Raw genomic sequence first — 57,007 nt, 5'->3', positions numbered from 1 at the left:
ACCGCCGCAGGGCCGCCCCGCCCAGCAGCCGCCGCAGGGCCGCGGGCAGGGCGGCTACTCCCAGCGGCCCCCGGTGGCCCCGCCGCCGTACCAGGCCCGGCAGAACCCGCCGCAGCCCCCGCAGGGCTACCGGCAGCCCCCGCCGGCCGCGCCGCAGCCGTACCAGGCCGCCCCCCAGCCGTACCAGGCGGCACCGGCCCCGCAGGCCTACCCGCCGCCGCAGCCGCCCGCGCCGGCCCGCCGCCAGGAGCCGGCCCCGCAGCGCCGGGCGGAGCCGCCCGCGCCGCCGCAGCGCCGCGAGCCGGCCCCGCGGCGGGAGCCCCGCCCGCGCAGCCGCAACCGGATGTACATCCCGGGCCTCGGCTGCCTCAAGGGCTGCCTGATGGTGCTGCTGATCCTGGCGATCGCGGCGGTGGCGCTGTGGAACTTCACCGACCTGCCGGTGTACTGGGAGAACGTGAAGACCTGGTTCGGTCAGGCGAGCGACTGGGTGAGCGGACTGACCGGGAGCCAGTGACCTGACGGACCGGCAGGTTGCGATTTTGGCGCTTTGTCGACAATTCACGAATTTTCCGTGATTCGACCTGCTCCGGGAGGCCTCCGGCGGCCCCCGGAGGCCTCCCGGGCGCGTAGGTTGGTCGTCGAGCACCGACCTACCGAGCCCACGGAGCAGCATTGGCACGCAAGATCGGCAGCCGCTACACCGTCCACCAGGTGATCGGCCGGGGTTCCGCCGGCACCGTCTGGCTCGGCGAGGGCCCGGACGGGCCGGTGGCCGTCAAGTTGCTGCGCGAGGACCTGGCCTCCGACCAGGTCCTGGTCGGCCGCTTCGTCCAGGAGCGCGCCGCCCTCACCAGCCTCGACCACCCCCGGGTGGTCGGCGTGCACGACATGGTGGTCGACGGCAGCGACCTCGCCCTGGTCATGGACCTCGTCCAGGGCACCGACCTGCGCACCCGGCTGGAGCGCGAGGGCGCGCTCCCCCCGCTGGCCGCCGCCTCGGTGATCGCCGACGTCGCCGACGGCCTGGCCGCCGCCCACGCCGCCGGCATCGTCCACCGCGACGTGAAGCCCGAGAACGTGCTGCTCGACCTCGCCGCCCCGCCCGGCCCCGGCGGCGCCCCCCGCGCCAAGCTCACCGACTTCGGCATCGCCCGCCTCGTCGACGCCCCCCGCCGCACCCGGGCCACCCGGATCATCGGCACCCCCGACTACCTCGCCCCAGAGATCATCGAGGGCCTGGAGCCGCGCGCCGCCGTCGACATCTACGCCCTCGCCACCGTGCTGTACGAGCTGCTGGCCGGCTTCACCCCCTTCGGCGGCGGCCACACCGGCGCCGTGCTGCGCCGCCACGTCACCGAGAGCGTCCCGCCCGTCCCCGGCATGCCGGACGGCCTGTGGCGGATCATCTCCGAATGCCTGGCCAAGGCCCCCGCCTCCCGGCTGCGCGCAGCCGAGCTGGCCTCCCGGCTGCGCGAGCAGCTGCCGGTGCTGGCCGGCCTGCCGCCGCTCGCCGTCCCGGCCCAGCGCGGCCCGGTCGAGGACGTGCCCACCCCGGGCGAGGCCGTCTACGCCGAGATCGACGCCGGCACCGGCACCCACCGCCGCCGGCGCGGCCCGGCCGTGCCGCTCGTCCCCGCCCCCTCGCCGGACTCCACCCGCGACACCCACACCAGCCTGCGCCGCCCCTCCCCGCAGGAGCTCGCCTCCTACGCGGCCGAGTCCCGGGCCCAGCGCTCGGCGGCCCCGGTGACCAGCCACCGGCGCCGCCGCCTGGTGCGCCGCCGCCGGATGCTGGCGGTGCTGATCGCCACCGTGCTGCTGCTCGCCGGCGCCGCCGCCGCGTACAGCGCCTTCGCCGCCGAAACACCCGCCGCGGGAGCCGTACACGCCCTGCGCGGAGTGCCTGCGGCGACCCCCGGGCCCCCGGTGTAGCCGAACGGTCTCCGCGAACCATTACGCTTGAGGGCGTGGCAGCCGTCGATCCTTCCGAAGAGCTCAAGAACCTCGAGACGACCATGGGGTCGATCGAGGCCGTCCTCGACCTGGACAAGATCCGGGCCGACATCGCGACCCTGGAGGAGGAGGCAGCCGTCCCCACCCTCTGGGACGACGTCGCCAACGCGCAGAAAGTCACCAGCCGGCTCTCCTTCCTCCAGGGCGAGCTGCGCAAGTTCGAGACCCTGCGAGGCCGGGTCGACGACCTCGCCGTCCTGTTCGAGCTGGCCGAGGACGAGGACGACGCGGACACCCGCGCCGAGGCCGAGACCGAGCTGGAGTCGGTCAAGAAGGCCGTCGAGGAGCTCGAGGTCCGCACCCTCCTGTCCGGCGAGTACGACGCCCGCGAGGCCCTGGTCAACATCCGCGCCGAGGCCGGCGGCGTCGACGCCGCCGACTTCGCCGAGCAGCTGATGCGCATGTACCTGCGCTGGGCCGAGCGGCACGGGTACCCGACCGAGGTCTACGACACCTCGTACGCCGAAGAGGCCGGCATCAAGTCCGCGACCTTCACCGTCAAGGCCCCGTACGCCTACGGCACCCTCTCCGTCGAGCAGGGCACCCACCGCCTGGTGCGCATCTCCCCGTTCGACAACCAGGGCCGCCGGCAGACCTCCTTCGCGGGCGTCGAGGTGCTCCCGGTCGTCGAGCAGTCCGACCACGTCGACATCGACGAGGGCGACCTCCGCATCGACGTGTACCGCGCCTCCGGCCCCGGCGGCCAGGGCGTCAACACCACCGACTCCGCGGTGCGCATCACCCACCTCCCGACCGGCATCGTGGTCTCCTGCCAGAACGAGCGCTCGCAGATCCAGAACAAGGCCTCGGCGATGAACGTCCTCCAGGCCAAGCTGCTGGAGCGGCGCCGCCAGGAGGAGAAGGCCGCGATGGACGCCCTCAAGGACAGCGGCAGCTCCTGGGGCAACCAGATGCGCTCCTACGTCCTGCACCCGTACCAGATGGTGAAGGACCTCCGCACCGAGCACGAGGTCGGCAACCCGCAGGGCGTCCTCGACGGCGACATCGACGGCTTCATCGAAGCGGGTATCCGCTGGCGCAAGCAGCGGGAGACCGCGAGCTGATCGGCGCAGACGTGAAAGAAGGGCCCCGGAGCTTCGGCTCCGGGGCCCTTCGGGCGTTTCGGGTCAGGCCAGCGCCTGCCGGGCGATGAGTGCCACCGCGAACAGCGCCGCGATCAGCGCGAGCAGCGTTGCCGGCGTCAGGGCGGCGAAGGGGCCCTGCTGCTCCTGCAGCCGGGCACGGTTGGCGCGGCACACCGGGCACCGGCCCTCGCTCACGCGGCCGTTGCAGTTGGCGCACACCAGATGGTCGCAGGTCATGCGATCTCCTCCTTGCTGTCACTGCAAACGCACCGGACGGGCCGATGGTTCCGTCCGTCTCTCCACTGTGCCAGGTTCGCGGGCGCTCGGCGCCCGCAGAGCCCGGCTTCCAGGGGGCCTTTGTGAGATAGGTCGCAAAGAGCGGACTGATGATTTCCGGACAGATCGGATCAATCTCCGACGAATCAACGGTCAGTACCCGACCCGGCACTGCAGGTGCGGCCGAGGTTCGCGTATGGTCCCAGACCTGGAGCGGTCGGGGAGGATGCCGCTCCGCCCGCCGCACCCGGTCCGAGGCGCGGACGGACCCACCTAGGATGGCCTCCGTGATGCAGCCGTGATCAGATTCGACAACGTCTCCAAGACCTATCCCAAGCAGAACCGTCCTGCCCTGGACAACGTCTCGCTGGAGATCGAGAAGGGTGAGTTCGTCTTCCTGGTCGGCTCGTCCGGCTCCGGGAAGTCGACCTTCCTCCGGCTCTGCCTGCGCGAGGAGCGGCCCAGCACCGGTGCCGTGCACGTGCTCGGCAAGGACCTCGGCAAGCTGTCCAACTGGAAGGTGCCGCACATGCGCCGCCAGCTGGGCACGATCTTCCAGGACTTCCGCCTGCTGCCGAACAAGACCGTCGCGCAGAACGTCGGTTTCGCGCTGGAGGTCATCGGCAAGCCGCGCAGCGCCATCGCCAAGGTGGTGCCCGAGGTCCTCGAGCTGGTCGGCCTCGGCGGCAAGGAGGACCGGATGCCCGGCGAGCTCTCCGGTGGTGAGCAGCAGCGCGTGGCGATCGCCCGGGCCTTCGTCAACCGCCCCATGCTGCTGATCGCGGACGAGCCGACCGGAAACCTCGACCCGGCGAACTCGGTCGGCATCATGAAGCTCCTCGACCGCATCAACCGCACGGGCACCACCGTGCTGATGGCCACGCACGACCAGGCCATCGTCGACCAGATGCGCAAGCGCGTGATCGAACTCGACAAGGGGCTGCTGGTCCGCGACCAGGCCCGCGGTGTGTACGGCTACCAGAACTAGTCGCCGCCGTAACGCCTGACCGCCCGCCTGCACTGACCCTGGATTGAGAGAAGCATGCGCCTCCAGTTCGTCCTCTCGGAGATCGGCATCGGCCTCCGCCGCAACCTGACGATGACCATCGCGGTCATCGTCAGTGTCGCGCTCTCCCTCGCCCTTGCCGGTGGCAGCCTCCTGGTCCGCGACCAGGTCAACTCGATGAAGGGCTACTGGTACGACAAGGTCGAGGTCAGCATCTCGTTCTGCACCAAGTTCGACATGGCGGCCTCGGCGCAGTGCGCCAGCGGCGCGGCCACCGACGAGCAGGTGGAGTCCGTCAAGGCCAAGCTCGACACGATGAAGCCGCTGGTGCAGAAGGCCACGCTGGAGTCCTCCTCGGAGGCCTACAAGCACTGGAAGGAGTCGAACCCGGACAACCCGCTGCTCGCGGCGGTGGGCCCGGAGGCGATGCCGCAGTCGTGGCGGGTCAAGCTCAGCGACCCGACCAAGTACGACGTCATCCAGAGCGCCTTCGCCGGCAAGCCCGGCGTGAAGTCGGTCGACGACCAGCGCCGCATCCTGGAGAACCTGTTCGGCCTGCTCAACGGCCTGCAGACGGCGGCCTTCGTGATCATGGTGCTGATGCTCTTCGTGGCACTGCTGCTGATCGTCAACACCGTCCGGGTGTCGGCCTTCAGCCGCAGGCGCGAGACCGGCATCATGCGCCTGGTCGGTGCCTCGAACTTCTACGTGCAGATGCCGTTCATCGCGGAGGCCGCGGTGTCCGCCCTGCTGGGTGCCGTGATGGCCTCCGGCCTGCTGCTGCTCGGCCACTTCTTCGTCCAGCACTGGCTGGCCAAGCGGGTGCTGTTCATCCAGTTCATCGGCCTGTCCTCGGTGCTGACGGTGATCCCGCTGCTGGTCGTGGTCGGCATGGTGATGGCCGGCATCGCCGCCTTCTTCACCCTGCGCAAGTACCTCAAGGTCTGACCCGCAGGGCCACGGGCGGCCCCGGACGGCACTGCGCCGTCCGGGGCCGCCCGCGTCGTACCCGGGCGTTCCGTCGCCCCGGCGGGCCGCCGCCGCCTAGACTCCGGTCCATGCCGGGAAGTCCGCGTCGGGTACGCCAGGGAGCCACGCTCACCCTGGTGTTCGGCGTCGTGCTCATGGCCGGCGCCGCGAGCGGTGCCTGGGGCGAGCCGCTGACCGTGCCGCTGCCGCCCTCCATGGACGCCGCCGCGCAGATCGCCGCCGGCCGGGACGTCACCGGGGCCGACCTCAGCCCGCAGCAGGCCGAGCAGCTGGTGGACGCCAGCGGCGACCGCTGGGCGGCCTACCTGAGCCCGCAGGAGTACGCGGACCTGGTGCGCGGCCGCTACCTCGGCGTCGGCCTCTCGGTCGACCGCACCCGTGACGGCTCCACCGCCGTCTCCGCCGTCCAGCCCGGCGGCCCCGCCGCCCGGGCCGGGATCGCCGTCGGAGACCGCCTGGTGTCCGTGGACGGCACGAAGGCCGACGGGCTGCCGGTCACCGAGGTGGTCGCCCGGCTGCGCGGCCGCGCCGAGGACCGGGCGGCCAGGACGGTCGCGGTGACCGTCTCGCGCGGCGCCTCCGCGCCCCGCGAGGTGCTGCTGGGGCGGGCCCTGCTGGCGACCGAGGAGGTCGCCGTGGAGCGCCTCCCGGACGGCGCCGTACGGATCACCGTGCGGGCCTTCACCAGTGGCGTGGCCGAGAAGGTGCGGGCGGCCGCCCAGGGCGCCCGGGCGGTCGTCCTGGACCTGCGGGGCAGCTCCGGCGGCCTGGTCGAGGAGGCGGTCGGCACGGCCTCGGTCTTCCTGGACGGCGGGCCGGTCGCCTCGTACGAGTCCCGCGGGGTGCGGCGCGAGCTGACCGCCGCGTACGGCGGCGACACCGCAACGCCGCTGGTGGTGCTGGTGGACGGCGGCACGATGAGCGCCGCCGAGCTGCTCGCGGGCGCCCTGCAGGACCGCTGCCGGGCCGTCCTGGTGGGGGCCCGGACCTTCGGCAAGGGCACCGTGCAGCAGCCCAGCCGGCTCGCCGACGGCGGCGTCGTCGAACTCACGGTGGGCCGCTACTACACCCCCGAGGGCCGCTCGCCCGACGGCGAGGGGCTGCAGCCCGACGTCCCGGCCGGCCCGGAGTCCGCGACCGGGCTCGCCCTGCACGTCCTGGCGGGCCTCGGTCCGCGCCGCTGAGGCCCCGGCCGCCGGGCCGCGGGCCCGCCGCGCCGCCCCGGCGCAAAAGGGCTGCCGCGCACCGCGCCGAGGTGCGAGAATGACCGCGCTATGGCAAAGGAAAAGGGCAACAAGCTCATCGCGCAGAACAAGCGGGCGCGGCACGAGTACACCATCCTCGACACCTACGAGTGCGGGATGGTGCTGACCGGTACCGAGGTGAAGTCCCTCCGCGAGGGCCGGGCGAACATCGTCGACGGGTACGCGTACATCCAGGGCCACGAGGCCTGGGTCGACAACCTGTTCATCCCGGAGTACACCCAGGGCACCTGGACGAACCACTCGGCCAAGCGCAAGCGCAAGCTCCTGCTGCACAAGCTGGAGATCCGCAAGCTGGAGTCGAAGGTCAAGGAGACCGGCCACACGCTGGTGCCGCTCTCCCTGTACTTCAAGGACGGCCGGGTGAAGCTCGAGCTGGCCCTCGCGGTCGGCAAGAAGCTGTACGACAAGCGGCAGACCCTGCGCGAGCAGCAGGACCGCCGCGAGTCGGACCGCGCCATCGCCGCGGCCCGCCGCCGCCAGCGCGCGGTCTGACCGCGCCGGGAGGGGGGCCGCGCCCCGCCGCCGGGTAATGCGCTGGACCCTCCCGGGGCCGACCGCGTACCATGGCACTCGCACCACCGGAGGGCCCGCCCTCCGGAGCTGTTTGTCAAATCAACATGGGGATGATCGGTTTCGACGGTGGTAGTCGAAACAGGAGAAGCGAGCCGAGGAACGCGGCAATGATCTCGTTAACCACGTGTCGCAAAAAATAATCGCCAACACCAAGCGCGATACCCCGCAGTTCGCTCTCGCTGCCTGATCAGCGAGCGAATAGGGTGTCAGACCGGGGAGTTCCCGACCCGGACCCTGGCATAATCTAGGGAACTCAACCGTCCGCCCCGGCTGCGGGGGCGGAGGGGAAACCAAACAGTAGCTGGGCCCGTCGGCGGCTTGTCCGCGTGACTGCCGGGGCCGAGAAAAGCACAGCGGACTGCGCTCGGAGAAGTCCTGAATCCACTCCATCGGACCCGGGTTCGATTCCCGGCATCTCCACCATCCCATGTGCACCCAGGCCGTCCTCCTTCCCGGAGGGCGGCCTTCGTGTGTCTCCGGCGCCTCACACCCGGCCCGCCGGACGGGTGAGAGGACGGTTCCGCAGCCTTCACAGAGCACAACGAAGCGGAAACCCCGGCCTCCTAGCGTCGTTCACGACAGCACGGGCAGGGCAGGCACCGGCACGCAAGGGGAGACCGATGAGCGACACAGCCCAGCGCAGAACAGGCGGCCGCTGGATCCAGGAATGGCGGCCAGAGGACACCGAATTCTGGGAGCGCACCGGCAGCCGGGTGGCCACCCGGAACCTGATCTTCTCCGTGTTCTCCGAGCACATCGGCTTCTCCATCTGGAGCCTGTGGTCGGTGATGGTCCTCTTCATGGGCAAGGACTACGGCATCGACCCGGCCGGCAAGTTCTTCCTGGTCGCCATGCCGACCCTGGTCGGCTCCTTCGTCCGCATCCCCTACACCTTCGCGGTGGCCCGCTTCGGCGGCCGGAACTGGACGATCGTCTCGGCGCTGCTGCTGCTCCTCCCGACCCTGGCGGCCGCGTACGTGATGCACCCGGGCACCTCCTACACCACCTTCATGGTGGTCGCGGCGCTCACCGGCGTCGGCGGCGGAAACTTCGCCTCCTCCATGACCAACATCAACGCCTTCTTCCCGCTCCGGAAGAAGGGCTGGGCGCTCGGCCTCAACGCCGGCGGCGGCAACATCGGCGTCCCCGTCATCCAGCTGATCGGCCTCGGCGTGATCACCTGGGCCGGCGCCACCTCGCCCCGCCTGGTGCTCGGCATCTACATCCCGCTGATCGTCGTCGCGGCGCTCTGCTCGGCCCTGTTCATGGACAACCTGGCCCAGCTCAGCAACGACACCGGCACCTTCAAGGCGATCCTCAAGGAGAAGCACACCTGGCTGATGTCGGTGCTCTACATCGGCACCTTCGGCTCCTTCATCGGCTTCTCCTTCGCCTTCGGCCTCGTCCTGCAGAACCAGTTCGGCCGCACCCCGCTGCAGGCCGCCCAGCTCACCTTCATCGGCCCGCTGCTCGGCTCGCTGATCCGCCCGGTCGGCGGCTGGCTCGCGGACCGCTGGGGCGGCTCCCGGATCACCTTCTGGAACTTCGTCGCCATGGCCGCCGCGACCGGCGTCGTCATCTACGCCTCGTCGCTCAAGTCGCTGCCGGTCTTCCTCGTCGGCTTCATCGCCCTCTTCGTCTTCGCCGGTGTCGGCAACGGCTCCACCTACAAGATGATCCCGGGCATCTTCGAGGCCAAGGCACAGGACCGGATCGCCGCCGGCGACACCCCCGGCGACGCGGCCGCCTGGGCCCGCCGGATGTCCGGCGCCGCCATCGGCGTCATCGGCGCGGTCGGCGCGCTCGGCGGACTCTTCATCAACCTGGCCTTCCGCCAGTCCTTCCTCACCACGAAGAGCGGCACCCCCGCCTTCATGTCCTTCCTCGCCGCGTACGCCGTCTGCTTCGCCCTCACCTGGGCGGTCTACCTGCGGCGCCCGTCGGCGGCCCGCGCCGGTGCCCAGGCCCCGGAGCTCGTCAAGGTCTGAAATCGCCCACAGGGGCCGGTCTGCACCCGCGGACCGGCCCCCACCTGCGAAACAAGCCCGAAATCGGACCGACCCGGCGGTGTCACCCCGGCACGGGACGATGGAACTCCACCCACCCACCCCGTCGCCCGCAACGCCCCCGCCAAGGACCCGTTGCGGACGGCACGTCCCGACGGCCCGCCGACAGCCCCGGGGCGCACCACGAAGGACGTCTGCCCATGGCCGACCTGACCGCCGGCGGGACCGCCGCCCTCGTACCGTCGCAGGACGCAGCCCCGCCACTGGCCGGCTACACCATCGGCATCACCGCCGCCCGCCGCGCCGACGAGCTGGCCGCCCTCCTCCAGCGCCGCGGTGCCACCGTGCTCCGCGCCCCCGCCCTGCGGATCGTCCCGCTCGCCGACGACACCGAACTCCTCGCCGCCACCAGGACCCTGGTCGCGGACCCGCCGGACATCGCCGTCGCCACCACCGGCATCGGCTTCCGCGGCTGGATCGAGGCCGCCGAGGGCTGGGGCCTGTTCGACGACCTCGTCGGCAGCCTCGCCAAGGCCGAGATGCTCGCCCGCGGCCCCAAGGCCAAGGGCGCCATCCGCGCCGCCGGGCTCCGCGAGGCCTGGTCCGCCGAGTCCGAGTCCTCCGTCGAGGTGCTGGAGCGCCTCCTGGAGGAGGGCGTCGACGGCCGCCGGATCGCCGTCCAGCTGCACGGCGCCCCGCTGCGCGACTTCGTCGACTCGCTCACCGCCGCCGGCGCCGAGGTCGTCGAGGTCCCCGTCTACCGCTGGCTGCCGCCCGCCGACCTCGGCCCGGTCGACCGCCTCCTCGACGCCTGTTGCAACGGCTCCCTGGACGCCGTCACCTTCACCTCCGCACCCGCCGCACTCAGCCTCCTCGACCGCGCCGCCGAACGCGGCCAGACCGCCGACCTGCTGCACGCGCTGCGGCGCGACGTCCTGCCGGTCTGCGTCGGCCCGATCACCGCCGCACCGCTCGAGGAGCTCGACGTCGCCACCGTCTGGCCCGAACGGATGCGGCTCGGCGCCATGGTGCAGACCCTCACCGCCCAGCTCCCCGACCGCGCCCGCCGCCTCTCCGTCGCCGGGCACACCCTCGAACTCCGCGGCCAGGCCGCCCTCGTCGACGGCGACCTGCGGCCGGTGCCGCCGGCAGGGATGGCCCTGCTCCGGGCCCTCGCCCGCCGGCCCGGCTGGGTCGTCCCCCGCGCCGAACTCCTGCGGGCGCTGCCCGGCAGCGGCGACGACGAACACGCCGTGGAAACCGCCATGGCCCGCCTGCGGGCCGCCCTCGGCACCCCCCGCCTCATCGCCACCGTCGTCAAACGCGGCTACCGCCTCGCCGTCGACCCCGTCGCCGAACCCGGTACCAAGTACGGCGACGAATAGGCGGGGCACACCCGCGGGGGCACGGGGACCTGCGCAGTTCTCCGTGCCCCCGGGGCACTGCAACCGGTGCGGCGACCGGTGAGGTCGGGTAGGGAGTAGGATCTTCCGTCCGCCGCTCCCCCCGCGCCGCATCCCCCCGAGGCCCATGCACACCACACCAGAGACCACCGACTCCGTCCGCGACCGCGAGATCGCGGAGGAGCAGCGCCACCTCGACACCGTCTACCGGCGCTTGGAGGAGAAGCTCGCCGAGGCCGAGTACATCCTCGAGGACGCCGCCAAGCGCGTGCAGGTCGGCACCCCCGGCGCCCTCGCCGAGCGGGACGCCCAGGTCTTCCGGGCCGGTGCGCACCTGCAGCGCCTGAACAACGAGTTCGAGGACTTCCTCTTCGGCCGGATCGACCTCCAGCAGGCCGATGCCCCCGAGGAGCACGGCATCCCCTCGCAGACCCCGCTGGACCCGGCCGACCCCGCCGTCGCGGAGACCCTGCACATCGGCCGCCTCGGCGTGCTCGACGCCGAGTACGGCCCGCTGGTGATCGACTGGCGCGCCCCCGCCGCCGCCCCGTTCTACCGCTCCACCCCGCTGGAGCCGGGCCGGGTCGTCCGCCGCCGGGTGATCCGCTCCAAGGGCCGCAAGGTCATCGGCGTCGAGGACGACCTGCTGCGTCCCGACCTGGCGCCGACCCTGGACGGCCGCGAGCTGGCCGTGGTCGGCGACGGCGCCCTGATGGCCTCGCTGGGCCGGGCCCGCAGCCACACCATGCGCGACATCGTCTCCTCGATCCAGAAGGAGCAGGACGAGGTCATCCGGGCCGCTGCGGCCGGCGCCACGCTGGTCACCGGCGGGCCGGGCACCGGCAAGACCGCCGTCGCGCTGCACCGCGCCGCCTTCCTGCTGTACCAGGACCGCCGCCGCTACGCGGGCGGCATCCTGGTGGTCAGCCCCACCCCGCTGCTGGTCTCGTACACCGAGGGCGTGCTGCCCTCGCTGGGCGAGGAGGGCCAGGTCGCGATCCGGGCGGTGGGCAGCCTGGTCGACGGCATCGAGGCGGCCCGCTACGACTCTCCGGAGACCGCGCGGGTCAAGGGCTCGGGCAGGATGGTCCAGCTGCTGCGCAGGGCCGCCAGGGCGGCCCTGGAGTCCGGTGCGCCCTCCGAGCTCAAGGTCTTCGCCCGGGGCGAGGCGCTGCGGCTGGACGCGGGCCGTCTGAAGGCGCTGCGCTCGGCCGTGATCGGCAGTGGCGGCACCCCGCTGAACCTGCTGCGCCCGAGGGCCCGCCGACTGCTGCTGGACGCCCTGTGGCAGGACGTCACCCGGAACCTGCCGAAGCCGACGAGCCACTTCGAGCGCGAGCAGCGCCAGGACGAGCGGGAGGCCTTCGACGAGTACGTCTCCGACGAGGCGGTCTTCCTGGACTTCCTGGAGGCCTGGTGGGCGCCGCTCACCCCGCGCCGGGTGCTGGCGACGCTGCGCCATCCGCGGCACACCAACCGGATCGCCCGCCGCGCGGTGACCCCGGAGGAGTCGCGGCTGCTGGCGGCGTCCTGGCGGCACCTGGACCAGCGGGGCGAGGGTGCGCTGTCGGCGCACGACGTGGCGCTGGTCGACGAGCTGCAGGTGCTGCTCGGCGAGCCGGCCCGTCCGAAGGTGCGCGAGGTGGACGCGGTGGACCTGCTGTCGGGTCTGGACGAGGTCACCACGTACGCCGACCGCACGGCCCGGCAGCGCGAGCGCGTCCCGGTGGAGCGGACGGAGTACGCGCACGTGATCGTGGACGAGGCGCAGGACCTCACGCCGATGCAGTGGCGGATGATCGGCAGGCGGGCCCGGATGGCCACCTGGACGATCGTCGGCGACCCGGCGCAGTCCTCCTGGCCGTTCCCGGCGGAGGCGCAGTCCGCCATGGACGAGGTGCTCTCCGGCAAGCCGCGGCGCCGCCACACGCTGACCGTGAACTACCGCAACCCGGCGGAGATCGCCGAGGTGGCGGCGAAGGTGCTGGCGCTGGCCGCGCCGGGCACGCCGTCGCCGAGCGCGGTGCGCTCGACCGGCCTCGAGCCGCGGTTCGCGGCCGTCCGGGAGACCGGGGCGGAGGCCTTCGGCCGGGCCGCCCGGTCGGAGCTGGAGCGGCTGCTGGGCGAGGTGGACGGCACCGTGGCGGTCGTCGTGCCGATGGACCGCCGGGAGGAGGCGGCCGGCTGGGCGGAGGGCCTGGGCGACCGCGTGGTGGCGCTGGGCAGCCTGGAGGCGAAGGGCCTGGAGTACGACGCGACGGTGGTCGCCGACCCGACCGGCATCGCGGGGGAGTCGGAGGCCGGCCTGCGGGTGCTGTACGTGGCGCTGACCCGCGCCACCCAGCGGCTGACGGTGCTCTCGGGCCCGGACGACCTGCCGGACTCCGACGGCGTGCCCGCCCTGCTGCACGGCTGACCGGCCGCCGGGACCGCACCGGCCGCCGAGGGACTGCGGAGACGACGAAGGCCCCCACCGGGAGGTGGGGGCCTTCTCACGTCGATGACACCGACCCGCCATGCTCGCCTCGCGGCAAGTGGTCGCTCGAAGCGACGAAGGTTGGGCCCGGGGGCTTGGATCGAGCCGGTGTCCCGTCCAATGTAACGCATCGGCTCGGGACGCCAAGGCCGCGGCGGGAGATTTTCGGCGGAGCACACGAGTGGCCCTGCCCCGCCGTGCGGTGCCCTTTGTGGGTTCTGCACACTCAATGAACTTTATTTCTGGCTACCGCCCGGTAAGTGCGACGATCGAGATCGGACAGCCCTCAAGAGCGGACGGAAGAAGGACGTCGATGGCGACGGTGCCCAGTGTCTCCAACTCGATCACTGTGCGGCTGGAGGTCCCGGCCCGGGGCAACGCCGTCAGCGCGATCACCACGGCCGTCGAGTCCTCCGGGGGTTCGGTCACCGGTCTCGACGTCACCGCCTCCGGCCTGGAGTCGCTGCGCATCGACGTGACCGTCGCGGCCGCCTCGGTGGCCCACGGCGAGGAGATCGTCGAGAAGCTCCGCACGATCGACGGCGTGAGCATCGGCAAGGTCTCCGACCGTACGTTCCTGATGCACCTCGGCGGCAAGATCGAGATGTCCTCGAAGCTGCCGATCCGCAACCGCGACGACCTCTCGATGATCTACACCCCGGGTGTCGCCCGGGTCTGCATGGCGATCGCCGAGAACCCGGAGGACGCCCGCCGCCTCACCATCAAGCGCAACAGCGTCGCCGTGGTCACCGACGGCTCCGCGGTGCTGGGCCTCGGCAACATCGGCCCCAAGGCCGCGCTGCCGGTGATGGAGGGCAAGGCCGCGCTGTTCAAGCGCTTCGCCGGCATCGACGCCTGGCCGATCTGCCTGGACACCCAGGACGCCGACGAGATCGTCGCCATCGTGAAGGCCATCGCCCCCGGCTTCGCCGGCATCAACCTGGAGGACATCTCCGCCCCGCGCTGCTTCGAGATCGAGGCCCGGCTGCGGGAGGCGCTGGACATCCCGGTCTTCCACGACGACCAGCACGGCACCGCGATCGTCGTCCTGGCGGCGCTGACCAACGCGCTCAAGGTGGTCGGCAAGGACATCGCCGACATCCGCGTGGTGATGTCGGGCGCCGGCGCTGCGGGCACCGCGATCCTCAAGCTGCTGCTGGCCGCGGGCGTGGAGCACGCCACCGTCGCCGACGTGCACGGCGTCGTCCACGCCGGGCGGGACGACCTCAACGACAACCTGCGCTGGATCGCCGCGCACACCAACCGCTCCGGCCGCACCGGCAGCCTCAAGGAGGCCGTGTCCGGCGCCGACGTCTTCATCGGCGTCTCGGCCCCGAACGTGCTGGACGGCGACGACCTGGCCACGATGGCGGAGGACGCGATCGTCTTCGCGCTGGCCAACCCCGACCCGGAGGTCGACCCGGCGATCGCCCGGCAGACCGCCGCGGTGGTCGCCACCGGCCGCAGCGACTTCCCGAACCAGATCAACAACGTGCTGGTCTTCCCCGGCGTCTTCCGCGGCCTGCTGGACGCGCAGAGCCGGACGGTCGACACCGACATGATGATCGCCGCGGCCCGGGCGCTGGCCACCACGGTCGCGGACGACCAGCTCAACGCCAACTACATCATCCCGAGCGTCTTCCACCCGGACGTCGCCAAGACCGTGGCGGCGGCCGTCCGGGAGGCCGCGCTGGCCGCCCGGGAGGGCCAGGAGCAGGTTCCGGCGCGTCCGACACCGGGCATCGTCGGCACCCTCGACACGTCGTCCTTCCCGGTCGTCGGCATCTGACCGGAGTGTTGTTCTTGACCGCTCAGGTGTGCGAACGACGCCGCGGTCGCCAGACCCGCCCCTTCCCCTTGCGACACAAGGGGAAGGGGCGTGTTTGGGCTTGTCGGTGCCAGGGCGTACGGTAGCCCTGCACGGGGGTGGCGTGTCCGACAAGTACGGAACGTCCCTCCCGGTTTTCCGGCGTGTCGTCCAGGCCGCCGCCCGTTCCGGTCCGCCGGAGCCGACGGAGCGTCACACCTCCGCCGGACGGGTGGGGTTCGGGGCGGCGTCGCCGGTGGCCGATTGGCTTTCTCAGTGCCGGTCGGGGCAGGATTCGTACCCGGGCGGGCGGTTTGCGGCGCTTCGGGGCCGGAGCCCGGCCCCTGACCACCCCTCGCCTGAACGAGCACCAGTGTGCGGACCAGCGGCCCATCCGGGTTCCCCCGGAGGGGGCGACCGATGGGGCCCCCGCACACCGCAAGCAACAGACCACAGGAGTACACATGAACCGCAGTGAGCTGGTGGCCGCGCTGGCCGAGCGCGCCGAGGTGACCCGCAAGGACGCCGACGCCGTTCTGGCCGCCTTCGCCGAGGTCGTCGGTGAGGTCGTCGCCAAGGGTGACGAGAAGGTCACCATCCCCGGCTTCCTGACCTTCGAGCGGACGCACCGCGCTGCGCGCACCGCCCGCAACCCGCAGACCGGCGACCCGATCCAGATCCCGGCCGGCTACAGCGCCAAGGTCAGCGCCGGTTCCAAGCTGAAGGAAGCCGCCAAGGGCGCCTGAGGCTCGTAGCAGCCCGAGAACCACGATGGCCGGCCTCCCCCTCGGGGAGGCCGGCCATCGGCCGTGCTGGGGCCGTCAGACGGTCACCGGCTCCTCGCTGGGCAGCTCGACGTGGGCGCCGAGGTCGCGCAGCTTGGCCATGAAGTTCTCGTAGCCGCGGTTGATCAGGTCGATGCCGTGCACGGTCGAGGTGCCCTCGGCCGCCAGCGCCGCGATCAGGTACGAGAAGCCGCCGCGCAGGTCCGGGATGATCAGCTCGGAGCCGATCAGCTTGGACGGGCCGGAGACCACCGCGGAGTGCCGGAAGTTGCGGGCGCCGAAGCGGCAGGGGGTGCCGCCGAGGCACTCGCGGTAGAGCTGGATGTGCGCGCCCATCTGGTTCAGCGCGCCGGTGAAGCCGAGGCGGGACTCGTACACCGTCTCGTGGACGATGGACAGGCCGTTGGCCTGGGTCAGCGCGACGACCAGCGGCTGCTGCCAGTCGGTCTGGAAGCCGGGGTGCACGTCGGTCTCCAGGGCGATCGCCTTGAGCTCGCCGCCCGGGTGCCAGAAGCGGATGCCCTCGTCGTCCACCTCGAAGGCGCCGCCGACCTTCCGGAAGGTGTTCAGGAAGGTCATCATCTCGATCTGGCGGGCGCCGCGGACGTAGATGTCGCCCTTGGTGGCCAGCGCGGCGCACGCCCAGGACGCGGCCTCCAGGCGGTCCGGCAGCGCCTTGTGGTTGTAGCCGCCCAGCTCGTCCACACCGGTGATCAGGATGGTGCGGTCGGTGCCCATCGAGATGATCGCGCCCATCTTCTGCAGCACGCAGATGAGGTCGACGATCTCCGGCTCGACGGCCGCGTTGCGCAGCTCGGTGACACCCTCGGCGAGCACCGCGGTCAGCAGCACCTGCTCGGTCGCGCCGACCGAGGGGTAGGGCAGCTCGATCTTGGTGCCGTGCAGGCGCTGCGGGGCGACCAGGTAGGTGCCCTGCGGGTGCTTCTCGATGGTGGCGCCGAACTGGCGCAGCACCTCGAAGTGGAAGTCGACCGGCCGGCCGCCGATGTCGCAGCCGCCCAGGCCCGGGATGAACGCGTGGCCGAGCCGGTGCAGCAGCGGGCCGCAGAACAGGATCGGGATGCGCGAGGAGCCGGCGTGCGCGTCGATGTCGGCGACGTTGGCGCTCTCGACGTGCGAGGGGTCGAGGATCAGCTCGCCGTCCTCGTCGCCGGTGCGGACGGTCACGCCGTGCAGCTGCAGCAGACCCCGGACGACCTTGACGTCGCGGATGTCCGGCACGTTGCGCAGCCGGCTCGGGCCCTGGCCGAGCAGTGCGGCGACCATGGCCTTGGGGACCAGGTTCTTGGCACCGCGGATCTGGATCTCGCCTTCGAGCGGGTTACCGCCGTGGACCAGCAGGAGGTCGTCGGTCATCGTTCTCGCAATCCGGGGTGCGCAGGGGGTTTTTTCGGCTGCGGGGCAGGGGGAGACGCGAGTGGAAGGTCTTTCCACCGTCGGCGAAAGCCCTTCCACCATCCATAGATGGTAGAGGGTGGGCGATTGGTTCCCGTGTGCCCCTTTGGTGATCATGCTCCGGAGGCTCCGCGGAGGCCCGCCGACGCCCACCGGGTACGGCCGTCCGGGTGGTCCGTGCCCGGTGTTCCCGGGCCCCCGGGGCCGGGCCCGGCGGGGGTCGAGGAGGTTTCGTGTTGGATGCCCGTACCGGGCCGTACTGCGGGATCATGTGGACATGACCGCGGCCCTCTCCCACACCGGCCGACTGCTCGTCGCGACGCCCGTGCTCACCGATCCGAACTTCGCGCGAGCGGTGGTACTGCTGCTCGACCACGACGACCAGGGCGCGCTCGGGGTGGTGCTGAACCGGCCGACCCCGGTCGAGGTCTCGACCGTGCTGGACGGCTGGGCCGACCTGACCGGCCAGCCCGCCGTCGTCTTCCAGGGAGGGCCGGTGGCCCTCGACTCCGCGCTGGCCATCGCGGTCGTCCCCGGCGAGCCCGGCCACGGCGAGCCGATCGGCTGGCGGCGGGTGCACGGTGCGATCGGCCTGGTCGACCTGGAGGCACCGCCCGAGGTCCTGATGGGCGAGCTCGGCGCGCTGCGGGTGTTCGCCGGGTACTCCGGCTGGTCGCCGGGGCAGCTGGAGACGGAGATCGCCGAGGGTGCCTGGTACCTGGTCGACTGCGAGCCGGGGGACGTCTCCAGCCCCGAGCCGGAGCGGCTGTGGCGCTCGGTGCTGCGCCGCCAGCGCGGCCCGCTGGCGATGCTGGCGACCTACCCGGACGATCCGACCATGAACTGAGCGCCGCGCCGCCCCGGGCGCCCGGTGCGCTACTGGCCCGCTTCGGAGCGGCGCCCATAGACTTGGCACCCATGAGCACTCTTGAGCCCGAGCGCGGACTCGGCACCGGCACCCTGGTCGAGCCCGTTCCCCAGGTGTCCCACGGGGACGGCGACCACGAGCGCTTCGCGCACTACGTCCAGAAGGACAAGATCATGGAGAGCGCCCTCTCCGGGTCTCCCGTGGTGGCGCTCTGCGGCAAGGTCTGGGTCCCCGGCCGCGACCCGAAGAAGTATCCGGTCTGCCCGATGTGCAAGGAGATCTTCGAGGGTCTCGGCCAGGGCGGCGGCGACGGCGGCGACGACAAGTAACGCGGAGTCCGGCCGGCAGTGGTCTGTACCACTGCCGGTCGACGGGGCAGGATGGCCCGCATGGATCTCATCCCCGCCCCCCGGCACCTGAAGGTCTTCCACGGCGACCTCGGCCCGTGGAGCTTCCGGCTGCGGCCGGACACCCGGATCGCCGCCGCCGACGGGGCGCAGGGCGTCGCCCGCTGGCTGCGCGCCGAGCTGTCCGCCGCCACCGGCTTCACCTTCGACGCCTGCACCCCCGAGCAGGGCCGCCTCGGCACGCAGACGATCCACCTGGAGTTCGACCCCGAGCTGCGCGCCACCGCCGGCCGCGAGGCCTACGGGCTGTCCGTCAACGACTACGGCGCCTTCCTGCGCGGCGGCGGCCGCCCCGGCCTGTTCTACGCCGCGCAGACCCTGCGGCAGATGTTCGACCCGCGGATCTACCGCCGTGCCCCACTGCCCGGCACGGACTGGGTGCTGCCCTCCGTGCAGGTCGAGGACGCGCCCCGGTTCGGCTGGCGAGGCGTCCTGCTGGACGTCGCCCGGCACTTCCTGCCCAAGGCCGACGTGCTGCGCTTCCTCGACCTGATGGCCGCGCACAAGCTGAACGTCCTGCACCTGCACCTCACCGACGACCAGGGCTGGCGGGTCGAGATCCGGCGCCACCCGCGGCTCACGGAGGTCGGCGCCTGGCGGGAGCGCTCGATGGTCGGCTACCGCTCCGGCGGCCGCCGCGACGACCGGCCGCACGGCGGCTACTACACCCAGGACGACCTGCACGAGATCGTCGCGTACGCCGCCAAGCGGCACATCACCGTCGTGCCCGAGATCGACCTGCCCGGCCACGCGCAGGCCGCCCTCGCGGCCTACCCCGAGCTCGGCAACACCGACGTGGTGGACACCGCCGCACTCGGCGTCTGGACGGACTGGGGGGTCAACCCCAATGTGCTCAACGTCTCGGACGCCACCCTGCGCTTCTTCGAGGGCGTGCTGGAGGAGGTGCTGGAGATCTTCCCGTCCGAGTTCGTCCACCTCGGCGGCGACGAGTGCCCCAAGGACCAGTGGCGGGCCAGCCCGGCCGCGCAGGCCCGGATGGCGGAGCTCGGCCTGGCCGACGAGGACGCCCTGCAGAGCTGGTTCATCGGGCACTTCGACCGCTGGCTGGCCGACCGCGGCCGCCGGCTGATCGGCTGGGACGAGATCCTCGAGGGCGGCCTCGCACCGGGCGCCGCGGTCTCCTCCTGGCGCGGCTACGAGGGCGGCATCGCCGCCGCCCGGGCGGGCCACGACGTGGTGATGTGCCCCGAGCAGCACGTCTACCTGGACCACCGGCAGGCCCCGGGGGAGGACGAGCCGGTCCCGGTCGGCTACGTCCGCACGCTCGAGGACGTCTACCGCTTCGAGCCCGTCCCGCCGGAGCTCGACGGGGCCGCCGCCGCCCGGGTGATCGGCACCCAGGCCAACCTCTGGACCGAGTTCATGACGAGCGCCCGGGACATCGACTACCGGGCCTTCCCGCGCCTCGCCGCCTTCGCCGAGGTCGCCTGGTCCGACCTGCCGCGCGAGCCCGGCGCGCGGGACTGGACCGGCTTCGAACGCCGGATGGCCGCCCACTACCCGCGGCTGGACGCGCTCGGCGTCGAGTACCGGCCGCCCGGCGGCCCGCACCCGTGGCAGCGCCGGCCCGGCGTCGCGGGCAGGCCGACTGAGGGCCCCTGAGCCCCGGGAGGTGCCCCCGCGCGCCCCCTTGCGGAGCACCCGCACGCCGTCGGGGGACACGCCCCGGCGGCCCCGGGGCGGCGTCGACGGTGCGGCGGACGGGTCGCCCCTGATGCCGCGACAGGTCAACATCCGATGAACATCCGCGCAGAAGGGTTCCGCTTCGGTTCGTTTTGTGGCCTGATTCGTCCGGTATTGCTCTCGCCCCCGCAGCACCCGGCAAGTGATCATCCGGCATTGTGTGCCAGAGTTGCCCAACCCGGCCCGATCGCCCGTACCCTACGGGCCAGGCCGCACTGCCGGTGGGGAGGGCAGGGCAGTTGATGAGCAAGTGGAGCACGGTGGAATCCTGGTGAACCGGACGATCATGCTGCCGGCCTCGGTCGACGAGGCCGTCGAAGCGCTGGCCGCGACCCCGGGAGCCGTCCCGGTGGCCGGCGCGACCGACCTCATGGAGGCGGTCAACGCAGGCCGGCTGCGCCCCGCCGCCCTGATCGGCCTCGGCCGGATCACCGAACTGCGCGGCTGGCGCTACGAGGACGGCGGCACCGCCGTACTCGGCGCCGGACTCACCCACGCCCGGATGGACCGCCCCGACTTCGCCGCGCTCATCCCCGCCCTCGCCGACGCCGCCCGCACCGCGGGCCCCCCGCAGATCCGCAACGTCGGCACCCTCGGCGGCAACATCGCCACCGCCGCGGCCGCCGGCGACACCCTCCCCGTGCTCGCCGTCCTCGACGCCACCGCCACCCTCGCCCGGGCCGGCGGCAGCCGCGACGTCCCGATCACCCACCTGCTCACCGGCCTCGACCCGCTGCGCCCCGGCGAACTCCTCACCTGGGTGCGCGTCCCGCTGCTGCACGCCCCCCAGGTCTTCCTCAAGGCCGGCGGCCGCAGCGGCCCGGCCCGCGCCGCCGCCTCCGTCGCCGTCGTCCTCGACCCCGCCCGGCGCGCCGTGCGCTGCGCCGTCGGCGCGGTCGCCCCCGTGCCGCTGCGGCCGCACGAGGCCGAGGCCTGGGTCGCCGGCTGCATCGACTGGGACGCCCGCGGGGAGGACGGCGCCCAGCCGATCGACCCCGCGGCGCTCGCCGCCTTCGGCGAGTACGCCGCCGGCGCCTGCGTCCCCGACGCCGCCCTGGAGGGGGCGAACGAGGGGGCGAGGGCCACCCTGGTCCGCCAGCGGCGTACCGTGGCTGTGCTGGCCCGCCGGGCACTGGGAAGGGCGCTGAAGTGACGGACGAACTCAACGGCCTCGGCGACGTGCGGCCCTGCACCTCGTACACGCTCCGGGTCAACGGCTTCGAACGGCCGGTCAACGACGCGTGGATCGGCGAGAGCCTGCTCTACGTGCTCCGCGAGCGGCTCGGCCTGGCCGGCGCCAAGGACGGCTGCGAGCAGGGCGAGTGCGGCGCCTGTACCGTCCAGGTCGACGGCCAGCTCGTCGCCGGCTGCCTGGTGCCCGCCGCGCTCGCCGCCGACAGCGAGATCGCCACCGTCGAGGGACTCTCCGGCGCCGGCACCGCCAGCGACGTCCAGCAGGCCCTCGCCGAGTCCGGCGCCGTCCAGTGCGGCTACTGCACCCCCGGCCTCGCCATGGCCGTCCACGACCTGCTGCAGCGCAACCACCGGCCCACCGACGTCGAGGCCCGCCAGGCCCTGTGCGGCAACCTCTGCCGGTGCACCGGCTACCGCGGCGTGCTCGCCGCCGTGCAGACCGTCGCCCAGGCCCGCGAGGCCGAACTCGAGGCCGAGCTCACCGCCGCCGAACAGGCCGCGGCCGAGCAGGCCGAGGCCGCGGCCGCCGCCGCACCCGCCGAGCAGCCCCGGCCCGCCGGCCAGCAGTCCGCCGCCGACCTGCCGCTCGCCGGCGAGCTCCCGCTCTACGCCGACTCCGAGCTCTGGGTCGAGGCCGACCAGTACGCCGCCGCCCACCAGGCCCAGGCTCCCGCGGCCCACCCGGCCGCAGGCCCGGCCGACGGCTACGACACCGGCTACTACCAGCCGCCGCAGCCCCCCGGGGGCTACCTCGGCCACGTGCCCGCCCCGGCCGGCCCGCCCGGCCACGAGCCCGCCCCGTACGACACCGGGCGCTACGAGGCCACCCCGGCCCACGGCACCGCCCACGACGGACCGGCCCAGGACGCCACGCCCGCGCACGGCACCCCGTACATCCCGACGCCCGCGCACGGCACCCCCTACGAGGCCGCCCCGTTCGGCGCGACCCCGCCGCACGGCACCCCCGTGCACGACACGGCCGGCTACGACGGCGCCCCCGTCTACGAGAGCGGCTACGAGACCGGCCAGGTCTACGTCGGCGGCGCCGGCTACGAGGCCGCTCCCGGCTACGACGCCCCGGTCTACGAGCCCGCCGCCGGCTACGACCCCGCCGGCTACGCCGTCCGGCCCGCGTACGACGGCACCACCCCCGCCCACGGCATCAGGCTCCCCGAGGACGAGAACGCATGACCGCCCCCACCGAGCAGGAGGCCCCGGCGCCCGAACCGTTCGGTCTCGGCAGCTCCCCGCTGCGCACCGACGCCCTCCCCAAGGCCCTCGGCATCTACCCCTACGCCGCCGACCTGTGGGCCGAGGGACTGCTCTGGGGCGCCGTCCTGCGCTCCCCGCACGCCCACGCCAAGATCGCCTCGGTCGACACCTCCGCCGCACTCGCCCTGCCCGGCGTGCACGCCGTCGTCACCGCCACCGACCTGGCCTCCTGCCCGGCCCCCGGCGACCGCCCGGTCCTCGCCGGGGAGGTCGTCCGCCACCACGGCGAGCCCATCGCCGCCGTCGCCGCCGAGACCCCCGACACTGCCCGGCTCGCCGCCTCGCTCATCACCGTCGAGTACGAGCTGCTGGAGGCCGTCACCGACCCCGAGGCCGCCTTCAACGCCGCGCCGCTGCACCCCGACGGCAACCTCTTCCGGCACCTCCCGCTGCGCACCGGCGACCCGGAGGCCGTCGGCGAGTTCGTCGTCGAGGGCCTCTACCAGGTCGGCCGGCAGGACCCGGCCCCCATCGGCGCCGAGGCCGGCCTCGCCGTGCCCCGCCCCGACGGCGGCGTCGAACTCCACCTCTCCACCACCGACCCGCACGGCGACCGCGACCGCACCGCCGCCTGCCTCGGCCTCGACCCCGACCGGGTCCGCACCGTCGTCACCGGCGTCCCCGGCGCCGCCACCGACCGCGAGGCGCTCTCCTTCCAGGTCCTGCTCGCCCTCCTGGCGCTGCGCACCGGCCGCCCCGTGAAGATGACCCTCACCCGCGAGGAGTCCTTCCACACCCACACCTCCCGGCACCCCGCCCTGCTCCGCTACCGCCACCACGCCGACGCCGAGGGCAAGCTGGTCAAGGTCGAGGCGCAGATCCTGCTCGACGGCGGCGCCTACGCCGACGTCTCCGCCGAGGCGCTCGCCGCCGCGACGGCCTTCGCCGTCGGCCCCTACAACTGCCCCAACGTCTTCGTCGACGCCTGGGCCGTGCGCACCAACAACCCGCCGGCCGGCCGGATGCGCGGCGAGGGCGCCCTGCAGACCTGCTTCGCCTACGAGTCCCAGCTCGACCAGCTGGCCAAGCAGGTCGGCGTCGAGCCGCTGGAGATCCGCCGCCGCAACGCCATGGCCACCGGCGACCCGCTGCCCACCGGCCAGGCCGTCACCTGCCCGGCCCCGGTCGAGGCCCTGCTCGACGCCGTCACCGAACTCCCGCTGCCCGCCCTCCCGGTCGACGACCCGGAGGCCGAGTGGCTGCTCCCCGGCGGGCCCGGCGGCGCCGGCGACCCGGCCGCGGTGCGCCGCGGCATCGGCTACGCCGTCGGCATGGTGCACATGCTCGGCGCCGAGGGCGAGGACGAGGTCTCCACCGCCACCGTCCGGGTCAGCGGCGACCACGCCACCGTGATCTGCGCCGCCGTCGACGCGGGCCAGGGCTTCGCCACGCTCGCCCGGCAGATCGTGCAGAGCGTGCTCGGCGTCTCCGAGGTCTACGTCGCCCCGGTCGACAGCGACCAGTCGCCGGCCGGCCCGTCCGCCCGCGGCCGGCACACCTGGGTGTCCGGCGGCGCCGTGGAGAAGGCCGCGCTGATGGTCCGCCACCAGCTGCTGCAGCCGATCGCCGCCAACTTCGGCATGTCGGTCGAACTGCTCTCCATCGCCGACGGCAAGATCACCTCGTACGACGGCGTGCTGGGCATGCCCGTCGCCGAGGCCCTGGAGGGCAAGGAGCTCTGGGCCACCGCCCAGTGCCGCCCGCACCCCACCGAGCCGCTGGACGAGAACGGGCACGGCGACGCCTTCGTCTCCATCGCGTTCTGCGCGATGCGGGCCGTCGTCGACGTCGACATCGAACTCGGCGCCGTCCGGGTGGTCGACGTCACCGTCGCCCAGGACGTCGGCCGGGCGCTGAACCCCCGCCAGATCGAGGACCGCATCGAGGGCGCCGTCGCCCAGGGCATCGGCCTCGCCCTGATGGAGAACCTCCGCACCGAGGGCGGCCGGCTCGCCAACGCCTCCCTCACCGGCTACCGGCTGCCCACCGCGCTCGACACCCCCGATATCCGGATCGCCTTGCTGCTCGAGGAACGCGACGTGGTCGCGCCCTTCGGTGCCAAGGCGGTGAGCGGCGTCCCCGCGGTCGTCGCCCCCGCCGCGGTCGCCGCGGCCGTCCGCGCCGCCACCGGCATGCCCGTCGGCCGCCTCCCGATCCTCCCCGAGGACGCCACCGTCACCGGCTGACGCACCGTCGCCCGAGGGGCGCGCTGGGGTTGAGGGAGAGTCAGTACACGCCGGACAGACGATACGATCGAAGCGCCCTGTGATCACGGGGGCGTGACGACAACGTACGGGCAGCAGCAGACGACTGACGGGGTAGTGATGACGCTGACCAGGGCCATGCGCGCGCTTGGCGCCACGACATTGGCAGGTGCACTGCTGCTGACGGCCGCCCCGGGGGCGGCCGCGGACCAGGTGCGGGACGGCCAGTGGGCCAACCAGTACTTCCAGCTCGAGAAGGTCTGGTCGGTCACCAAGGGCGAGGGCGTGACCGTCGCCGTCATCGACAGCGGCGTCGACGCCACCCACCCCGACCTCACCGGCCAGGTCCTGCCGGGGTACGACGAGAGCGGCAAGAACCTCAACACGAAGCCGACGGATTCGCACGGCACGGGCATGGCCAGCCTGATCGCCGGGCACGGCCACGGAGGCTCCGCCGGTGTCGTGGGGCTGGCACCCGGTGTGAAGATCCTGCCCGTCTACAAGGGTGACGCCAGCGGCCTCGACGTGATTCCGCAGGGCATCCGGTGGGCCGTCGACCACGGCGCCAAGGTCATCAACATCTCCCAGGCAGCCACGATCACCAACAGCGAGATGGACGGCGCGGTCGCCTACGCCTACCAGCACGACGTGCTGGTCGTGGCCGGTGCGGGCAACACCTCCGGCGCGGTGGCGAATCCGGCGAACCTTCCCGGGGTGCTCGCCGTTGCGGCGGTGGACAAGTCCCTTGAGGTGTGGGCGAAGTCCAACTCCGGGCCCGAGATCCGACTCGCGGCACCCGGCGCGGAGATCGTGAGCGCCGGTAAGTGCGGGACGAGCCAGTACTGCCTTGCCAGCGGTACCTCCGATGCCACCGCCTACGTGTCTGCTGCGGCTGCACTCGTCCGCGCCAAGTTCCCCGATCTCACGGCAGGCCAGGTCGCCAACCGACTGGTCAAGTCGGCGGCCCTTCCGGTTTCGTCCGACGGCGCCAAGCTCCCCGACCTGCGTTTCGGCTACGGCGTCATCCGGCCTTACGAAGCGCTCACCATGGACATCCCGGTCAGCAGCCCGGAGGGGCCGCTGACCAAGCCCGAGGGTGCGGCCGCGCCCGGTGCCGCTTCGCCCGGGGCGGTGGTGCCGAAGCCGGTGACCAAGTCCTCCGGCATCACTCCGCTGCACTTGGTCGCCGGCGCGGCCGTCCTGGTGGTCCTCTTCGTGATCGTGGTCGTCGTGGCCACCCGCAGCCGCCGCAGGCCGCCGAACGGCCCGGTGCCGCCGCAGGGCCCCGCGCCCTACGGTGCCGCACCCGGCTGGCCGCCGGCCCAGCAGCCCTACGGGACGCAGCCCCCGCCTCCCGGTTACCCCCAGCAGCAGCCGTACCAGAACCCGTACCAGGGCGGTAATCCGCCGCGGTGACAGTGTGTCAGTACACGGCCTAGAAGCGATACGATCGGATGCCCTGTCAGGGCGTCAAGCCCCGTTGACGACGGGGTGCAGCAACAACGGGGAAGTACGGACTCCAGGGGGAGGAGTGACATGGCCGACGGATACCGCGTCAACACCGGCGAGCTGGAAGCCGTCGTGAAGCGCCTGCGGGCCCTGCAGCAGGGCCTGAGCGAGTGTGGCAACAAGGCGAAGTACAACACGGTCCTCGTCAGCGACGACTTCGGCGCGAACTTCGACGAGGCGAAGAAGCTCTTCGCCGCACACTCGCAGATGCAGCAGTTCCTGAGCCAGCACATCCAGGAACTCGACTCGCTGATCAACGACTTCGGGGACAAGACGCACGCGGTCACCACCGCGTACCGGACGCGCGAGGACGAGTTCGTCGCCTCGACGAAGTCGATCCAGTCCGGGGGAGCGTGACATGAGCAAGTTCGAACACGAGGACCTGATCCCGCTCAAGCGGATGATCGAGCACTCCCGGCCGGAGCGCGTCCACGAGGTCAGCCAGCACTGGACCAACGTCCAGAAGGAGCTGGAGCAGGCGATCACCGACCTGCAGCGCGCCGTTCAGCACGCCACGGCGAACTGGGAGGGCGCTGCCGCTGACGGCTTCACCAAGCGGGCGACCCTCCTGCAGTCCAGCATGACCAACACGGCAGCCCACGCCCAGAACACGTCCGCCGCCATGAAGTACGCCGGTCAGGCGCTGCAGCAGGCCAAGGAGACCATGGCGCAGATCAAGGTGCCCAGCACCTTCGATCGCGGGGTGAAGCTGGTCGGTGACGGCTTCGACCGCTCCGACGCCCAGTTCAAGGCCGACCTGGCGGGCGGCATGGACCGGATCAGCGCGGTCAACAAGAACTACGGCGAGCTGTCCGCGACCGAGATCTCCCACCAGTACGCCATCGGCGTCATGGAGCACCTGGCCCCGCAGTACACGCAGGCCGCCAGCTACATGCGCCCGCCGCAGACCGGGAACATCCACGAGCCGGAGCGGCCGTTCCCGCCGGAGCCGGAGAACCCCGTCCCGCCGAACACCGTCTGCCCGCCGCCCGTGCCGCCGAAGTACCCGAACGGCGTGCCGGACGACCGGTCGGACAAGCCGGGGCAGGTCGACCCGCAGGGGCCGAAGCAGCAGATCCCGCACACGCCGGCGATCCCGACCCCGCTGCCGGGCGACCTGCCGCCCGGCAGCACGCCGGGGATTCCGACCGGCCCGGTCAACCCGCCGAGCACCAACATCGACAGCCTGCCGCCGGTCGGGACGCACCCGACCCCCGGCGGTGGCGGCACCGGCACGCTGCCCACGAGCCCCGGCGGTGGCGGTGGTCTCGGCGGCGGCAACCTCGGCGGCGGTGGCAGCATCGGCGGCGGAGGTATGATCCCGGGCGGCCTCGGCGGTGGTGCGCTGCCCGGCCGCGGCGGCACGACCGGCGGCGCCGGTCGCGGCGGTGCCACGGGCCCCGGCGGCGGTGCCGGCGGTCGGACCGGCGGCGGCGCGGGCGGTGCCGGTACCGGTGGAGGCGCCGGCCGGCCGGGGATGCCCGGCATGGGCGGCATGCCCGGTGCGGGCGCGGCCGGAGCCGGCGGCAAGGGTGCCGGCGGCAAGGGCGGCAGCGGTCTGGTCCGTCGCGGCGGCGGTGTGATCGGCGGCGCCAAGGGCGGCACCGGCGGCCGCACGTTCACCGAGGGCGGCTCCGGCATCGGCAAGGGCCGGGCCGGGCAGGGCGGTGCCCCCGGCGGCGGCTTCCACGGCGGCAACGCCGCAGCCGGCAAGAAGAAGGACAAGAACAACGGCCAGCGCCCCGACTACCTGGTCGAGGACGAGGAGACCTGGCGCGGCGGCTCGGCCAACCCGCCGGTCATCGACTGACCTGCAGGCCGACGGCGCGGGCCGGCCCGGACAACCGGGTCGGCCCGCGCCGTTTCCATGCGCGCAGGGAATTCGGGAAATCCCCTCGGGCGGAAAAGGAAATGCCGCACCGCCGGGCGGCGGAATTCGCCGTCCGGTGGCGCGGAAATGGAGGCCGTGGCGGGAATTGAACCCACGTAAACCGCTTTGCAGGCGGCTCCCTGAACCACTCGGGCACACGGCCGGGGTGACGGAGATGCCCGTGCGGGCCCGTCATGAGAGGGGTGGAGCGGTGCGCGCGTCAGGCGCAGCAGGAACAGCGACAGCCGGGACAACGGGCGGCACAGGTGCGGGGCGCTGCGATCGCCGCCGTCTTCCTGTTCATGGCCGACTCCTGTCGTCACTGTCGTGGTGGCGGCCCCTTTTCGGGCCCCCGCCGTGCTGGTGAATTCATCTTATGGGGTGCGGGCGGGGGTGCGTCAATATTCGAGTATGAATTCCGTGTGTCGTCCTGTGTTACGTTCGGTGGGAGGCGCGGACCTGCGCCCCGGACGAGGTGCGTCGTACCCGGCAGGACAAGACGGCGCGGTACTGCGGCGGCAGCGGAAGAGCTGCCGCCCCTTACTGCGGAGGTGCCGTCGTGGCCTGGCTGGTGTTGATCGTCGCGGGTGTGCTGGAGACCGTCTGGGCGGTGGCGCTGGAGGCGACCAAGGGGTTCTCGCGCCCGCTGCCGACCGTGGTGTTCGCCGTGGCGCTGGCGCTCTCGATGGGCGGTCTCGCCTTCGCGCTGCGGAGCATCCCGCTGGGGACGGGCTACGCCGTCTGGGTGGGCATCGGTGCGGTCGGCACGGCGCTGTACGGGATGACGGTGCTGGGCGACGCGCTGACGGCGGCCCGGGTGTCCTGCCTGCTGCTGATCCTCGGCGGGGTGCTCGGGCTGAAGGTGCTGCACTGAGCCGCGGGGGCCGGCGGAGGTCCTACACCGGAGGGCGGAGACGATCACCTCCTCCGGGTCAGGAGTCACACGGTCGTGAGCGCCTTACGATGGCAGGCATGGCCACCACCTCCTCATCGACCCCGGTCGACCGCGCTGCCCCCGTGCCCGACGCCGACTCCGCCGGCGGCGTGATGAGCGGCCCCTACCGGGCGCTGACCCTGGGGATCGTCTCGGTGGTCCTGCTGCTGGCCTTCGAGGCGACGGCGGTGAACACGGCCATGCCGGTCGCCGCCCGCCAGCTGGACGGCCTGGGGCTGTACGCCTTCGCCTTCTCCGGATACTTCACCACCACGCTGTTCGCCCTGGTGGTGTCCGGCCAGTGGTGCGACCGCCGCGGGCCGCTGGCGCCGCTGTTCACCGGCATAGCCGTCTTCGGGACGGGCCTGGTGGTGGCGGGCACCGCGGTCGGCATGTGGCCGTTCGTCGCGGGCCGGGCGATCCAGGGCCTGGGCGGCGGCCTCGTCATCGTCGCGTTGTACGTGGTGGTCGGGCGGGCCTTCCCGGAGCGGCTGCGGCCCTCGGTGTTCGCGGCGTTCTCGGCGGCCTGGGTGCTGCCCTCGATCGTCGGGCCGCTGGTCGCCGGCGCGGTGACCCAGCACCTCGGCTGGCGCTGGGTGTTCCTGGCGGTGCCGGCGCTGATCGTGCTGCCGCTGCTGGTGATGGGCCCGGCGCTGCGCCGGGCCGAGCGGGCCCAGCCGCCGCTGCGCCCCGCCCCCTTCGACCGGCGCCGGACGTGGTGCGCGGCGCTGGCTGCGCTCGGCGCCGGGCTGCTCCAGTACGCGGGCCAGCGCCTGGACGTGGTGGGCCTGGTGCCGGCCGCGGTGGGTGCGGCGCTGCTGCTGCCGGCCGTGGTGCGGCTGCTGCCGCCGGGCACGCTGCGGGCGGCCCGCGGGCTGCCGACGGTGATCCTGCTGCGCGGGGTCGCGGCGGGTGCGTTCTTCGCGGCGGAGGCGTTCGTGCCGCTGATGATGGTGACCCAGCGCCACCTGTCGCCGACCCTGGCCGGTCTGACCCTGACCAGCGGCGGCCTGTCCTGGGCACTCGGTTCCTGGCTGCAGGGGCGGTCCTGGGCGGACCGGCACCGGGAGGCGCTGATCCGGGCGGGCTTCGTGCTGACCGCGGTGGCGATCTCGGGTGCCGCGCTGGTGCTGGTGCCGGCGGTGCCGGCCTGGGCGGCGGCGGTGGCCTGGGCGGTCGGCGGTGTCGGCATGGGCCTGGCGGTGGCGAGCATCAGCGTGCTGATGATGAAGCTGTCGGCGCCGGAGGACACCGGCGCCAACTCGGCGGCGGTCCAGCTGAGCGACGCGCTGGGCAACGTGCTGCTGATCGGCCTGGCCGGCGTGCTGTTCGCGGGCCTGGGCGGCGGCTCGGCGGCCGCCGCCCAGGACGCCTCGGCCCCGGCCGGCGCGTTCGCGGCGATCTTCCTGGTGATGACCGGTGTGGCACTGCTGGGCGCCCTGGTGTCCGGCCGGACGTCGACAGGCCGCAAGGCTGCCGCCTAGCGCGCGTCTTCGCAGGTCATGGGTGGCACACAAGGGGCGCGTGGGGGGTGCCCCCACGCGCCCCTGATCGGCTGCCCGAAGCCGGGCCTCAGGAGCCGGCGGGGCCGCCGAGGAAGGACTGCCAGCCGCCGGACGGGGACTCGCCGGGGCCGAGCGACTGCAGCTTGCGCAGCACTGCCGGGTCCTGGGCCTCCAGCCACTCGACCAGCTGCCGGAAGGACACCAGCCGCACCTCGGGCTTGCCCGCGATCGCCTTGAGGGCCTCCTCGACGGCGTTCATGTAGATGCCGCCGTTCCACTGCTCGAAGTGGTTGCCGATGACCAGCGGGGCCCGGTTGGTGTTGTACGCGCGCTCGAAGCCGGCGAGGTAGGAGTCCCGGGCCTGGTTCTGCCAGGCGCCGTACTGCCCGGAGTCGCCCTTGGTGCTGCTGCCGGACTGGTTGTACATGATGTTGTAGTCCATCGACAGCACCTGGAAGCTGTGCCCGGGGAACGGGACGGACTGCAGAGGGAGGTCCCACAGCGCCCCGCCCTGGAACTTCTGCGGCCACACCTGGAGGCCGCCGGGGCCGCTGCTGTCGTACTTCCAGCCGCGCTTGGCGGCGGTCGGGAGCAGCCCGCGCTGGCCCTCCAGACAGGGGGTGCGGCCGCCGATCAGCTCCTTGCGGTAGTCGAAGGGCAGTGCGGGCAGGTCGGTGAAGCCGGTGTTGGTCCGCCAGTTCATGACGAAGTCCATGGCCTGCTGGATCTCGCTGTCCCAGTCCTCGGGCGACCAGCGGCCGCCGCCGGTGGGGCCGCAGAAGTGGCCGTTGAAGTGGGTGCCGATCTCGTGGCCCTCCAGCCAGGCCTCGCCGACCTGACGGACGGTCTCCCGGATGTGGTCGTCGCTCAGGTAGCCGATGTCGGAGGCGCCGACCGGGTGCTGCGGCGGCCGGTACAGCTCCCGCTTGGACTCGGGGAGGGTGTAGATGCCGCTGAGGAAGAACGTCATCCGGGCGTCGTGGTCCCGGGCGAGCTTGCGGAAGCGGCTGAACAGCCCGTTGTCGAGCTCGCCGGCGCCGTCCCAGGAGAACACCACGAACTGCGGGGGGCGCTGGCCGAGCTCCAGTGGCACGGCCTCCGGCTGGTGCGGCTGCGGGCCCGAGTCGGAGGTCGACCCGTCGCCGATCAGCGATGCGGGCGGCTTGGGGATGTCCGAGCCGGCTGCTCCCGAGGCCCGGACGGGAGGCGCCGCCTGTTCGCCGCCGTCGGAGCGCTTGCCCGCGCAGCCGGCGGCGAGGGCGGCTGCGGTGGCGGCGCCGCCGGCCAGGAGTGTCCTGCGGGAGAGAGCGTCCATGGTCGTCTCCGTTCGGGGAGTGTCTGTTCGCAGCGGGACCGCGTGGGCTGACAGTCCGACAGTCGGATCGACGGTCCGGGGTGGGGTGCGGCCCACAGCATGGCACGTCGGAGCCGCTGCGCCGGGGAACGCGGAACGGACCCGGCGGGGTCGGCCGAAACGCTCGCCCGTTCGGACCATCGCACCGGGTCGCCCGGTGGCGGGGCCCGGCTGAGCCGTCGTCAGATGGTGGGGAGCCGTCCCCGCACCGACGCCCGGAGGTCCCGTACGCCATGTGGCAGTCGCTGCTCGACGCGTACCGGGAGCGGATCGTCGACACCGGGCGGGAGCCGCTGTTCCTGCTGCTGGTGGGGCTGCTGGCCTCCTTCCTGTTCATCCGCTTCAGCGTCCGGATGATCCGGCGCGGCACCAGTTGGTGGCCCGGCAACGTCACCCCCGGCGGCCTGCACATCCACCACGTGGTGTTCGGCCAGGCGCTGCTGCTGATCTGCGGGGTGGGCGCGTTCACCGTCCGCGGCGACGGCGGGCAGCTGTGGAACGTGCTCGCCGTCGGCTTCGGGATCGGCGCAGGCCTGGTCCTCGACGAGTTCGCCCTCGTGCTCCACCTGCAGGACGTCTACTGGAGCGAGGAGGGCCGCAAGTCCGTCGACGCGGTGATCCTGGTGGTAGTGGTCATCGCCCTGCTGCTGCTCGGCGAGCTGCCGCTCGGCGGCTTCAGCTCCCACCTGACGCCCGGACAGCTGGTCGGCGCCGGGGTGCTGCTGGTCCTGGTCGCGATCACCCTGTTCAAGGGCAAGATCTGGACCGGCCTGCTCGGGGTGATGCTGCCGCCGCTGGCGATGGTCGGCGCGGTCCGGCTGGCCCGCCCGCAGAGCCCGTGGGCGCGCTGGCGCTACCGTACCCGCCCCAAGCGGATGGCCCGCGCCGAGCGGCGCGAGAACCGCATCCACCGGCGGATCGTCGAAGCCAGGACCTCCTTCTACAACGTGCTGGCCGGCGCCCCCGACGCCGCCGAACCCGCCGTCGTGGAAACGCCCGCCGTGGAACCGGCCACCGCCGAACCCACCGCCGGACCCACCGCCGGACCCACGACCGGACCCGCGCCCGCCGACACACCTTCCGCCGCCCCGCCCACCCCCCGCCCCGCGCCCGAGGCGTCCCCGGCCGCCGCGCAGCCCCGCCGCCCGGCACCGGCGAAGCCCCCCGCACCCGCCCCCGAACGCCGCCCGGAGCCGCCGGTGCCCGCCTGGCGCCGCCGCTTCGCCACCGGCGCCGAGTGGTACGTCCGGGTGGTCGCCCTGCTCAACCTGGTCGCCGGGATGATCGAGCCGTTCCGCCAACAGGTCCAACGGGCCAACCGGGGCGACTTCTTCACCCCCGTCCTGGTCGCCTCCGGCTTCACCGGCGCACTCTTCGCCGGGCTGCTCGCCGTCATGCTGCGCCGCCGCAAGCGGGCCGCCTGGATCGTCACCACCGTCCTGGTCGCGCTGTACACCGCGCTCTTCGCCCTCGCGCTCGCCTACCCCGACTACCGCGAACACCCCTTCAACTGGATCTCCGCCCTGATCACCGTCGCCCTGCTCGCGGCCCTGCTGATCGGCCGGCCCGTCTTCACCGCCCGCGGCACCCGAGGCAACGTGCTGCTGGCCGCCGTCGTCCTGGTGGCCGGCGGCGCCCTGCTCACCGTGCTCGGCGCCGCCGTCGTCCGCGCCACCTACCCCGGCACCCCGCCCGACTGGGGCGACGCCTCGCTGTACGTGCTGCTGCGCCTGCTCACCCTCTCCGGGGTCGTCCAGGTCGCCGACGTCGACGTGCCCGGCTGGGTGGACCTGGGGATCAACCTGCTCGGCGCGGCCCTGCTGCTGGTCGCGCTGCGGGTGCTGTTCCGCTCCCCGCGCGGGCGCGTCGAGCAGCAGCCCGACGACGAGCGGCGGCTGCGCGAACTGCTGGCCCGGCACGGCGCCCGCGACTCGCTCGGCTACTTCGCGCTCCGCCGCGACAAGGCGGTCTGCTGGTCGCCGTCCGGCAAGGCCGCCGTGCTGCACCGCGTCGTCAACGGCGTCGCCCTCGCCTCCGGCGACCCGATCGGCGACCCCGAGGCCTGGCCGCAGGCGATCGAGGTGTGGCACCGCCAGTTGCGCGAACAGGGCTGGATTCCGGCCGTCACCGGCGCCGGGGAGGCCGCCGCCACCACCTACACCCGGGTGGCTGGGCTGCGCGCCCTGGAGTTCGGCGACGAGGCCGTGGTCGAGACGGCGGGCTTCACCCTGGAGGGCCGCACCATGCGCCCGCTGCGGCAGGCGCACGGCCGGGTCCGGAAGGCCGGCTACCGGGCGGTCGCCCGCTACCACCGGGACGTGCCCCCCGAACAGATGGCCGACCTCGTCCGGCTCGCCGACGCCTGGCGGCACGGCCGCACCGAACGCGGCTTCTCGATGGCGCTCGGCCGGCTCGGCGACCCGGCCGACGGCGACTGCCTGATGATCGAGTGCCGGGACGAGAACGACCGCACCTGCGCCCTGCTCAGCTTCGTGCCCTGGGGCGAGCGCGGGCTCTCCCTCGACCTGATGCGCCGTGACCGGGAGTCCGACAACGGCCTGGTCGAGTTCATGGTCACCGAGCTGCTGCTGCGCGGCGCCGCCGGCGAACTGCCGGTCGTCCGGGTCTCGCTGAACTTCGCGATGTTCCGGGCCGTCTTCGAGGAGGGCGCCCGGCTCGGCGCCGGGCCGGTGCTCCGGCTGTGGCGCGCGGTGCTGCGGTTCTTCTCCCGCTGGTGGCAGCTGGAGTCCCTCTACCGGGCCAACGCCAAGTACCGGCCCGAGTGGCATCCCCGCTACATGCTCTACGAGAAGTCCACCGAGCTCTTCGCGATCGGCTTCGCCAACGCGCTCGCCGAGGGCTTCCTCACCCGCCCCCGGCTGCCCGCCGTCCGCCGCCGCCGACCGGAGGCTCACCTGGGCGGGGCAGTGGCGGATGCCCCGGGCGGCTGACAGCCCTTCACTTGAGACGGACCGCGGACCGCGGACCCGACCGGACGGGAGCACGGGTGGGCGGACAGCACAGGAGCCCCTGGCCGGGCACGCTGGCGGCCGCCGCCGCGCTGGTGCTCGGCGCCTGGATGCTGCACGGCGGCCGCATCCTGCCGCCGCTGCCCACCGCCGGACAGGGCGTCGACGCGCTCGGCGCGCCGATCGTCGTCGCCCCGCCGATGCCCAGGTCCGCGCCCACCCGCGTCCGCATCCGCGCCGCGGGCGTGGACGCCCCCGTCACCGGCCTCGCCCTCGACGCCGACGGCAGCCTGGAGCCGCCGCCCGAGGACGACGACAACCTGGCCGGCTGGTACGCCGCAGGCACCGCACCCGGCGAGAGCGGCACCGCCGTCCTGGCCGGCCACGTCGACACCGGCAGCGGCCCCGCGGTCTTCTACCGGCTCGGCACGCTCCACCGCGGCGACCAGGTGGAGGTCGTCCGCGCCGACCGCAGCACCGCCTGGTTCGCCGTCGACGGCGTCGAGGTCTACCCCAAGAAGGACTTCCCCGACCGCAAGGTCTACGCCGCCGCCCCCAACGCCCAGCTGCGGCTGATCACCTGCGGCGGCGGCTTCACCCACCGGGACGGCTACGACGGCAACGTCGTCGTCTACGCCCACCTCGTCCGCGCCGCCTGACCCGACCCGCGGCCGACAGGAGCCCGATGGACTGCAGCCCCGCCTCGTGGAGCCCGTTCGACCGGACCCGCCGCCACCTGCAGACCGCCCGGGGCCGCGGGCCGGCCCGGCAGACGGGACTGATCGCATGACCGAACCCACAGCCCCCGCCACCGATACCGCACCCCTGCACCCGCAGCCCGAGCACGGCAGCCGCGCCTTGCGGCTCGCCACCGCCGCCCTCGCCCGACTGCGCCGCGCACCGCTCACCCTCGCCCTGCTCGCCGCCCTCTGGGCGGTCGGCGCGGCCACCGGCAGCCTCGGCACCGGGCCCTCCGACACCCTCCTGCCGGACGTCGGCGTCGGCATCCCCAGCCTGGCCGACGGCCACTGGTGGACACCCGTCACCTCGCTGTTCTGGTGCTCCGGCATCGGCTCCTACGTGGTGACCAGCCTGCTGCTGGCCCTGCTCGGGCCGTTCGCCGAACTGCGGCTCGGCACCGCGCTCACCGGCGCCGTGCTGCTCGGCGGCCAGATCGCCGGCACCCTGCTCGGCACCGCCGCCGTCCGGCTCGGCGTCGCCGCCGACCTCGGCTGGACGAAGCAGATCCAGGACCAGATCGCCGTCGGCCCGACCATCGGCCTGTTCGCCCTCGCCGCCGTCGTCAGCTACCGGCTCACCGCGCTCTGGCGGCGCCGGCTGCGCCTGGTCACGGTGCTCGTCCCGCTGGTGCTGATGCTCTACGTCGGGCACCTGCAGGGCGTCCAGCGGGTCGCCGCCACGCTGGCCGGGCTGGCCGCGGGCGCCCTGATGCACCGGCACCGCGGCCGCCCGCACCGCGCCTCGCACACCGAGACCCGGGTGCTGGTCGCGCTCACCCTCGCCGCCACCGCGATCGGACCGCTGGTCGCCTCCCTCTACCGGGACGCCATCGGCCCCTTCAACACCCTCGCCGACCTCTACTTCTCGCACGTCCCCTCGGGCGCCGAGGTCGCCGCCGCGTGCGCGGAGTCCGCACGGGCCTGTGCCCGCGCCCATTCGGACGTCCGGTTCTTCGACTCGCCCGGCCGGCTGATGGCCGCCCTGGTGCCCGTCCTGCTGCTCGTCCTCGCCGAGGGGCTGCGCCGCGGCCTGCGGCTCGCCTGGTGGATCACCGTGGTCACCGAGCTGGCCTGGGTCGGCGTGCTGTGGTGGCTGCTGGCGATCAACTACGACGACTTCGCCGAGGACGGCGGCACCGGCCTGCTCTTCGAGCTGATCGGGGAGGCGCTGCTGCTGCCGGTGGCGATGCTGGTGCTGCAGGTGGTGACCCGGCGCAGCTTCGACCAGCGGACGGCCCCCCGGGTGCGGAACCGGCTGGCCGCGGTGGTGGGCGTCGCGCTGCTGGTCTGCTGCGGCGCGTACGTGGGCATCGGGATGCTGCTGCGGTCGCAGTACGAGCCGGACGCCTCCGCCGCGGGCCTGGCCGCCGGGCTGCCGGCCGAGCTGCTGCCGCCCGCCTACGAGGAACTGCTGCCCGACCGGCCGATCGCCGCGGGCGGCGGCGCGCAGGCGCTGGAGATCGCGGTCGGCCCGGTGTTCTGGGCGGTGGCGCTGACCGCACTGCTGGTGGCCTTCCGGCGGCCGGTGGTGCACGTGGACGCCGAGGCCGCGGCCCGGGCCCGCGCGCTGCTCACCGAGTACGGCGGATCCACGATCTCCTTCATCTCCACCTGGGACGGCAACCACTACTGGTTCGACGAGGAGGGCAGGGCCGCCGTGCCGTACCGGGTGATCGCCACCGTGGCGCTCACCACCGGGGACCCGTTCGGCGAGCCGGAGGCCCGGCGGCGGGCGGTCGCCGGCTTCGCCCGGTACTGCGACACCCGCGGCTGGACGCCGTGCTTCTACAGCGTCACCGCGGACGCGCGGCACGCCGCCGACCGGCTCGGCTGGCGCTCCCTGCAGGTCGCCGAGGACACCGTGGTGCCGCTGCCCGACCTGGCCTTCACCGGCAAGAAGTGGCAGGACATCAGGACCTCCCTGAACAAGGCCGGCAAGCAGGGCATCACCGCCGAGTGGTGGACGTACCGGGAGGCGCCGATCGGCATCCGCGACCAGATCCGCTCCATCTCGGAGGAGTGGGTCTCCGACAAGGGGCTGCCGGAGATGGGCTTCACCCTCGGCGGCCTGGCCGAGCTCGACGACCCGGCGGTGCGGATGCTCGTCGCGGTGGACGGCGACCGCACGGTGCACGGGCTGACCAGCTGGATGCCGGTCTACGAGGGCGGGCAGCCGGTCGGCTGGACGCTGGACTTCATGCGCCGCCGCGCGGAGGGCTTCCGCGGGGTGATGGAGTTCCTGATCGCCTCGGCCGCACTCGGCTTCAAGGAGGAGGGCGCGCGGTTCCTCAGCCTGTCCGGGGCGCCGCTGGCCCGCTCGGACCGGGGCGGGCCGCCGACCGCGCTGCAGCGGATGCTCGACTGGATGGGCAAGGTGCTGGAGCCGGTGTACGGCTTCCGGTCGCTGCTGGCCTTCAAGGCGAAGTTCCAGCCCGAGTACCGGCCCATGTACATGGTCTACCCGGACCCGGCGGCACTGCCCGCCATCACCAGGGCGATCGGCAAGGCGTACCTGCCGCACATGACGCCCGGGCAGGGGGTGCGGCTGATGCGCAGGCTCTCGGGCTGAGCGCGCCGGCTCAGCCGAGCAGTTCGGCGAGTGCCCGGTCGGCGTCCAGCAGCAGGGCCTCCCGCTCCTCGGGGACGGCCAGGTAGCTCTCGAACAGGAAGCGCCGCAGGTCGGCCGCCTCGAACCGGACCAGTGCGACGCCCTCGGCGGAGCGCAGCTCCACCATGGTCCGCCCGCCCGCCGTGGGGCGGACGTGCACGTCGCCGACGCCGCTCGGCGCGTCCAGGCCGGCGGCGAGCAGCCACCGGGCGAAGACCCACTCGACCTCCGCCGGGGCCTCGGGGAGCGCCTCGCCGTCCAGCGAGAACTCGGCGGGGAAGAACATCCGGACGGCCAGCGGGTCGTCCGACCGGTAGTGCAGGGTGACCCGCAGTGCGGCGGTGCGGTGCGTGGTGACGAAGAGGCGGGCCTGGACGACCTGCTCGACGAGGACGGGCGCAGCAGACATGTCGGTTCCTCCCGATGTCGTCCTGCCCCGAAGTTCGCGGGCGGAACGTGTGACGTGTGTGGGTTCTGTGACGGCCGGGGCCCGACCGTTCCACCCGTGGGGGAGTGCCGCCCGGGCTCGCCCTTACCGGCCCCGCGCTGTGATCCCCCTCACGCCCGGGCGGTCCGTGCGACGGTCGAGCCTGGGTGGGCCACGCGGTGCGGGCCGGTAGGCTGGGCTGGTTGTCCGACCGCCGCCCGACTGCCGGCCGGGGCCGAGAAAAACGCCCCTGACCTGCGACGATCCCCTCCGGAGCCCGTGAGTACCGCCGCCGCTTCCCCGATGTCGCCGCTGTTCTCCGACGTTGCCTCGCCGCACGCGCCCGTCCGCCCGGCCGGCACGTCGAACGCCTCGCACCACCTGTCCCCGGCCTTCCCGGGCCGTGCCCCCTGGGGTACGGCCGGCAAGCTGAGGGCGTGGCAGCAGGGCGCGCTGGACAAGTACATCGAGAAGCAGCCCCGGGACTTCCTGGCGGTCGCCACCCCGGGCGCAGGCAAGACGACCTTCGCCCTCACCCTGGCCTCGTACCTGCTGCACAACCACCTGGTGCAGCAGGTGACGGTCGTCGCCCCGACCGAGCACCTGAAGAAGCAGTGGGCGGAGGCCGCGGCCCGGATAGGCATCCGGCTGGACCCGGCCTACTCCTCGGGCCCGCTCTCCAAGGACTACCACGGCATCGTCGTCACCTACGCGGGCGTCGGGGTCAACCCGATGCTGCACCGGAACCGGACCGAGGCCCGCAAGACCCTCGTGATCATGGACGAGATCCACCACGCCGGTGACTCGAAGTCCTGGGGCGAGGCCTGCTTCGAGGCCTTCGAGCCGGCCACCCGGCGGCTGGCGCTGACCGGTACGCCGTTCCGGTCGGACACCAACCCGATCCCGTTCGTCCAGTACGAGCCGGACTCCGAAGGCCTGCGCAAGTCCGTCGCGGACTACACCTACGGCTACGGGCACGCGCTCGCCGACCACGTCGTCCGTCCGGTGATCTTCCTCTCGTACAGCGGCAACATGCGCTGGCGCACCAAGGCCGGCGACGAGCTGGAGGCCCGGCTCGGCGAGCCGATGACCAAGGACCTGATCGCCCAGGCCTGGCGCACCGCGCTCTCCCCGCAGGGCGAGTGGATCCCGAGCGTGCTGCAGGCCGCCGACCGGCGGCTGAGCGAGGTCCGCAAGGCGATCCCGGACGCCGGCGGCCTGGTCATCGCCACCGACCAGAACGTGGCCCGCGCCTACGCCAAGATGCTGCGCGAGATCAGCGGCGAGAAGGTCACCCTCGTCCTCTCCGACGAGGCCGAGGCCTCCAAGCGGATCTCCGACTACTCGGCCGGCACCTCGCGCTGGATGGTCGCGGTGCGCATGGTGTCCGAGGGCGTCGACGTGCCCCGGCTGTGCGTCGGCGTGTACGCCACCTCGATCTCCACCCCGCTGTTCTTCGCCCAGGCGGTCGGCCGCTTCGTGCGTGCCCGCAAGCGCGGCGAGACGGCCTCGGTCTTCCTGCCGACCATCCCGATGCTGCTGGGCTTCGCCAACGAGATGGAGCTGCAGCGCGACCACGTCCTCGACCGGCCGAAGAAGGAGGGCGAGGGCCTCTTCGACGAGGAGGACCGGCTGCTCGCCGAGGCCGAGAAGGCCAACGACGGGCCGGACACCGGCGGCGAGGAGTTCTCCTACGAGGCGCTGGGCAGCGACGCGGTCTTCGACCGGGTGCTGTACAACGCCATGGAGTTCGGCATGCAGGCGCACCCGGGCAGCGAGGAGGAGGAGGACTACCTCGGCATTCCGGGCCTGCTGGAGCCGGACCAGGTGCAGATGCTGCTGCAGAAGCGCCAGCACCGGCAGATCCAGCGCTCCAAGGCCAAGCCGGCCGAGGAGGCGGATCTGATCGAACTGCCCGCCGAGCAGCGGCCGGTGGTGACCCACCAGGAGCTGCGCGAGCTGCGCAAGGAGCTCAACGCGCTGGTCGCCGCCTGGCACCACCGCACCAGCCAGCCGCACGGCACCATCCACAACGAGCTGCGCCGCCAGTGCGGCGGGCCGCTGACCGCGCAGGCGACGGCCAATCAGCTGAAGGCGCGGATCGCCCGCATCCGGGAGTGGGCCACGTCCTGACATCCGTTCGGGGTCGGAGTGCCCCGGGCGGAGTCTCTCCTCTTGGCAAAGAAACTGTGGAGACACGCAGTCGTATGATCCGTTAATCTTCCGCGTGCCCGGTGTCGGGGCGCCCCCGTACGGTGGAGCTCCGGTGCCTGTCCCACATGCCGAGACATCGCCGTCCCGTACGGCGAGCCGGCCATTGCATCGAACGAGGAGCCCCAGTGGCGTACACCGCCAACAACCCCGAGCTGTCCGACAAGTCCAAGGTCGTCGCAGGCCTCCTGCAGATCTTCCTCGGCGGCTTCGGTATCGGCCGTTTCTACACCGGCCACGTCGGCATGGGTGTCGCCCAGCTGCTCACCTGCGGCGGTCTCGGCTTCTGGGCCCTGATCGACGGCATCATCTTCCTGGTCAGCGACACCCGCACCGACGCCCAGGGCCGCAAGCTGCGTTCCTGACCGTGCGTCCGGACCGGCCGAACCGGCACCCCCGCCCCGGGAGCAGCACCCGGGGCGGGGGCGCCGGCCGTCTCCCGGCCGCCCTGCGCCACCCGGCGGCCGCACCGCTCGCCCTGCTCGCCGCGGGCCTCGCCGGCGCCGGGTACCTGTACGGCCGCGACCCGCACCTGCCCGGGCAGCTGCTCCCGTTCTGCCCCTGGCGCCGCCTGACCGGCCTTCAGTGCCCCGGCTGCGGCGGCACGAGGATGGCGTACGACCTGCTGCACGGCGACCTGCTCGCGGCCTGGCACGACAACGCCGCCCTGCTGCTCGCCCTCCCCTTCGTGGCCGCCTGGTACGGGGTGCGCCTGCGGCACGGACTGGCCGGCCGGCACTGGAGGCTCCGCCTCGCGCCCCGGACCGTCGCCGCCCTGCTGGCCGCCGCCGCGCTCTGGACGGTCGGCCGCAACCTGCTCTGAGCCCGCCGGGCCTTCGATTCCCCGGTGGTGGCCCGCGCCGACCCCCGTCCGGCAGTGCACTCTGTCCGGAGTCCGGTCAGATATCGAACATTTGAGCTATGGGGCCCGGAATTATGGGCATCTTGTCCGCTTTTGCGTCACGACTTTCCGTCGATGTTGACCGAATTTTGGACAACTACTTCCGCAGGCTGCCGAGAGTTCACTACCTTTCCCCCACGCTCGCTCGAACGACCACCCAGATCCGAGACGGGCACCGCGGAGTTGTGCCCTCGTCGATGGCGCCGAGTTCCCCTCTCCAGCGCGGACACCCCACCTGCGCGTGACACCTCCGTCCCGGCCCGAGCCCCAGCGCCGGACCGGTGACCGCCGCGGAAAGGACTTGCGCGTCGTGACTGCAGAAACCTCCCAAACCCTGGACCGCGGTGTCCGGGTCCTCAAGCTCCTCGCCGACTCCGAGCGAGGGCTCACCGTGACCGAGCTCGCCGCCCGGCTCGCCGTCAACCGCACCGTGGTCTACCGCCTGCTGGCCACCCTCGAACAGCACGGACTCGTCCGCCGCGACATCGGCGGCCGGGCCCGGGTCGGCCTCGGCGTGCTGCGCCTCGCCCACCGCGTCCACCCGCTGCTCCGCGAGGCCGCGCTGCCCGCCCTGCGCAGCCTCGCCGAGGACCTCGGCGCCACCGCCCACCTCACCCTGGTCGACGGGAACGAGGCGCTCGCCGTGGCCGTCGTCGAACCCAGCTGGACCGACTTCCACGTCGCCTACCGCACCGGCCTGCGCCACCCGCTCGACGAGAGCGCGGCCGGCCGCGCCATCCTCGAGGCCCGCGGCTTCCCCAACCAGCGCCGCCCCGAACAGGGCTTCGTGATCACCCGCGCGGAGGAGCAGTCCGGCGCCAGCGGTGCCGCGGCCGCCCTGGTCGGCCTGAGCGGCATCGAGGGCAGCGTCGGCGTCGTGATGCTCAACGGCCTGGTGCCCGAGCGGGTCGGCCCCCGCGTCGTCGAGGCCGCCACCGAGGTCGCCGACGCGCTGCGCTGATCCCGTCCGGGGTCCGGGCGGGGCCGCGGGTGTGGTTCGATGCGGGATGTGTCTCCTGCGAAGCTGCCCCCGGCCCTGACCGCCCCCAAGACCCGCGCCCTGGCGCTGTGCACCGGCCTGGTGCTCGCGCTGTTCGCGGTCACGGCGTTCGTGCCGCTGCCGTTCACGCTCACCCAGCCGGGTGTCACCGCGGACACCCTCGGCAGCTACAAGGGCGTCCCGGTCATCACCGTCACCGGCAAGCCGGTGCGGACCACCAGCGGGCAGCTCCTCGCCACCACCATCTCCGCCACCAACGCCGGGGAGAAGATCGGCTTCCGCACCGCCCTGCGGGCCTGGGCGCGCGAGGACGAGGCGGTGCTGCCCACCGAGGCCGTCTACCCCGCGCGCGACCCGGGCAAGGCCGAGCAGGAGACCGCCCAGCAGATGGCCGAGTCCCAGGACAGCGCCACCACCGCCGCGCTCTCCTACCTCAACCTGTCGCCCTCCCAGGTGGGCGTGAAGATCGACCTCGGCGACATCGGCGGCCCCAGCGCCGGCCAGATGCTCAGCCTCGGCATCATCGACAAGATCGCCGGCAACGGCCACGGCGGCGACCTCACCGGCGGCCGGATCGTGGCCGGCACCGGCACCATCGACGACCAGGGCATCATCGGCGCGGTCGGCGGCGTCTCGCTCAAGACCCGGGCCGCCGCCCGGGACGGCGCCACCGTCTTCCTGGTCCCCGCCTCCGAGTGCTCGGACGCGAAGGTCGACACCCCCGAGGGGCTGCAGCTCGTCCCGGTCACCACCCTCGCCTCCGCCGTCGCCGCCCTCAACGCCATCGACAGCGGCGGCTCCGTGCCCGGCTGCTGACACCGCATCGGCCCGGCCGCGGCCCGGCCTACTCCCGGGCGGCCTGCTCGACCAGCGGCAGGATGCGGTACGGCACCGGGTTCTCCAGGGCGATCGCCGTCGACGCCCGGACGATCCCGTCGAAGCCGACCACCCGGTCGATCACCCGCTGCAGGTCCGCGTTGGACCGGGCGACGATCCGCACCAGCATGTCGCCCTGCCCGGTAATGGTGTGCAGCTCCAGCACCTCCGGCACGGCCGCCAGGTGCGCCCGCACGTCGCTGCCCTGCCCCTGCGAGATCTCCAGCGTCGCGAACGCCGTCACCGGGTAGCCGAGCGCGGCCGGGTCGACCTGCGGGCCGAAGCCGCCGATCACCCCGCGGGCCTGCAGCCGGTCCAGCCGGGCCTGCACCGTGCCGCGTGCCACCTGCAGCCGGCGCGAGCACTCCAGCACGCCGATCCGCGGCTCCTCGCTCAGCAGCCGGATGAGCTTCCCGTCGAGGGCGTCGATGGCGTCGTTGGGGGAGTGCACGGCCGCTCCGTCCGATAGGCGGGCCCGACGGGTGGTCGACCCGGTGGGCAATCTGTCCAGTGGGTGCGGCCATTGTCCGGTTGCCCGGGGCACCTTGCCCAGGAGGAAACGGAACAGTTGCGCGACGGTGTGAGCCGCGCCACTCTCCTGCACACCCCGCGGGCGGCCCAGCACCCACCCGCACCGCCCCCGGGGACGACCCGGGAGGCCCGCCATGTCCGAGCACGCCCCGCACCGCACCGAGCACATCGCGAACACCCGGTACCGCGAGCCCCGCACGCCCCACGCCCGCCCGGACCCGCTCGCCGCCCCGCTCCCCGCAGACGGCCGGGCCGCCCGCGGCAGCGGCCCGCTCGCCGCCACCGACGCCCTGGTCCTCGCCGTCCGCGACGCCCGCCGCGCCGCCCACGAGTACCGCACCGCGCTCGGCATGCGCTGCACCGCCTACGCCGGCCCGGAGACCGGCAACCCGCACCTGCACTCCTACGTCCTGGAGTCCGGCGGCACCCGCTACGTCCTCAGCTCGGCCGCACGGCCCGGCGGCAGCCTCGCCCGGCACCTCGCCGACCACGGCGAGGGCGTCCTCGAGGTGGGCCTGCGGGTGGCCGACGCCTACTACGCCTACGACTACGCCGTCGACCGCGGCGCACTGCCCGTCGCCGAGCCCTACGAACTGAGCGACCGCCACGGCACGGTCGTCCTCGCCGTCATCGGCACCGCAGGACCGGTGCGGCACACCCTGGTCGACCGCAGCCGCTACACCGGCCCCTACCTCCCCGGCTACGTCAGCCCGAACACCGTCGGGTGGTGATCCCCCGGGGCGCGGGGCCGGAGCTCAGCGGACGACGGTCTGGACGTCCGGGGGGTGGCCGTTCCAGGTGACGAAGACCGAGTTGGCGCTGTTGTCCTTGGAGAAGTCGATCCGCATCCAGTGGTCGCCGTTCCACACCTGCATCTGCCAGCCCGGGTCCGGGGTCGCCGAGACCAGTTCGGCCCGGTCCGGGTGGATGTCCAGCGCCACCCGGCCACCCGGCACCAGGTAGCTCCGCACCGACGACGGCGAAGCCGACTTCTTCGGCGAGGCCGTCCGGATCGGGCTCGGCAGGGTCGGGCTCGCCGACGGCGAACCCGCCGACGGGGAGTCGGCCGACGGCGTCGGCTCGGGCGCCGTCACGGTCGTCTCCGCCACCGGCGACGGCGGATTCGGCATCCCGGCGACGGTCGCCGACGGCAGCGGCACCGCCTGCGGCCGCTCGAAGCCCGCCTCGGAAAGCACCGTGTGCACGCCCCACCAGGACAGCGCCACCGCCGCTCCGGTGGCCACCGCCCAGGCGCCGATCTGTACCAGTCCGCTCCGCATCGTCCGCACATCCTGCCGCATCCCGGGCGCCCGCAGCGCCCCGGGCCCGGCAATCCCGTGAAAGGTTGCGGCAAAGCTGTGAAACCTCTCCGCCACACCCCGGTCAAACAACGCATAACGCCCGAGGTACAGACCAATGGGCGGTCCATGCCGTACCGTGCAGGGCCATGGCAACAGTGCTCGTGGTCGAGGACGACCCGTTCGTACGCTCCGCGTTGATCCGACACCTCGCCGAGACCGGACACGCGGTGCGCAGCGTCGGCACCGCGCTGGAAGCACTCCGCGAGGTCGCCCAGGTCGGCTGCGACCTGGTGATCCTCGACCTCGGCCTGCCCGACCTCGACGGCAGCGAGGCCCTCAAGATGATCCGCGGACTCACCAACGTGCCCGTCATCATCTCCACCGCCCGCGACGACGAGGCGGAGATCGTCCGCCTGCTCAACGCCGGCGCCGACGACTACCTCGTCAAGCCGTTCTCCCCCGAGCACCTGACGGCCCGGATGGCGGCCGTGCTGCGCCGCCTCGGCGGCGGCAGCGCCCCCGCCCCGCAGGTGCTGCGCGTCGGCGGGCTCGCCATCGATGTGCAGCGCCGCGAGGCCGCACTCGACGGCCGGCCGCTCGACCTGACCCGCCGTGAGTTCGACCTGCTCGCCTTCCTCGCCGCCCGGCCCGGCGTGGTCGTGCCGCGCAAGGAGATACTCGCCGAGGTCTGGCGCCAGACGTACGGCGGCGACCAGACCATCGACGTCCACCTGTCCTGGCTGCGCCGCAAGCTCGGCGAGACCGCGTCCCGCCCCCGCTACCTGCACACCGTCCGCGGTGTCGGGGTCCGGCTGGAGGCGCCGACCGGGGCGGTCGCCGATCCGGTGGGCCGCCGGACATGAGGCCTTCCGGCACCGGGCCGACCGGTCCGGAGGCGGCCCCGGCGGCACCGAACGCCGCGGACGCACCCTCCGGCCGCCGGCCCCGCTTCACCCGCTCGCTGCGCTGGGCCCTCGTCAAGGCCGCGGTCGCGGGCACCACGATGGTCGCGCTGGCGTTCCTGATCCCGCTCGGGCTGATGGTGCAGCAGACCGCCAGCGACCGCGCCTTCACCGCCGCCGAGCGGCAGGCCGCCGCGCTCGGCCCGGCCCTCGCCATCACCACCGACCAGGACCCGATCGCCCGCGCCGTCGCCTCCACCGACGCCGGCGCGCACGACCGCGTCGCCGTCCACCTGCCCTCCGGCGGCGTGGTCGGCGAGGGCCGGGCCGCCGACGCCGACGTCGCCACCGCGGGCGGCGACGGCAGCACCCGCAGCGTCCGCTCCTTCACCGTCCGGGTGGCCGGCGGATTCGCCCTGCTCCAGCCGGTCGCCGTCGAGGACGGCAGGATCGCCGTCGTCGAGGTGTACGTCGCCGAGGCCGACCTCAGCCGCGGCGTCGGCACCGCCTGGCTGGTGCTCTCCCTGGTCGCCCTCGCCCTGGTGACGATCGCCGTCCTGGTCGCCGACCGGCTCGGCGCCCGGATCGTCCGCCCCGCCCGCCGGCTGGCCGGCGCGGCCCGCTCGCTCGGCTCCGGCAACCTCGCCGTCCGGGTGGCCGTCGACGGGGAACGCGCCAAGGGCGCCCCCGAGGAACTCCGCGAGGCAGGCCACGCCTTCAACGCCATGGCCGACCGGGTCGTCCACCTGCTCGCCGCCGAACGCGAACTCGCCGCCGACCTCTCCCACCGGCTGCGCACCCCGCTCACCGTGCTGCGGCTCAACGCGGCCTCCCTCGGCGACGGCGACGCCGCCGACGCCACCCGGCACGCCGTCGCCCAGCTGGAGCGCGAGGTCGACCAGATCATCCGCTCGGCCCGGCGCGGCCGGGAGGAGACGCCCGCCGTCCAGCTTGGCTGCGACGCCGCCGAGGTGATCCGCGAGCGGGTCGGCTTCTGGTCGGCGCTCGCCGAGGACGAGGGCCGGCCCTGGCAGCTCGCCGGCGCCGACGCGCCCGTCCAGGTGCCGGTGCAGCGCGGCGACCTCGCGGCCGCCATCGACGCCCTGCTCGGCAACGTCTTCCGGCACACCGCCATGGGCACCGCCTTCTCGGTCGACGTGCTGGCCACCGACAGCTCCGTCATCGTCCTGGTCGGCGACGCCGGCCCCGGCTTCACCGACCCGGAGACCGCCATCGAACGCGGCGCCGGCCACGGCGGCGAGGGCTCCACCGGCCTCGGCCTGGACATCGTCCGCAAGCTCACCGAGGCCACCGGCGGCGACCTCGCGCTCGGCCGCTCCGCCGGGCTCGGCGGCGCCGAGATCCGGCTGCGGCTGCAGACCCGCCCGGCGGGGGACACCCAGCGGGCCGGGCGCCGCCGCCGCGTCCGGCAGGCCCGGCGGCGCGCCGCAGGCGTGCAGTAGGTCCGCCGAGGGCGGGCCAGAGGGCGGCCCGCGGCAGGTGCCTTAAGAGCTCCCTAAGAGAGGCTCACCCCTTCCTGAGCAGCGGATTCACCACCGTTACGGGCCGGTAGCGTCTGCGGCGCCCGGGTCGTCAGGGGACCCGGCCCGACCCCTCTCAGCGGAGGTACGCCGACCATGCCGAGCCAGCCCACCCGTCGCCAGGGACGCCGCCGTCGCAGCCGCAAGGGCGCGATCATCGGGTCCTCGGCGGTCGCCACCGTGATCCTCGCGGGCGGCGTGGTCGCCCTCGCCACGTCCGCGAGCGCCTCCTCGCTCGGTGCCGCCTACAGCCGCACCAGCACCTGGGACAGCGGCTACACCGGCCAGTACGTGGTCACCAACCCGGCCTCCGCCGCGATCGACGACTGGACGCTCAGCTTCGACCTCCCGGCCGGCGCCAAGATCTCCTCGCTGTGGAACGCCACCTTCAGCGCCTCCGGCCAGCACGTCACCGTGAAGCCCGAGGCCTGGAACAAGCGGATCGAGCCCGGCAAGACCGTCAACGTCGGCTTCGTCGTCCAGGGCTCCGGCGGCGCCCAGGCCGAGCCCGCGCACTGCCTGATCAACAACGTCTCCTGCTCCAGCGGCACCGGCCCCACGCCGACCCCGTCCGGCCGGCCCACCACCGCCACCCCGAAGCCGTCCACCAGCCCCACCGGCTCCACCAAGCCGACCGCCACCCCGACCCCCACCGCGACGAAGACCACCGCCTCGCCCACGCCGACCTCCACCGGCACCCCGGGCGGCGGCCGCTTCGCCCCCTACGTCGACACCTCGCTCTACCCGGCGTTCGACCTGGTCGGCACCGCCAAGGCCACCGGCGTGAAGCACTACACCCTGGCGTTCATCGTCTCCGGCGGCGGCTGCACCCCCAAGTGGGGCGGCGTCAGCGACCTCAACAGCGACGCCGTCGCCGCCCAGATCGGCGCACTGCGCGCGGCCGGCGGCGACGTCCGGGTCTCCTTCGGCGGCGCCAACGGCAGCGAACTCGCCACCGCCTGCTCCTCCGCCGGCGACCTCGCCGCCGCCTACCAGAAGGCCGTCGACGCCTACGGCCTCACCAAGGTCGACTTCGACGTCGAGGGCGGCGCCCTCGCCAACACCGCCGCCAACACCCGCCGCGCCCAGGCCGTCGCCCAGCTCCAGCGCACCGCCGCCGGCAAGGGCAAGGCCCTGGACGTCTCCTTCACCCTGCCCGCCCTGCCCAGCGGCCTCACCCAGGACGGCATCAACCTGGTGAAGAACGCCAAGGACAACGGCGTGCAGATCGGCGCGGTCAACATCATGGCGATGGACTACGGCGACGGCGCCGCCCCCAACCCGCAGGGCCGCATGGGCAAGTACGCCATCGACGCCGCCACCGCCACCCAGGCCCAGGTCAAGGGCGTCCTCGGCCTCTCCGACGCCGCCGCCTGGGGCAAGGTCGCCGTCACCCCGATGATCGGCGTCAACGACGTCGCCAGCGAGGTCTTCACCGTGGCCGACGCCACCCAGGTCGCCGAGTTCGCCAAGACCAAGCACCTCGCCTGGCTGGCCATGTGGTCCGGCACCCGCGACAAGGCCTGCCCCGGCGGCGCCAAGCAGTACGCCGACGCCACCTGCAGCAGCATCGACCAGCAGCCGCTCGCCTTCACCCGCGCCTTCGGGGCGTACACCGGCTGACGGCCTCCGCGCACCCCGGGCGGGACCCGACCGCCCGCCCGGGGCGCCGGAACACGGCGGCACCCTCCGGAACACGGGGCCGGAGGGCGCCGCCCTTTCCGCGTCCCGCGGTGACTCCTCCGCCGCGTCCGCCGTCGTGCCTCAAGGAGCAGCCGCGTCGGGTAGTGTCGCTAGCCGGTTCACCGGCGGACGGAGCGGAATGTGACAGCGGTGCGAGAGGCCGACCGGGCCCCCGGCCGGCAGCCCGAGCGGCAGTCCGGACCTGCACCCGAACGCCGGACGACGGTCCTCGGCGCGCCCCTGCGGGCCCTCCGGGAGGCACCGCGCGGCCCGCTCACCGCGGCCGCCGCACTGGCCGTCCTCTCCCTGCTGACCTACGCGACCGTCCGGCACTTCGTCGGCACCTCGATGGTCGACATGATCGTCTACCGTGCGGAGGGCGCCGCCGTCGCCCAGGGGCACGACCTCTACGCCCTGCGCGTCACCGAGTGGAACCTGCCCGCCACCTACCCGCCGTTCGCCGCGATGCTCTTCGTGCCGACCACCTGGTTCGGCATCGGCGTCCTCCGGGTGGCCGTCACCGCGGGCAACATCGCCCTGCTCGGCGTCCTCGCCCACCTCTCCTTCAAGCTCGCGGGCTGGCCCCGCCGCGAACTGAGGCCCGTCGGCGTGGTGCTCGCCACCGGTCTCGGCGTCTGGCTCGAACCCGTCTTCACCACCCTGCGCTACGGCCAGATCAACCTCGTCCTGGCCTGCCTGATCCTCTGGGACCTCGGCCGAGCCGACCACCCCGCCCGCACCGGCACAGGACTGCTCGGGCGCCTCCCCAAGGGCGTCGCCATCGGCATCGCCGCCGGCATCAAGCTCACCCCCGGCCTCTTCGCCGTCTACCTGCTCGTCACCGGACGCGTCCGCGCCGCCCTCACCGCGGGCCTCACCTTCCTCGGCACCGTCGCCCTCGGCGCCGTCCTGCTCCCCGACGCCACCCGGGGCTTCTGGACGAAGTACCTCTACGACTCCTCCCGGGTCGGCAAGACCGAGATCGTCGACAACCAGTCCGTCCGCGGCGCCGTCGCCCGACTCCTGCACACCGCCGACCCCGGCACCCTGGCCACCCTCGCCGGAGCCGCCGTCGCCGTCGCCGGACTCGCCACTGCCGCCTGGGCCCACCGCAGCGCCCGCTGGCTTCCCCGCGGCGAGGCCTGGGGCATCTGCTGCGCCGCCGTCACCGCCGTCCTGATCTCGCCGATCAGCTGGACCCACCACTGGGTGTGGTGCATGCCCGTCCTGGTGCTCCTCGCCGCCGAGGCCGCACACGAGCGGACCCGGCCCGCCGCCGTCCGGCGACTGCGCTGGCGGGTGATCCTCGGCGCGACCCTGATCGCCTTCCTGTCCTTCGGCATGTGGGTCGTCCCCCACAAGGGCGACCTCGACCTGCACCTCTCGCCGCTCCACCAGCTGCCCGCCGCGGTCTACCCGCTCGTCGGGCTGTGCTTCCTGGCCGTCGCGGCCGGCCGCGTCACGGCCCGCCGCCGCGCCGCCGGCGAACCGCTCCTCCGCTTCCCGGAGCAGCGCCCCGCCCCCGCGACGGAACCCAGCCGCACCGGCGTCTAGGGCCCGTCCGGGGGCCGTACGGAGCGTGGGCCGCGTTCACTCGGACATGGAGCGCGGCGGGCGGGTGGCCGTTCACCCGGACATGGAGCGCGGCGGGCGGGTGGCCGTTCACCCGGGCGTGGGGCCGCCCGCGCCCGCCGTTCACGCCAGCAACTCGGCCAGGCAGTGGTCCAGGTCGAGCGCCGCCAGCTCCCCGCCCGGCGGTACCAGCCGGTGCGCCCGCTCCAGCCACCCCGCGACCGCCGCCAGCGGGGCCTCCAACAGCGCGTCCCCCGCCGGCGAGCTCAGGGCCAGGCACAGCACCCCGCGCCGCCCCGACCGCTTCGGCCAGAGCCGCACGTCGCCCTGTCCGCACGGCCGGAACGTCCCCTCCACCAGCAGGTCCCGGGAGAACACCCAGGTCACCGGGCTGCCCGTGTCCAGGTGGAAGGTCACGTGCACGGCGAACGGGTCGTGGCTGCCGTACGAGAGCCGGGCCGGCACCGGGACGCTGCGCTCGGGGGACAGCACCAGCTCCATCTCCAGCTCCAGTTCGACCACGCTCGGCGTCTGCTCCATGACCGGTCCCTCTCCGCTCCGCGGGGCCGCACCTCGGCCCCTCCACCGGAGGAGAGGGGTGTCCGCGCGAGTTCTTACACAGGTTCCGGAAGGAGTGTTTTCCCGAGAACCGCCGGGAAGGCAGGGCCCGAGGTACTACCCTTTGTGACTGTCTGGCGACTGTGCGCCTGCGCCCCAAGCGCCATCGGCGCTGCCACGAAAGAAGAACCGCATGACGGACCGGCCCAACGGCGGGGCCGCGGACACCGCCGTCGGCCCCATGCCGGGCTACTACCCAGACCCGTCCATCCCGGGTTTCGTCCGCTACTGGGGTGGCACCGGGTGGGTGCCCGGCACCACCCGCCCAGCCCCGGCGGAGGGCGAGGTGCTGGAGCCGCCCCGCATCCGCAACCGCCACACGCCGCCGGTCGTCCCGCCGACCGCGGCCCCGCCGCCCGCCGCGCCCGTCCGGGAGGGGGCGCCGGCCGGCCCGTTCGCCGTGCCGCCGTCCGAGCCGCGGCCGTCGGGGGTGCAGACGGCCGGGGACGCCGCGTTCGACGTGTTCGCACCCGCGGGGGCGGCCCCCGCCGAGGACGGCAGCGGCCCGGCACCGACGCCGGCCATGCCGTCGCTGCCGGACTGGCCCTCGCCGCCGCTCTCCGCCTCGGAGACCCAGACCGGGCCGGTGTACTTCGACGAGACCTCCGCCGGCGCCTCCTTCGTGATGGCGGCCCACGCCGAGCTGGAGCTCCGGCCGCGCGCGGACGTGGAGGCGCTGCGGTCCGAGCCGGCCGCCCTGAGGCCCGTCCCGGCGACTTCGGTGCCGCCCACCGTCGTGCCGCCCGTCACCCTGCTGCCGGGCCCCGGGGACGCGACCGGCGACACCGCGGCGGAGGCCGTCCCCGCACGGGCGGGTGCGTCCGGGTGGCAGGCCGACCCGCGGGCGCAGCGCGGCCTCCTGGAGACGGGCGCCGCGCCGCGCTGGGTGTCCTGGGGCGTGCTTCCCGCCGGATCGGACGCCGAGGCGCCCGACGGGGCCGACGCGGTGCACGCCGCAGCGCCGCCCTCCTTCCCGGCCCCGGCCCCCGTGCGGGCGACGCCCGCGGCCCCGGCCGGCCCCGAGCAGTCCGAGGCGGGTCCGGAGCCGGAGACGACGTCGGCACCGGACGCGCCGGAAGCCGCCGAGGAGGTTCCGTCCGAGCCGGAGGTGCAGCCCGAGGCCGCCCCGGAGGCTGCCGAACTCCAGGGCGCCGCGGAGGCCGTCGAGCCCGTCCGCGAGCCGGCGGCGCTTCCCGAGGCGGTGACGCTTCCCGAGGCGGTGACGCTTCCCGAGGTGGCCGAGTCGCCCGCCGAGGGGCCGCGTACGGCTGCGCCCATCGCGCCGACCGTGCCCGAGGTCGCCGTGCCCGCCGTGGCGGAGGCCGCTGCCCGGCCCGCCGCGGTGCGGGTGGCCGAGGCGCCCGCCGTCCCGGCGCCGGGCCGGCCGGGTCGACCCGGGTGGGCCGTGCCGCAGGCGGGCCGGGGGAGGCCCGGATCGCAGCAGAAGCCGGCCGGGCCGCGTACCGCCGAGCAGCGCCCGTCCCGTCCCCGTTCCACCGAGTCGCGCCCCTCGGAGCCGCGCCCGTCCACGACCCGCCCGTCCGGGGTCCGTACGCCCGAGTCCCGCCCGTCGGAGTCGCGGAAGGCGGCCGCGCCCAAACCGGCACCGCTGCAGTCCGCCGGGCTGGGGCGGCGGCTGGCCGCCCGGGTGGTGGACTCGCTCGTGGTCCTCGTGGTCGCCGTCGCGGCCGGTGTGCCGCTCGGGACGTCGGCGGTCGCCCACATCCACACGAAGCTCGAACAGGCGCGGACGGCCTCCGCCCTGGCCGGCCACGAGGTCCGGGTCTGGCTGGTCGACGAGGTCGTCCTCGGCAAGGCGGGTGTGCTGCTCGGCGTGCTCGTCCTGCTGGGCCTGCTGTACGAGGTGCTGCCGACGGCGCGCACCGGCCAGACCTTCGGCAAGCGGCTCGCCCGGGTCCGGGTGGTGGACGTCCGCGCCGGGCGCGGCGGCGGCCGCAAGCCGCCCTCGGTCGGCCGGTCGCTGGTGCGATGGGTCGTCAGGCAGTTCGCGGTGCTGATGCCGGTCGGCCTGCTGTGGCCGCTCTTCGACCGGCGGACCCGGCGCGGCTGGCAGGACAGGGCGGCGGGCACCCGCGTCGTGAAGGGCTGATCCGCCGTCATCGCGCCAGGTGCCGGGCCGCCGCCTCCGCGGCCGGTCCCGGCGCCCGGCTGCGGCCCCGCGACCCGGCGGCAAACAGGGCGAATGTCCCGATTCCATGGCATTTGCGGTGTTCTACTCGGTGCATGAGCACCAATGACCCCTCGGGCCAGGAGCCGGAAGGGGGCGGCAAGCCCTCCTTCGACAAGCAGCCCCCGCAGGAGGGCGCGCCGTCCGGTGCGCCGTCCGATCCGTACGGCGCGCCGCCGCCTCCGCCGCAGGCGGGGAGCCCGTACGACACCCCCGGTGACTACGCCGGTACCTACGGGGCCCCGCCCGGCGGCGGTGCACCTCCCCCTCCGCCGCCCCGGCAGCCGGGGGCGGAGCCCGGTGCCGGTCCCGTCCCCGGGATGCCCCCGCTCGGCACCTGGCCGAACCGGATCGTCGCCACCTTCGTGGACTTCCTGCTGGTGGAGGCGGTCGCGGTGCTGCTGGTCGTGCCGTTCGCCAGCTTCGGCAAGCAGGACGGCTGGGTCGGCGCCACCTGGCTCGGATACCTGCTCTTCCTGGTGTACGAGGGCCTGATGCTCAGCCGGGACGGCCAGACGCTCGGCAAGAAGCTGATGAAGGTACGGGTGGCCATGCTCGCCGACGGCAGCGTCCCGAACGCCGCCGCGGCCTGGACCCGGGCCGCGACCTTCGTGGTTCCGGCGCTGATCTGCTGCGGCGGCCTCTGGTGGCCGATCGACCTCCTGTTCGGCGTCTTCGACAAGCCGTACCGGCAGTGCATCCACGACAAGGCGGCGAAGACGGTGGTGGTGTCCGCCGTCTGACGGCCGCTCCGCCGCGTGGCACCCCGTAGGAACGGGAGCGGACGACCGCGGGCCGCGGCCGGAGTCAGGGACCGGCCGCGGCCCGCGGAACCATGGTCCCCGGAGCCGCCCGGGGGAAACGTCGTGGGTCAGGCCCGGCCCGCGTACTCCGGTCGCTGCTCGGGCACCGTGGCGGCGGAGGGCGCGCCCGTGGCACCCGGCTGCGGGGTACGGGCGAGGCGCCGCTGGGCGGACAGCGTCATCAACAGCGCGGTGGCGAGCGTGCCGAGCGCCACGGCGAAGGCCACGAGCACGACGACCTCGAACACCCCGGTGGAACCGGAGACCGCCAACAGGGCGACGGCCGAGACGGCGACGGTGAAGGTGCCGGTGCAGAGCTGGGGGAGGGTCGGGCGCGGCATGGCGGTCAGTCCTTCACGCGGTGTCGGCGGTGGGAGTCCGTTCGGTGGGGCCCTGGGAGAGGTCTACCCGGCGTGGAGGGCCTCTACGTCCAGCGTAATCGTGCATATGCCGGGCACGAGGGGCGCACGGGTTCACACCCGGCCGCTGTCAGTGCCATGGCACTGCGCCCCCGCCGGAAGGCAGTCGGTACGGTGATCGTCCGACCGACGTCGCGACACTGGGGGACACGTGACCGTACCTGCCGACTGGCCCACCGACGAGGCCGGCGCGCTCGCCCAACAGCAGCGCCTCCGACCGATGGTGTCGGCCACCGGGCCCGCGCCGGCCTCCGGCTCGCTGGTGGCCGGCGTGGACGTCGCGTACGACGACGAGCGGGACGTGGTGGCCGCCGCGGCCGTCCTGCTCGACTACGACACCCTGGAGCTCGTCGACCAGGCCACCGCCGTCGGACCGGTCGCCTTTCCCTACCTGCCGGGCCTGCTGGCGTTCCGTGAGCTCCCGGCCGTCCTCGAAGCCCTCGACGGCCTCGGCCGCGTGCCCGACCTCGTCGTCTGCGACGGGTACGGACTCGCCCACCCGCGCCGGCTCGGCCTCGCCAGCCACCTGGGCGTCCACACCGGCCTGCGGACGATCGGCGTCGCCAAGAACCCCTTCACCTTCACCTACGAGCCGCCCGGCCCGGAACGCGGCGCCTGGTCGCCCCTGGTCGACAGCGGCGAGGAGGTCGGCCGCGCCGTCCGCACCCGCCAGGGCGTCAAACCGGTGTTCGTCTCCGTGGGCCACCGCATCGGCCTGGCCGAGGCGGTCGAGACCACCCTGAAGCTCACCCCGTCCTTCCGGCTGCCCGAGACCACCCGCCGCGCTGACTCCCTCTGCCGCCGCGCCCTGGCCGCCGCCACGGCCTGACGGTCAGACAGTTCGTGGGCGCCGGCGGGCCCGCAGGTCAGCACCCGGGCCCCGAGTCCGCCGTGAGGGGGCGGTTTTGGCTTGACGTGGCATGTGTTAGACATTAAGGGTCAGGCCCGGGTCATGACGGCAGGGATGTACGGGGGAGGCACGACAGACGTGAGCACGGGGAGCGGTTCCGGCTACCGCGTGGAAGTGGACGGCCTGCGCGCATTCGCGTCGCAGGTCCGAGGACTGCTGAGCGAGTTCGAGACCGCCGCGGGCGGTTCACGGGTGCACAGCCAGAGTGGGGTCGGGCGGTCGGCCTTCGGCACCTTCCCGGAGGCCGAGGCGCTGCACGCCAAGTACGAGGCGATGCGCGACGGTCTGCGCGACGTTCTGGACGCCCTGCAGGACGCCATCGAAGAGGCCCAGCACAAGGCGGAGCTGACGGCGCGGAACTACGAGGAGCAGGAGCACGAGACCTCGCGGTCTCTCAAGGTCAACTCCGACGGGTGGTCGGTGGGCAACACGGCCACCCCTGTGACCGCGGCCTACAAGCCCGGCGCGAGCGGTCCCGCAGTCGGCCCGAAGGGGCCGGCCGGCAGTTCTCCCGCCGGCAGCGGCAACCCGCAACCGTCATGGTAGGGACCGGTGTCCTGAACAGGGACAGCCAGCTTGAGGCCGATTTCGGGACGGGGACGGAAGGCGTCCGAGCATGAGCGGATACACCAACTTCAACGGGTACAGCCACGGCGACATGCGGAGCATGGTGCAGTCCATGGACTCCGGCGGCGTGATGGCGGCCGGCGACCCATGGCGCAAGGCCGCCGACACCCTCAAGCAGATCCGCACCGCGCTGAACACCGCGTCGGCCGACGCGACGTCCTCGTGGGAGGGCGCGACCAGCGACGCCTTCTACAGCAAGATGACGAGGCTCGCCAACGCGGTCAACAACGCGGCCGCGTACGCCAATGACGCGGC

49 protein-coding genes, 1 tRNA gene, 1 other RNA gene and 1 riboswitch (2 of these 52 only partly in view) are annotated in these 57,007 nt (G+C 73.6%); of the genes, 42 read left to right on the top strand and 9 right to left on the bottom strand.

Annotation, left to right across the window (positions count from 1 at the left end; genetic code table 11):
* The 3 genes from ACQ614_RS13785 to prfB all read left to right on the top strand — a co-directional run.
* On the top strand, positions 1 to 517 hold the 3' end of the coding sequence (locus ACQ614_RS13785) for a protein kinase domain-containing protein (protein WP_431678847.1). Its footprint begins 1,274 nt before the window's first position; 517 of the gene's 1,791 nt are visible here — the last part of the coding sequence; its start codon lies beyond the left edge, outside the window; its stop codon occupies positions 515 to 517.
* A gap of 158 nt (positions 518 to 675) precedes the next feature.
* Positions 676 to 1,935: a serine/threonine-protein kinase gene (locus tag ACQ614_RS13780; protein ID WP_431678846.1), complete on the top strand. Its 1,260-nt coding sequence runs from the start codon at positions 676 to 678 to the stop codon at positions 1,933 to 1,935.
* Between the two features lie 35 nt (positions 1,936 to 1,970).
* A complete protein-coding gene (prfB, locus tag ACQ614_RS13775; RefSeq protein ID WP_431678845.1) occupies positions 1,971 to 3,080 on the top strand; it encodes a peptide chain release factor 2 in 1,110 nt (369 codons plus the stop codon).
* 63 nt (positions 3,081 to 3,143) lie between these two features.
* Here prfB and ACQ614_RS13770 read toward each other — a convergent pair whose 3' ends face one another.
* Entirely contained in the window at positions 3,144 to 3,338 is a 195-nt protein-coding gene (locus ACQ614_RS13770) for a hypothetical protein (protein WP_363487700.1), read from the bottom strand.
* Between the two features lie 337 nt (positions 3,339 to 3,675).
* On the opposite strand from ACQ614_RS13770, the gene ftsE reads away from it, so the two are divergent.
* From ftsE to ACQ614_RS13720, 10 genes are all read left to right on the top strand, one after another.
* Positions 3,676 to 4,365 (top strand): cell division ATP-binding protein FtsE, encoded by a 690-nt coding sequence (ftsE, locus tag ACQ614_RS13765; RefSeq protein WP_431678844.1) that lies wholly within the window; start codon positions 3,676 to 3,678, stop codon positions 4,363 to 4,365.
* A 54-nt stretch (positions 4,366 to 4,419) separates the two neighbouring features.
* Positions 4,420 to 5,331, top strand: a complete 912-nt coding sequence (gene ftsX / locus ACQ614_RS13760) for a permease-like cell division protein FtsX (RefSeq protein ID WP_431678842.1) — start codon at positions 4,420 to 4,422, stop codon at positions 5,329 to 5,331.
* Between the two features lie 110 nt (positions 5,332 to 5,441).
* Positions 5,442 to 6,557, top strand: coding sequence for a S41 family peptidase (locus ACQ614_RS13755; RefSeq protein WP_431678840.1), 1,116 nt, complete (start codon positions 5,442 to 5,444; stop codon positions 6,555 to 6,557).
* Between the two features lie 90 nt (positions 6,558 to 6,647).
* Positions 6,648 to 7,130: an SsrA-binding protein SmpB gene (smpB, locus tag ACQ614_RS13750; RefSeq protein ID WP_363487692.1), complete on the top strand. Its 483-nt coding sequence runs from the start codon at positions 6,648 to 6,650 to the stop codon at positions 7,128 to 7,130.
* 127 nt (positions 7,131 to 7,257) lie between these two features.
* Positions 7,258 to 7,634: a transfer-messenger RNA gene (ssrA, locus tag ACQ614_RS13745) on the top strand.
* Positions 7,635 to 7,831: 197 nt separating this feature from the next.
* A complete protein-coding gene (locus ACQ614_RS13740; RefSeq protein WP_431678839.1) occupies positions 7,832 to 9,199 on the top strand; it encodes a nitrate/nitrite transporter in 1,368 nt (455 codons plus the stop codon).
* Between the two features lie 218 nt (positions 9,200 to 9,417).
* Positions 9,418 to 10,602: a uroporphyrinogen-III synthase gene (locus ACQ614_RS13735; RefSeq protein WP_431678837.1), complete on the top strand. Its 1,185-nt coding sequence runs from the start codon at positions 9,418 to 9,420 to the stop codon at positions 10,600 to 10,602.
* A 145-nt stretch (positions 10,603 to 10,747) separates the two neighbouring features.
* A complete protein-coding gene (locus tag ACQ614_RS13730) occupies positions 10,748 to 13,036 on the top strand; it encodes a HelD family protein (protein ID WP_431678836.1) in 2,289 nt (762 codons plus the stop codon).
* A gap of 373 nt (positions 13,037 to 13,409) precedes the next feature.
* The gene (locus ACQ614_RS13725) at positions 13,410 to 14,885 is read left to right on the top strand and encodes an NAD-dependent malic enzyme (RefSeq protein WP_363487684.1); all 1,476 of its coding nucleotides are present in this window, start codon (positions 13,410 to 13,412) and stop codon (positions 14,883 to 14,885) included.
* Positions 14,886 to 15,367: 482 nt separating this feature from the next.
* Positions 15,368 to 15,649, top strand: a complete 282-nt coding sequence (locus ACQ614_RS13720) for an HU family DNA-binding protein (protein ID WP_030271959.1) — start codon at positions 15,368 to 15,370, stop codon at positions 15,647 to 15,649.
* Positions 15,650 to 15,724: 75 nt separating this feature from the next.
* Here ACQ614_RS13720 and murA read toward each other — a convergent pair whose 3' ends face one another.
* Entirely contained in the window at positions 15,725 to 17,065 is a 1,341-nt protein-coding gene (gene murA / locus ACQ614_RS13715) for a UDP-N-acetylglucosamine 1-carboxyvinyltransferase (protein ID WP_363487682.1), read from the bottom strand.
* 316 nt (positions 17,066 to 17,381) lie between these two features.
* Here murA and ACQ614_RS13710 point away from each other — a divergent pair, with 316 nt between their 5' ends.
* The 9 genes from ACQ614_RS13710 (at position 17,382) to ACQ614_RS13670 (ending at position 28,072) form a co-directional block, all read left to right on the top strand.
* Entirely contained in the window at positions 17,382 to 17,951 is a 570-nt protein-coding gene (locus ACQ614_RS13710; RefSeq protein WP_363487680.1) for a YqgE/AlgH family protein, read from the top strand.
* 71 nt (positions 17,952 to 18,022) lie between these two features.
* The gene (locus ACQ614_RS13705) at positions 18,023 to 18,301 is read left to right on the top strand and encodes a DUF3039 domain-containing protein (RefSeq protein ID WP_431678835.1); all 279 of its coding nucleotides are present in this window, start codon (positions 18,023 to 18,025) and stop codon (positions 18,299 to 18,301) included.
* 60 nt (positions 18,302 to 18,361) lie between these two features.
* Positions 18,362 to 20,002 carry a beta-N-acetylhexosaminidase gene (locus tag ACQ614_RS13700; protein ID WP_431678834.1) on the top strand — a complete coding sequence of 547 codons (1,641 nt, stop codon included), beginning with the start codon at positions 18,362 to 18,364 and terminating at the stop codon, positions 20,000 to 20,002.
* 367 nt (positions 20,003 to 20,369) lie between these two features.
* Positions 20,370 to 21,236, top strand: coding sequence for an FAD binding domain-containing protein (locus tag ACQ614_RS13695; RefSeq protein ID WP_431683917.1), 867 nt, complete (start codon positions 20,370 to 20,372; stop codon positions 21,234 to 21,236).
* Positions 21,233 to 22,468: a 2Fe-2S iron-sulfur cluster-binding protein gene (locus tag ACQ614_RS13690; protein ID WP_431678833.1), complete on the top strand. Its 1,236-nt coding sequence runs from the start codon at positions 21,233 to 21,235 to the stop codon at positions 22,466 to 22,468. The genes ACQ614_RS13695 and ACQ614_RS13690 overlap by 4 nt, the downstream gene beginning before the upstream one ends.
* On the top strand, positions 22,465 to 24,735 hold the full coding sequence (locus tag ACQ614_RS13685) for a xanthine dehydrogenase family protein molybdopterin-binding subunit (RefSeq protein ID WP_431678832.1): 2,271 nt from the start codon (positions 22,465 to 22,467) through the stop codon (positions 24,733 to 24,735). Before ACQ614_RS13690 ends, ACQ614_RS13685 begins: the two co-directional genes overlap by 4 nt.
* Before the next feature lie 138 nt (positions 24,736 to 24,873).
* Positions 24,874 to 26,169 carry a type VII secretion-associated serine protease mycosin gene (gene mycP / locus ACQ614_RS13680; RefSeq protein WP_431678831.1) on the top strand — a complete coding sequence of 432 codons (1,296 nt, stop codon included), beginning with the start codon at positions 24,874 to 24,876 and terminating at the stop codon, positions 26,167 to 26,169.
* 120 nt (positions 26,170 to 26,289) lie between these two features.
* Complete coding sequence (locus tag ACQ614_RS13675) at positions 26,290 to 26,619, top strand: hypothetical protein (protein WP_363487670.1); 330 nt, start codon at positions 26,290 to 26,292, stop codon at positions 26,617 to 26,619.
* A 1-nt stretch (position 26,620) separates the two neighbouring features.
* Positions 26,621 to 28,072 carry a WXG100 family type VII secretion target gene (locus ACQ614_RS13670; protein WP_431678830.1) on the top strand — a complete coding sequence of 484 codons (1,452 nt, stop codon included), beginning with the start codon at positions 26,621 to 26,623 and terminating at the stop codon, positions 28,070 to 28,072.
* Positions 28,073 to 28,220: 148 nt separating this feature from the next.
* Here the strand turns inward: ACQ614_RS13670 and ACQ614_RS13665 are convergent.
* A tRNA-Cys gene (locus tag ACQ614_RS13665) sits at positions 28,221 to 28,295 on the bottom strand.
* Between the two features lie 282 nt (positions 28,296 to 28,577).
* Positions 28,578 to 28,641, top strand: a riboswitch (guanidine-III (ykkC-III) riboswitch).
* 50 nt (positions 28,642 to 28,691) lie between these two features.
* Here ACQ614_RS13665 and ACQ614_RS13660 point away from each other — a divergent pair.
* Positions 28,692 to 29,006 (top strand): DMT family transporter, encoded by a 315-nt coding sequence (locus ACQ614_RS13660; RefSeq protein WP_431678829.1) that lies wholly within the window; start codon positions 28,692 to 28,694, stop codon positions 29,004 to 29,006.
* 98 nt (positions 29,007 to 29,104) lie between these two features.
* Positions 29,105 to 30,550 carry an MFS transporter gene (locus ACQ614_RS13655; protein ID WP_431678828.1) on the top strand — a complete coding sequence of 482 codons (1,446 nt, stop codon included), beginning with the start codon at positions 29,105 to 29,107 and terminating at the stop codon, positions 30,548 to 30,550.
* An 88-nt stretch (positions 30,551 to 30,638) separates the two neighbouring features.
* On the opposite strand, the gene ACQ614_RS13650 is transcribed toward ACQ614_RS13655, so the two are convergent.
* Positions 30,639 to 31,886 (bottom strand): hypothetical protein, encoded by a 1,248-nt coding sequence (locus ACQ614_RS13650; RefSeq protein ID WP_431678827.1) that lies wholly within the window; start codon positions 31,884 to 31,886, stop codon positions 30,639 to 30,641.
* 272 nt (positions 31,887 to 32,158) lie between these two features.
* Here ACQ614_RS13650 and ACQ614_RS13645 point away from each other — a divergent pair, with 272 nt between their 5' ends.
* From ACQ614_RS13645 to ACQ614_RS13635, 3 genes are all read left to right on the top strand, one after another.
* Positions 32,159 to 34,876, top strand: coding sequence for a phosphatidylglycerol lysyltransferase domain-containing protein (locus ACQ614_RS13645; protein ID WP_431678826.1), 2,718 nt, complete (start codon positions 32,159 to 32,161; stop codon positions 34,874 to 34,876).
* Positions 34,877 to 34,932: 56 nt separating this feature from the next.
* Positions 34,933 to 35,553: a class F sortase gene (locus ACQ614_RS13640; RefSeq protein ID WP_431678825.1), complete on the top strand. Its 621-nt coding sequence runs from the start codon at positions 34,933 to 34,935 to the stop codon at positions 35,551 to 35,553.
* A gap of 127 nt (positions 35,554 to 35,680) precedes the next feature.
* Complete coding sequence (locus tag ACQ614_RS13635) at positions 35,681 to 38,203, top strand: bifunctional lysylphosphatidylglycerol flippase/synthetase MprF (protein WP_431678824.1); 2,523 nt, start codon at positions 35,681 to 35,683, stop codon at positions 38,201 to 38,203.
* A gap of 10 nt (positions 38,204 to 38,213) precedes the next feature.
* On the opposite strand, the gene ACQ614_RS13630 is transcribed toward ACQ614_RS13635, so the two are convergent.
* A complete protein-coding gene (locus tag ACQ614_RS13630; RefSeq protein WP_431678823.1) occupies positions 38,214 to 38,651 on the bottom strand; it encodes an SsgA family sporulation/cell division regulator in 438 nt (145 codons plus the stop codon).
* 321 nt (positions 38,652 to 38,972) lie between these two features.
* Between ACQ614_RS13630 and ACQ614_RS13625 the strand changes: the two genes are divergently transcribed.
* From ACQ614_RS13625 to ACQ614_RS13605, 5 genes are all read left to right on the top strand, one after another.
* The gene (locus ACQ614_RS13625; protein WP_431683916.1) at positions 38,973 to 40,802 is read left to right on the top strand and encodes a DEAD/DEAH box helicase; all 1,830 of its coding nucleotides are present in this window, start codon (positions 38,973 to 38,975) and stop codon (positions 40,800 to 40,802) included.
* A gap of 206 nt (positions 40,803 to 41,008) precedes the next feature.
* On the top strand, positions 41,009 to 41,245 hold the full coding sequence (locus ACQ614_RS13620) for a TM2 domain-containing protein (RefSeq protein ID WP_431678822.1): 237 nt from the start codon (positions 41,009 to 41,011) through the stop codon (positions 41,243 to 41,245).
* Between the two features lie 83 nt (positions 41,246 to 41,328).
* Positions 41,329 to 41,703, top strand: coding sequence for a DUF2752 domain-containing protein (locus ACQ614_RS13615; RefSeq protein ID WP_431683915.1), 375 nt, complete (start codon positions 41,329 to 41,331; stop codon positions 41,701 to 41,703).
* 388 nt (positions 41,704 to 42,091) lie between these two features.
* Positions 42,092 to 42,742: an IclR family transcriptional regulator gene (locus ACQ614_RS13610; protein WP_030271919.1), complete on the top strand. Its 651-nt coding sequence runs from the start codon at positions 42,092 to 42,094 to the stop codon at positions 42,740 to 42,742.
* 48 nt (positions 42,743 to 42,790) lie between these two features.
* Positions 42,791 to 43,597 carry a hypothetical protein gene (locus tag ACQ614_RS13605; RefSeq protein ID WP_431678821.1) on the top strand — a complete coding sequence of 269 codons (807 nt, stop codon included), beginning with the start codon at positions 42,791 to 42,793 and terminating at the stop codon, positions 43,595 to 43,597.
* 28 nt (positions 43,598 to 43,625) lie between these two features.
* On the opposite strand, the gene ACQ614_RS13600 is transcribed toward ACQ614_RS13605, so the two are convergent.
* Entirely contained in the window at positions 43,626 to 44,108 is a 483-nt protein-coding gene (locus ACQ614_RS13600; protein WP_263105176.1) for an Lrp/AsnC family transcriptional regulator, read from the bottom strand.
* A 214-nt stretch (positions 44,109 to 44,322) separates the two neighbouring features.
* On the opposite strand from ACQ614_RS13600, the gene ACQ614_RS13595 reads away from it, so the two are divergent.
* The gene (locus ACQ614_RS13595) at positions 44,323 to 44,919 is read left to right on the top strand and encodes a VOC family protein (protein ID WP_431678820.1); all 597 of its coding nucleotides are present in this window, start codon (positions 44,323 to 44,325) and stop codon (positions 44,917 to 44,919) included.
* Between the two features lie 24 nt (positions 44,920 to 44,943).
* Here the strand turns inward: ACQ614_RS13595 and ACQ614_RS13590 are convergent, their stop codons facing one another.
* Positions 44,944 to 45,468 carry a hypothetical protein gene (locus tag ACQ614_RS13590; protein WP_431678818.1) on the bottom strand — a complete coding sequence of 175 codons (525 nt, stop codon included), beginning with the start codon at positions 45,466 to 45,468 and terminating at the stop codon, positions 44,944 to 44,946.
* Between the two features lie 167 nt (positions 45,469 to 45,635).
* Here ACQ614_RS13590 and ACQ614_RS13585 point away from each other — a divergent pair, with 167 nt between their 5' ends.
* The 4 genes from ACQ614_RS13585 (at position 45,636) to ACQ614_RS13570 (ending at position 51,169) form a co-directional block, all read left to right on the top strand.
* Complete coding sequence (locus ACQ614_RS13585; RefSeq protein ID WP_363487645.1) at positions 45,636 to 46,352, top strand: response regulator transcription factor; 717 nt, start codon at positions 45,636 to 45,638, stop codon at positions 46,350 to 46,352.
* A 98-nt stretch (positions 46,353 to 46,450) separates the two neighbouring features.
* A complete protein-coding gene (locus ACQ614_RS13580) occupies positions 46,451 to 47,854 on the top strand; it encodes a sensor histidine kinase (RefSeq protein WP_431683914.1) in 1,404 nt (467 codons plus the stop codon).
* 174 nt (positions 47,855 to 48,028) lie between these two features.
* Positions 48,029 to 49,555, top strand: a complete 1,527-nt coding sequence (locus tag ACQ614_RS13575; RefSeq protein WP_431678817.1) for a glycoside hydrolase family 18 protein — start codon at positions 48,029 to 48,031, stop codon at positions 49,553 to 49,555.
* 201 nt (positions 49,556 to 49,756) lie between these two features.
* Entirely contained in the window at positions 49,757 to 51,169 is a 1,413-nt protein-coding gene (locus ACQ614_RS13570; RefSeq protein WP_431678816.1) for a glycosyltransferase 87 family protein, read from the top strand.
* Between the two features lie 141 nt (positions 51,170 to 51,310).
* On the opposite strand, the gene ACQ614_RS13565 is transcribed toward ACQ614_RS13570, so the two are convergent.
* Entirely contained in the window at positions 51,311 to 51,727 is a 417-nt protein-coding gene (locus ACQ614_RS13565; protein ID WP_363487639.1) for an SsgA family sporulation/cell division regulator, read from the bottom strand.
* A gap of 211 nt (positions 51,728 to 51,938) precedes the next feature.
* Between ACQ614_RS13565 and ACQ614_RS13560 the strand changes: the two genes are divergently transcribed.
* Together ACQ614_RS13560 and ACQ614_RS13555 are read left to right on the top strand one after the other, a co-directional pair.
* Complete coding sequence (locus ACQ614_RS13560; protein ID WP_431678814.1) at positions 51,939 to 53,915, top strand: RDD family protein; 1,977 nt, start codon at positions 51,939 to 51,941, stop codon at positions 53,913 to 53,915.
* A gap of 134 nt (positions 53,916 to 54,049) precedes the next feature.
* A complete protein-coding gene (locus tag ACQ614_RS13555) occupies positions 54,050 to 54,736 on the top strand; it encodes an RDD family protein (RefSeq protein WP_431678812.1) in 687 nt (228 codons plus the stop codon).
* A gap of 128 nt (positions 54,737 to 54,864) precedes the next feature.
* On the opposite strand, the gene ACQ614_RS13550 is transcribed toward ACQ614_RS13555, so the two are convergent.
* Complete coding sequence (locus ACQ614_RS13550) at positions 54,865 to 55,137, bottom strand: hypothetical protein (protein ID WP_431678811.1); 273 nt, start codon at positions 55,135 to 55,137, stop codon at positions 54,865 to 54,867.
* Between the two features lie 229 nt (positions 55,138 to 55,366).
* Here ACQ614_RS13550 and ACQ614_RS13545 point away from each other — a divergent pair, with 229 nt between their 5' ends.
* The 3 genes from ACQ614_RS13545 to ACQ614_RS13535 form a co-directional block, all read left to right on the top strand.
* Positions 55,367 to 56,044: an endonuclease V gene (locus tag ACQ614_RS13545; RefSeq protein ID WP_431678809.1), complete on the top strand. Its 678-nt coding sequence runs from the start codon at positions 55,367 to 55,369 to the stop codon at positions 56,042 to 56,044.
* A gap of 159 nt (positions 56,045 to 56,203) precedes the next feature.
* The gene (locus ACQ614_RS13540) at positions 56,204 to 56,671 is read left to right on the top strand and encodes a hypothetical protein (RefSeq protein WP_431678808.1); all 468 of its coding nucleotides are present in this window, start codon (positions 56,204 to 56,206) and stop codon (positions 56,669 to 56,671) included.
* Between the two features lie 70 nt (positions 56,672 to 56,741).
* Positions 56,742 to 57,007 carry the 5' portion of a WXG100 family type VII secretion target gene (locus tag ACQ614_RS13535; protein ID WP_431678807.1) on the top strand. Its footprint extends 1,096 nt past the window's final position, so 266 of the gene's 1,362 nt are visible here — the first part of the coding sequence; it begins with the start codon at positions 56,742 to 56,744; the stop codon falls past the right edge of the window.

This window comes from Kitasatospora dryopteridis (assembly GCF_050749075.1).
Taxonomy (GTDB): Bacteria; Actinomycetota; Actinomycetes; order Streptomycetales; family Streptomycetaceae; genus Kitasatospora.
The sequence above is the reverse complement of the archived record's forward strand: the minus strand, read 5'-3'. Positions and strand labels throughout refer to the sequence as shown.

Excerpts from the sequence above, each read along its gene's own strand:
- ACQ614_RS13710 (WP_363487680.1), top strand. The coding sequence starts at position 17,382 with ATGACCGCGGCCCTCTCCCACACCGGCCGACTGCTCGTCGCGACGCCC.
- ACQ614_RS13705 (WP_431678835.1), top strand. The coding sequence starts at position 18,023 with ATGAGCACTCTTGAGCCCGAGCGCGGACTCGGCACCGGCACCCTGGTC.
- ACQ614_RS13550 (WP_431678811.1), bottom strand. The coding sequence starts at position 55,137 with ATGCCGCGCCCGACCCTCCCCCAGCTCTGCACCGGCACCTTCACCGTC.
- mycP (WP_431678831.1), top strand. The coding sequence starts at position 24,874 with ATGACGCTGACCAGGGCCATGCGCGCGCTTGGCGCCACGACATTGGCA.
- ACQ614_RS13650 (WP_431678827.1), bottom strand. The coding sequence starts at position 31,886 with ATGGACGCTCTCTCCCGCAGGACACTCCTGGCCGGCGGCGCCGCCACC.
- ACQ614_RS13555 (WP_431678812.1), top strand. The coding sequence starts at position 54,050 with ATGAGCACCAATGACCCCTCGGGCCAGGAGCCGGAAGGGGGCGGCAAG.
- ACQ614_RS13625 (WP_431683916.1), top strand. The coding sequence starts at position 38,973 with ATGTCGCCGCTGTTCTCCGACGTTGCCTCGCCGCACGCGCCCGTCCGC.
- ACQ614_RS13685 (WP_431678832.1), top strand. The coding sequence starts at position 22,465 with ATGACCGCCCCCACCGAGCAGGAGGCCCCGGCGCCCGAACCGTTCGGT.
- ACQ614_RS13755 (WP_431678840.1), top strand. The coding sequence starts at position 5,442 with ATGCCGGGAAGTCCGCGTCGGGTACGCCAGGGAGCCACGCTCACCCTG.
- ACQ614_RS13655 (WP_431678828.1), top strand. The coding sequence starts at position 29,105 with ATGGCCACCACCTCCTCATCGACCCCGGTCGACCGCGCTGCCCCCGTG.
- ACQ614_RS13770 (WP_363487700.1), bottom strand. The coding sequence starts at position 3,338 with ATGACCTGCGACCATCTGGTGTGCGCCAACTGCAACGGCCGCGTGAGC.
- ACQ614_RS13645 (WP_431678826.1), top strand. The coding sequence starts at position 32,159 with ATGTGGCAGTCGCTGCTCGACGCGTACCGGGAGCGGATCGTCGACACC.
- ACQ614_RS13575 (WP_431678817.1), top strand. The coding sequence starts at position 48,029 with ATGCCGAGCCAGCCCACCCGTCGCCAGGGACGCCGCCGTCGCAGCCGC.
- ftsX (WP_431678842.1), top strand. The coding sequence starts at position 4,420 with ATGCGCCTCCAGTTCGTCCTCTCGGAGATCGGCATCGGCCTCCGCCGC.
- ACQ614_RS13675 (WP_363487670.1), top strand. The coding sequence starts at position 26,290 with ATGGCCGACGGATACCGCGTCAACACCGGCGAGCTGGAAGCCGTCGTG.
- ACQ614_RS13590 (WP_431678818.1), bottom strand. The coding sequence starts at position 45,468 with ATGCGGAGCGGACTGGTACAGATCGGCGCCTGGGCGGTGGCCACCGGA.
- ACQ614_RS13560 (WP_431678814.1), top strand. The coding sequence starts at position 51,939 with ATGACGGACCGGCCCAACGGCGGGGCCGCGGACACCGCCGTCGGCCCC.
- ACQ614_RS13630 (WP_431678823.1), bottom strand. The coding sequence starts at position 38,651 with ATGTCTGCTGCGCCCGTCCTCGTCGAGCAGGTCGTCCAGGCCCGCCTC.
- ACQ614_RS13565 (WP_363487639.1), bottom strand. The coding sequence starts at position 51,727 with ATGGAGCAGACGCCGAGCGTGGTCGAACTGGAGCTGGAGATGGAGCTG.
- ACQ614_RS13720 (WP_030271959.1), top strand. The coding sequence starts at position 15,368 with ATGAACCGCAGTGAGCTGGTGGCCGCGCTGGCCGAGCGCGCCGAGGTG.
- ACQ614_RS13725 (WP_363487684.1), top strand. The coding sequence starts at position 13,410 with ATGGCGACGGTGCCCAGTGTCTCCAACTCGATCACTGTGCGGCTGGAG.
- ACQ614_RS13670 (WP_431678830.1), top strand. The coding sequence starts at position 26,621 with ATGAGCAAGTTCGAACACGAGGACCTGATCCCGCTCAAGCGGATGATC.
- ACQ614_RS13740 (WP_431678839.1), top strand. The coding sequence starts at position 7,832 with ATGAGCGACACAGCCCAGCGCAGAACAGGCGGCCGCTGGATCCAGGAA.
- ACQ614_RS13700 (WP_431678834.1), top strand. The coding sequence starts at position 18,362 with ATGGATCTCATCCCCGCCCCCCGGCACCTGAAGGTCTTCCACGGCGAC.
- ACQ614_RS13735 (WP_431678837.1), top strand. The coding sequence starts at position 9,418 with ATGGCCGACCTGACCGCCGGCGGGACCGCCGCCCTCGTACCGTCGCAG.
- ACQ614_RS13695 (WP_431683917.1), top strand. The coding sequence starts at position 20,370 with ATGCTGCCGGCCTCGGTCGACGAGGCCGTCGAAGCGCTGGCCGCGACC.
- ACQ614_RS13635 (WP_431678824.1), top strand. The coding sequence starts at position 35,681 with ATGACCGAACCCACAGCCCCCGCCACCGATACCGCACCCCTGCACCCG.
- ACQ614_RS13595 (WP_431678820.1), top strand. The coding sequence starts at position 44,323 with ATGTCCGAGCACGCCCCGCACCGCACCGAGCACATCGCGAACACCCGG.
- ACQ614_RS13585 (WP_363487645.1), top strand. The coding sequence starts at position 45,636 with ATGGCAACAGTGCTCGTGGTCGAGGACGACCCGTTCGTACGCTCCGCG.
- ACQ614_RS13730 (WP_431678836.1), top strand. The coding sequence starts at position 10,748 with ATGCACACCACACCAGAGACCACCGACTCCGTCCGCGACCGCGAGATC.
- murA (WP_363487682.1), bottom strand. The coding sequence starts at position 17,065 with ATGACCGACGACCTCCTGCTGGTCCACGGCGGTAACCCGCTCGAAGGC.
- smpB (WP_363487692.1), top strand. The coding sequence starts at position 6,648 with ATGGCAAAGGAAAAGGGCAACAAGCTCATCGCGCAGAACAAGCGGGCG.